48 protein-coding genes (2 of these 48 cut by a window edge) are annotated in these 57,671 nt (G+C 39.0%); 29 read left to right on the top strand and 19 right to left on the bottom strand.

What is annotated here, in order from left to right; translation table 11 throughout:
* The 3 genes in view from BN1609_RS05890 to BN1609_RS05880 are tightly spaced (at most 57 nt apart) and all read right to left on the bottom strand, a layout consistent with a single transcriptional unit that may run on beyond the window.
* On the bottom strand, nucleotides 1–976 hold the 5' portion of the coding sequence (locus tag BN1609_RS05890; protein WP_088810425.1) for a BCCT family transporter. 548 nt of this gene lie to the left of the window's left edge; the window shows 976 of its 1,524 coding nt (coding positions 1–976); its start codon is at nucleotides 974–976; its stop codon lies off the left edge, out of view.
* A 57-nt stretch (nucleotides 977–1,033) separates the two neighbouring features.
* The gene (locus BN1609_RS05885) at nucleotides 1,034–1,975 is read right to left on the bottom strand and encodes a WYL domain-containing protein (protein WP_088840636.1); all 942 of its coding nucleotides are present in this window, start codon (nucleotides 1,973–1,975) and stop codon (nucleotides 1,034–1,036) included.
* Between the two features lies 1 nt (nucleotide 1,976).
* Entirely contained in the window at nucleotides 1,977–3,185 is a 1,209-nt protein-coding gene (locus tag BN1609_RS05880) for a WYL domain-containing protein (RefSeq protein ID WP_088840635.1), read from the bottom strand.
* Nucleotides 3,186–3,296: 111 nt separating this feature from the next.
* Here BN1609_RS05880 and BN1609_RS05875 point away from each other — a divergent pair, with 111 nt between their 5' ends.
* The 7 genes from BN1609_RS05875 (at nucleotide 3,297) to BN1609_RS05845 (ending at nucleotide 14,494) form a co-directional block, all read left to right on the top strand.
* A complete protein-coding gene (locus BN1609_RS05875) occupies nucleotides 3,297–4,508 on the top strand; it encodes an RtcB family protein (protein ID WP_088840634.1) in 1,212 nt (403 codons plus the stop codon).
* Between the two features lie 145 nt (nucleotides 4,509–4,653).
* Nucleotides 4,654–6,702, top strand: coding sequence for a TerD family protein (locus tag BN1609_RS05870; RefSeq protein WP_088840633.1), 2,049 nt, complete (start codon nucleotides 4,654–4,656; stop codon nucleotides 6,700–6,702).
* Between the two features lie 66 nt (nucleotides 6,703–6,768).
* Nucleotides 6,769–8,049, top strand: coding sequence for a methyltransferase domain-containing protein (locus tag BN1609_RS05865; RefSeq protein WP_088810420.1), 1,281 nt, complete (start codon nucleotides 6,769–6,771; stop codon nucleotides 8,047–8,049).
* The gene (locus BN1609_RS05860) at nucleotides 8,050–10,596 is read left to right on the top strand and encodes a metallophosphoesterase (RefSeq protein WP_088840632.1); all 2,547 of its coding nucleotides are present in this window, start codon (nucleotides 8,050–8,052) and stop codon (nucleotides 10,594–10,596) included.
* Nucleotides 10,597–10,763: 167 nt separating this feature from the next.
* A complete protein-coding gene (locus BN1609_RS05855) occupies nucleotides 10,764–11,150 on the top strand; it encodes a (deoxy)nucleoside triphosphate pyrophosphohydrolase (RefSeq protein ID WP_088810418.1) in 387 nt (128 codons plus the stop codon).
* Nucleotides 11,151–11,174: 24 nt separating this feature from the next.
* The gene (locus tag BN1609_RS05850; protein ID WP_088816054.1) at nucleotides 11,175–14,015 is read left to right on the top strand and encodes a DEAD/DEAH box helicase; all 2,841 of its coding nucleotides are present in this window, start codon (nucleotides 11,175–11,177) and stop codon (nucleotides 14,013–14,015) included.
* Nucleotides 14,016–14,038: 23 nt separating this feature from the next.
* Entirely contained in the window at nucleotides 14,039–14,494 is a 456-nt protein-coding gene (locus BN1609_RS05845) for a GNAT family N-acetyltransferase (RefSeq protein ID WP_088810416.1), read from the top strand.
* Between the two features lie 24 nt (nucleotides 14,495–14,518).
* On the opposite strand, the gene BN1609_RS05840 is transcribed toward BN1609_RS05845, so the two are convergent.
* The gene (locus BN1609_RS05840; protein ID WP_088810415.1) at nucleotides 14,519–16,990 is read right to left on the bottom strand and encodes a YfhO family protein; all 2,472 of its coding nucleotides are present in this window, start codon (nucleotides 16,988–16,990) and stop codon (nucleotides 14,519–14,521) included.
* Nucleotides 16,991–17,146: 156 nt separating this feature from the next.
* Between BN1609_RS05840 and BN1609_RS05835 the strand changes: the two genes are divergently transcribed.
* Together BN1609_RS05835 and BN1609_RS05830 are read left to right on the top strand one after the other, a co-directional pair.
* A complete protein-coding gene (locus BN1609_RS05835; protein WP_088816053.1) occupies nucleotides 17,147–17,479 on the top strand; it encodes a nucleotide pyrophosphohydrolase in 333 nt (110 codons plus the stop codon).
* Nucleotides 17,480–17,494: 15 nt separating this feature from the next.
* Nucleotides 17,495–18,058, top strand: coding sequence for a DUF2975 domain-containing protein (locus BN1609_RS05830; RefSeq protein WP_088810413.1), 564 nt, complete (start codon nucleotides 17,495–17,497; stop codon nucleotides 18,056–18,058).
* Between the two features lie 9 nt (nucleotides 18,059–18,067).
* Here BN1609_RS05830 and BN1609_RS05825 read toward each other — a convergent pair whose 3' ends face one another.
* On the bottom strand, nucleotides 18,068–18,415 hold the full coding sequence (locus BN1609_RS05825; protein WP_255377323.1) for a DUF4440 domain-containing protein: 348 nt from the start codon (nucleotides 18,413–18,415) through the stop codon (nucleotides 18,068–18,070).
* Between the two features lie 138 nt (nucleotides 18,416–18,553).
* Between BN1609_RS05825 and BN1609_RS05820 the strand changes: the two genes are divergently transcribed.
* From BN1609_RS05820 to BN1609_RS05810, 3 genes are all read left to right on the top strand, one after another.
* Entirely contained in the window at nucleotides 18,554–19,564 is a 1,011-nt protein-coding gene (locus BN1609_RS05820; protein ID WP_088810411.1) for an ABC transporter ATP-binding protein, read from the top strand.
* A 206-nt stretch (nucleotides 19,565–19,770) separates the two neighbouring features.
* Nucleotides 19,771–20,400, top strand: coding sequence for a hypothetical protein (locus tag BN1609_RS05815; protein ID WP_088840631.1), 630 nt, complete (start codon nucleotides 19,771–19,773; stop codon nucleotides 20,398–20,400).
* A 73-nt stretch (nucleotides 20,401–20,473) separates the two neighbouring features.
* Complete coding sequence (locus BN1609_RS05810) at nucleotides 20,474–21,112, top strand: hypothetical protein (RefSeq protein WP_088840630.1); 639 nt, start codon at nucleotides 20,474–20,476, stop codon at nucleotides 21,110–21,112.
* Nucleotides 21,113–21,257: 145 nt separating this feature from the next.
* Here the strand turns inward: BN1609_RS05810 and BN1609_RS05805 are convergent, their stop codons facing one another.
* The 6 genes from BN1609_RS05805 to BN1609_RS05780 are packed head-to-tail and all read right to left on the bottom strand — an operon-like array spanning nucleotide 21,258 to nucleotide 28,738.
* Nucleotides 21,258–22,781, bottom strand: a complete 1,524-nt coding sequence (locus BN1609_RS05805) for an acyl-CoA synthetase (protein WP_088840629.1) — start codon at nucleotides 22,779–22,781, stop codon at nucleotides 21,258–21,260.
* Between the two features lie 47 nt (nucleotides 22,782–22,828).
* The gene (locus BN1609_RS05800; RefSeq protein WP_088810407.1) at nucleotides 22,829–24,574 is read right to left on the bottom strand and encodes an HTH domain-containing protein; all 1,746 of its coding nucleotides are present in this window, start codon (nucleotides 24,572–24,574) and stop codon (nucleotides 22,829–22,831) included.
* A gap of 13 nt (nucleotides 24,575–24,587) precedes the next feature.
* On the bottom strand, nucleotides 24,588–25,742 hold the full coding sequence (locus tag BN1609_RS05795) for a MalY/PatB family protein (RefSeq protein WP_088816043.1): 1,155 nt from the start codon (nucleotides 25,740–25,742) through the stop codon (nucleotides 24,588–24,590).
* Nucleotides 25,743–25,801: 59 nt separating this feature from the next.
* The gene (locus BN1609_RS05790) at nucleotides 25,802–26,860 is read right to left on the bottom strand and encodes an endo-1,4-beta-glucanase (protein ID WP_088810405.1); all 1,059 of its coding nucleotides are present in this window, start codon (nucleotides 26,858–26,860) and stop codon (nucleotides 25,802–25,804) included.
* On the bottom strand, nucleotides 26,820–28,277 hold the full coding sequence (locus BN1609_RS05785; RefSeq protein WP_088816042.1) for a PTS fructose-like transporter subunit IIBC: 1,458 nt from the start codon (nucleotides 28,275–28,277) through the stop codon (nucleotides 26,820–26,822). The genes BN1609_RS05790 and BN1609_RS05785 overlap by 41 nt, the downstream gene beginning before the upstream one ends.
* Nucleotides 28,278–28,294: 17 nt before the next feature.
* A complete protein-coding gene (locus tag BN1609_RS05780) occupies nucleotides 28,295–28,738 on the bottom strand; it encodes a PTS fructose transporter subunit IIA (RefSeq protein WP_088825784.1) in 444 nt (147 codons plus the stop codon).
* A gap of 143 nt (nucleotides 28,739–28,881) precedes the next feature.
* On the opposite strand from BN1609_RS05780, the gene BN1609_RS05775 reads away from it, so the two are divergent.
* Nucleotides 28,882–29,751 (top strand): alpha/beta hydrolase fold domain-containing protein, encoded by an 870-nt coding sequence (locus BN1609_RS05775; RefSeq protein WP_088840628.1) that lies wholly within the window; start codon nucleotides 28,882–28,884, stop codon nucleotides 29,749–29,751.
* A 34-nt stretch (nucleotides 29,752–29,785) separates the two neighbouring features.
* Nucleotides 29,786–30,424: a Vat family streptogramin A O-acetyltransferase gene (locus tag BN1609_RS05770; protein WP_088810401.1), complete on the top strand. Its 639-nt coding sequence runs from the start codon at nucleotides 29,786–29,788 to the stop codon at nucleotides 30,422–30,424.
* A 130-nt stretch (nucleotides 30,425–30,554) separates the two neighbouring features.
* Here the strand turns inward: BN1609_RS05770 and BN1609_RS05765 are convergent, their stop codons facing one another.
* Together BN1609_RS05765 and BN1609_RS05760 are read right to left on the bottom strand one after the other, a co-directional pair.
* Nucleotides 30,555–31,088, bottom strand: a complete 534-nt coding sequence (locus BN1609_RS05765; protein WP_088840627.1) for a hypothetical protein — start codon at nucleotides 31,086–31,088, stop codon at nucleotides 30,555–30,557.
* Nucleotides 31,089–31,109: 21 nt separating this feature from the next.
* Complete coding sequence (locus tag BN1609_RS05760; RefSeq protein ID WP_088840626.1) at nucleotides 31,110–32,099, bottom strand: hypothetical protein; 990 nt, start codon at nucleotides 32,097–32,099, stop codon at nucleotides 31,110–31,112.
* A gap of 155 nt (nucleotides 32,100–32,254) precedes the next feature.
* Here BN1609_RS05760 and BN1609_RS05755 point away from each other — a divergent pair, with 155 nt between their 5' ends.
* Nucleotides 32,255–33,223: a S8 family serine peptidase gene (locus tag BN1609_RS05755; protein WP_088840625.1), complete on the top strand. Its 969-nt coding sequence runs from the start codon at nucleotides 32,255–32,257 to the stop codon at nucleotides 33,221–33,223.
* Nucleotides 33,224–33,323: 100 nt separating this feature from the next.
* Here BN1609_RS05755 and BN1609_RS05750 read toward each other — a convergent pair whose 3' ends face one another.
* Nucleotides 33,324–34,037, bottom strand: a complete 714-nt coding sequence (locus tag BN1609_RS05750) for a YebC/PmpR family DNA-binding transcriptional regulator (protein ID WP_088840624.1) — start codon at nucleotides 34,035–34,037, stop codon at nucleotides 33,324–33,326.
* Between the two features lie 150 nt (nucleotides 34,038–34,187).
* Here BN1609_RS05750 and BN1609_RS05745 point away from each other — a divergent pair, with 150 nt between their 5' ends.
* Entirely contained in the window at nucleotides 34,188–34,526 is a 339-nt protein-coding gene (locus BN1609_RS05745) for a zinc ribbon domain-containing protein YjdM (protein WP_088810397.1), read from the top strand.
* 33 nt (nucleotides 34,527–34,559) lie between these two features.
* Here the strand turns inward: BN1609_RS05745 and BN1609_RS05740 are convergent, their stop codons facing one another.
* Nucleotides 34,560–34,919: a helix-turn-helix domain-containing protein gene (locus tag BN1609_RS05740; RefSeq protein WP_088839278.1), complete on the bottom strand. Its 360-nt coding sequence runs from the start codon at nucleotides 34,917–34,919 to the stop codon at nucleotides 34,560–34,562.
* 126 nt (nucleotides 34,920–35,045) lie between these two features.
* On the opposite strand from BN1609_RS05740, the gene BN1609_RS05735 reads away from it, so the two are divergent.
* Nucleotides 35,046–36,224, top strand: a complete 1,179-nt coding sequence (locus BN1609_RS05735) for an MFS transporter (RefSeq protein WP_088840623.1) — start codon at nucleotides 35,046–35,048, stop codon at nucleotides 36,222–36,224.
* A gap of 1 nt (nucleotide 36,225) precedes the next feature.
* Here the strand turns inward: BN1609_RS05735 and BN1609_RS13925 are convergent, their stop codons facing one another.
* Both BN1609_RS13925 and BN1609_RS05730 read right to left on the bottom strand, forming a co-directional pair.
* Nucleotides 36,226–36,387: a hypothetical protein gene (locus tag BN1609_RS13925; protein WP_159458326.1), complete on the bottom strand. Its 162-nt coding sequence runs from the start codon at nucleotides 36,385–36,387 to the stop codon at nucleotides 36,226–36,228.
* A gap of 12 nt (nucleotides 36,388–36,399) precedes the next feature.
* Nucleotides 36,400–36,996 (bottom strand): class I SAM-dependent methyltransferase, encoded by a 597-nt coding sequence (locus BN1609_RS05730; protein ID WP_088839276.1) that lies wholly within the window; start codon nucleotides 36,994–36,996, stop codon nucleotides 36,400–36,402.
* A gap of 177 nt (nucleotides 36,997–37,173) precedes the next feature.
* On the opposite strand from BN1609_RS05730, the gene rph reads away from it, so the two are divergent.
* From rph to BN1609_RS05695, 7 genes are all read left to right on the top strand, one after another.
* Nucleotides 37,174–39,777: a rifamycin-inactivating phosphotransferase gene (rph, locus tag BN1609_RS05725; protein ID WP_088840622.1), complete on the top strand. Its 2,604-nt coding sequence runs from the start codon at nucleotides 37,174–37,176 to the stop codon at nucleotides 39,775–39,777.
* 495 nt (nucleotides 39,778–40,272) lie between these two features.
* Nucleotides 40,273–40,908, top strand: coding sequence for a hypothetical protein (locus BN1609_RS14080; RefSeq protein ID WP_255377322.1), 636 nt, complete (start codon nucleotides 40,273–40,275; stop codon nucleotides 40,906–40,908).
* Between the two features lie 11 nt (nucleotides 40,909–40,919).
* Entirely contained in the window at nucleotides 40,920–41,627 is a 708-nt protein-coding gene (locus tag BN1609_RS05715; protein WP_088839270.1) for a PoNe immunity protein domain-containing protein, read from the top strand.
* A 351-nt stretch (nucleotides 41,628–41,978) separates the two neighbouring features.
* Nucleotides 41,979–43,061, top strand: coding sequence for an excinuclease ABC subunit UvrC (gene uvrC, locus BN1609_RS05710; protein WP_088816035.1), 1,083 nt, complete (start codon nucleotides 41,979–41,981; stop codon nucleotides 43,059–43,061).
* Between the two features lie 68 nt (nucleotides 43,062–43,129).
* Nucleotides 43,130–43,579: a DMT family transporter gene (locus tag BN1609_RS05705; protein WP_088810392.1), complete on the top strand. Its 450-nt coding sequence runs from the start codon at nucleotides 43,130–43,132 to the stop codon at nucleotides 43,577–43,579.
* Nucleotides 43,580–43,627: 48 nt separating this feature from the next.
* Nucleotides 43,628–44,059 (top strand): DMT family transporter, encoded by a 432-nt coding sequence (locus tag BN1609_RS05700; protein ID WP_369821476.1) that lies wholly within the window; start codon nucleotides 43,628–43,630, stop codon nucleotides 44,057–44,059.
* A 331-nt stretch (nucleotides 44,060–44,390) separates the two neighbouring features.
* Nucleotides 44,391–52,505: an Ig-like domain-containing protein gene (locus BN1609_RS05695; RefSeq protein WP_088840621.1), complete on the top strand. Its 8,115-nt coding sequence runs from the start codon at nucleotides 44,391–44,393 to the stop codon at nucleotides 52,503–52,505.
* A gap of 441 nt (nucleotides 52,506–52,946) precedes the next feature.
* Here the strand turns inward: BN1609_RS05695 and BN1609_RS05690 are convergent, their stop codons facing one another.
* Entirely contained in the window at nucleotides 52,947–54,584 is a 1,638-nt protein-coding gene (locus BN1609_RS05690; protein ID WP_159457893.1) for a leucine-rich repeat domain-containing protein, read from the bottom strand.
* A gap of 20 nt (nucleotides 54,585–54,604) precedes the next feature.
* Entirely contained in the window at nucleotides 54,605–55,285 is a 681-nt protein-coding gene (locus tag BN1609_RS05685) for a Crp/Fnr family transcriptional regulator (RefSeq protein WP_088810187.1), read from the bottom strand.
* A 409-nt stretch (nucleotides 55,286–55,694) separates the two neighbouring features.
* Here BN1609_RS05685 and BN1609_RS05680 point away from each other — a divergent pair, with 409 nt between their 5' ends.
* The 5 genes from BN1609_RS05680 to BN1609_RS05660 form a co-directional block, all read left to right on the top strand.
* Complete coding sequence (locus BN1609_RS05680) at nucleotides 55,695–56,048, top strand: iron chaperone (protein WP_088810188.1); 354 nt, start codon at nucleotides 55,695–55,697, stop codon at nucleotides 56,046–56,048.
* Between the two features lie 66 nt (nucleotides 56,049–56,114).
* The gene (locus tag BN1609_RS05675) at nucleotides 56,115–56,546 is read left to right on the top strand and encodes a universal stress protein (protein WP_088840620.1); all 432 of its coding nucleotides are present in this window, start codon (nucleotides 56,115–56,117) and stop codon (nucleotides 56,544–56,546) included.
* 123 nt (nucleotides 56,547–56,669) lie between these two features.
* A complete protein-coding gene (locus BN1609_RS05670) occupies nucleotides 56,670–57,071 on the top strand; it encodes a DUF4064 domain-containing protein (RefSeq protein WP_088810384.1) in 402 nt (133 codons plus the stop codon).
* A gap of 5 nt (nucleotides 57,072–57,076) precedes the next feature.
* On the top strand, nucleotides 57,077–57,487 hold the full coding sequence (locus BN1609_RS05665) for a peptidase (RefSeq protein ID WP_088810190.1): 411 nt from the start codon (nucleotides 57,077–57,079) through the stop codon (nucleotides 57,485–57,487).
* A 99-nt stretch (nucleotides 57,488–57,586) separates the two neighbouring features.
* Nucleotides 57,587–57,671, top strand: the 5' end (the start) of a protein-coding gene (locus tag BN1609_RS05660) for an inorganic phosphate transporter (protein WP_088810191.1). The gene runs 920 nt beyond the window's last position; only the first 85 of its 1,005 coding nucleotides appear in the window; it begins with the start codon at nucleotides 57,587–57,589; its stop codon lies off the right edge, out of view.

Raw genomic sequence — 57,671 nt, 5'->3', positions numbered from 1 at the left:
CAAATGGCGACCAGGACATCCACCACGCCCAGTAAAAAATCGTCCAACTGTTAATCCATTCGCGGCCAGCTGGATTGCCCGGCTCCGTTCGAAAACTCATCTGCACAAAATTTTGCAAATACTCTCCAAAACCATTCATAAATTCATTCAAAATCTTCACCGTCGGACCCAAAAAGAGCGTCAGCACAAGAAGCAGAGCCGCAATATAAAGATTGAGATTACTCAAAATCTGGATGCCTTTGTTTAAACCGCTAGCCGCGGAAATCATGAATAGGATTGTCACAATGATGATAATAATCATTTGAATGGTGAAATTGATCGGAATATCGAAAAGATACGCAAGTCCGCCATTAATTTGTTGGGCGCCGAGCCCTAAAGTTGTCGCCACACCAATGACTGTCGCGAAAACGGCGATGATGTCTACGATATGCCCAATCGTTCCTGACGACCGGTGACCTAGGATAGGGTAGAGGGTTGCGCTAATTAAACCCGGTGCTTTCTTCCTAAATTTAAAATAAGCAAGAGCTAGGGCTACGACCGCATAAATGGCCCATGCAGAAATCCCCCAGTGAAAGAAAGTATAGCGTAGCGATTCCTGTAGCGCGATTTGTGTTTCAGTTTCGCCGCTTGGTGAGCTGACCGCAAAATGAGAAAGCGGTTCTGCTGCACCCCAAAAAACGAGGCCAATCCCCATGCCTGCGCTAAAAAGCATGGCAAACCATGATGTATTGCTGTACTCTGGCTTTTCGCCTGGTTTCCCTAAACGTATGGCGCCAATGGGGCTTAAAATTAAGAAAATACAAAAAGCCACGATAATGGCGACAACAAGCAAATAATACCAGCCGAACGTACTTGTTAAAAATTGTTGAATGTTGGCTGTTGCTGTTTCAAAGCCTTGTGGGAAAAATACGCCGAGTAAAACGGCGAGAAGGATAAGTATAACGGAGCACCAAAAAACCATCCCAATTTTTTTCATAACATCCTCCTTTTCGTTCTACTTAGTATTCATTATACCTTTTTTGTGAATGAAAACCTAATCTCCTAAAGAAAGTTCAGTTTGTCTTTGCAATCTTTGTTTTAACAACCTAATGAACGTGCTTGGTGCAGTGACTCGGAGCATAGGACCGAAAGAAAGAATTTGAATAAGCAGTTCATTTTCAGTTGGCGCAGGATAAGAAATCACTAGCTCATAAGTTTTGTCATCAATCCGTTTCGTTGTTTTTTGATAGCTTGCAAAGTGTAACATAGCGCGCTCTAGGGCATTTCGCCGATTATAAAGTGTGCAGTGAATCGTTTTAGTGACAGGCTTTGGAGTCGTTTGCTCACGCGCGTTTTCTGCCATTAAAGTGACCGAATGAATTTGCTTCACATTTAAAATATAGGCTGTGCCATTTTGCACAGATTTAGCATGAAGACGAAAACGATCATTTTTTTGAGAAAACTCCAGAATTTGTGGGCTAAAAACCCCAGTTAGCTGATTTTTCCGAGCATTCTCATACTCCAAATAAACTTGCTTATTCGTTTGAATCGCCTCTAAGATGACCTTAAAACAGCGAATGTAGTTGGAATCTGTATACATATCGCCATCTGCGAATTGATCAAAATAAAAAATATCCTGGGAAGAAAATAATGGGGGCACGTCTTTTAAATGATTTTGCCATTCAAGTTGTTCTTCCGGTGTTAAAAATAGAGCCATGCGTGCATCTTCTAAAATGGTTTTCAAAAACCGTTTTTCAAGCTCACGATAAACAGGTGGAATTGCGGGCAATTTAGGCGTGAAAGTTTGCTCCTTTTTATGTAGCAAATCCCAATTTCCTTCCTGTAATAACTGCGGTTCGAGATGGAAAAGTGTTTCGTTGTAGCCTAAATCTTGAATAATCGCCCGAATTTCATCAGCAGAAAGTGGACGATTTTGCATCAATATTTGATTGACAATAAAATAATACGTGCCATAAATTTCGCTAAAAATGGGCATTTCACTCTTCCTCCTCATAAAAGGCGTTCATTTCGTCAATTTCTTTAAAGAATGCTTGCACGAAACCTCGTTTACTAGCTTCCATCTTAACAATTCGCCCGATAAAGGTTCGTAAAAATGGTTTGATACCCGTCAAATCAAACAGCTCAATCTCATATTCAAAAAGTTGCGGCCCAATTTTCGTGAGTTTTCCAGAACGTCCCTCACGTTTAATCCGTTCAATAAGGTATTCATCGCGTTTTTCATCGATTTGAAGCTGCATCGCCAATCTGTCTTTCTCACAATTCCCAGTCATATTGCTCCAAAAATACGGCTGACATGCATCAAATTCTGCTACGATATGATCGAAATCTTCCGAATGACCTAACAGCTTTACAGAAGCAAGATGTTCTAGGCGGAAAGTAGTGAAAAAACGACTTTGCTTCATTCGCCCAATGACGTAACACCGCCCAGTTTGCGAGCTGACTAGTAGTTTTATCGGTAAAAATGGTTTTGAAATGACATTTTCATGACCGAAACGGTGGATTTCAACGTACTTTTTCGACTGAATGGCCGCAAGTAAATCAAACGCAATTTGTTCATCTAAAGTATGAACAGGATAGAAATGTTTAAATTGAAACGGCGAAGCGGGGACAAATTGCTGCACGTTTAAAATATACGCGCCTAGCACCCCAATTGGCAGCACTTCCTTGAAAAATTGAATGGCCGTTAAAAATCCATTTGAAAGTTTTGGAAAATCAGCAAGCTTATAATAGTTCACTTTTTTTTGTTTGGTTTGCTCGAAAATTCCTAATTTGACATATTCCGATAGTTTTTTTCGAACAGTGCCCTCTTCGATTAGTTTTTCCGCGTCAAGGATGCCGAGTATTTCTTGCAAGTTTTTGGCGCCGAGTGTGAGTGCATCAATGAGCATGAAATGCAAGAAAATATCATTCTTCGTAAAGGATTTTGCTTTCCATACCGAGAAAAAAGGGTTTTCGCTTAAAGAATTGGTGTTAATCGCAAGGCGGACGACTTTTTTCGTGCCACTTACTTCCGTTTCAATGTAATTATGGAAGTAGCTTTCAATGCGTCGGCGCTCGGTATCGTAGCTGCGAATGCTTTTTTGCCCAAATTCTTCGCGTGTTTTAAAGCCATAGATGTAGAAATCGCGGGCGTAAGTGCGCACCGTATTCATATTTTTGATTAGTTCTTGGAATTCTTTTGCCACAAAAATCTTCTCCTCTCTCTTTCAGATTAACATTGCGCACCTTTTTTTAAAAGATAAAATCATGACTTTTTTCTATACTAAAGATATCGATTAGTGAAGGAGTGCAAGAATATGTTTGTCAACTACGAAAAAAAAGCGAACAGAAAACCTATTAAAATATGGCTTGAAAGCGCGTCTGATATTGAGGCAGGCTGTTTAGAACAAGCGAAAGAAGTTGCTCGTTTGCCTTTCGTGTTCAAATGGCTTGCGCTTATGCCGGATACGCATTTTGGGAAAGGAATGCCGATTGGCGGGGTTTTGGCGACGAAAGATGTGATTGTGCCTTACGCGGTTGGAATGGATATTGGGTGCGGGATGTGTTTTATTGAAACGAATATTTTAGCACGCGATGTGCGCGAAATTATGCCGCAACTTGTTCAAACGACGCTAAAAAAAATTCCGGTTGGAAAAGGGAAGCACAGCGAGAAGCAAATTTCCGAGCAACTGGATGGAGCAGAAAAAATGACGTTTTATGAGGCGCTTCCAAATGTGCGCGAAACAATTGAATATGCGTACTATCAAATTGGAACGCTAGGCGGTGGGAATCATTTCATTGAATTCCAAGAAGATGAAAAAGGCTATTTATGTATTATGCTCCATTCTGGAAGCCGCCATCTTGGTGCCGCAATTTGTACGCATTTTGATAAAATTGCGCAAGAAGCGAACCAAAAATGGTACAGCAATTTGTCGGCAGAAAACGCGCTTTCCTTCTTACCAATTGATTCCGAAGAAGGGCGCGCCTATATTGAATGGATGAACTTCGCGCTTGATTACGCGTATTTAAACCGCGAAACAATGTTGAACCGAACGATGGAAATCACGCGTGAAATTGTGCAGCGAGAATTAAATCAAACGGTCGAATTTAAAGGGCGGATTAATTGCCACCACAACTATGCTTCGCTTGAAACGCATTACGACGAACAAGTGTATGTTCACCGAAAAGGCGCGACAAGTGCTAAAAACGGCGAACTAGGTATAATTCCAGGCGCAATGGGCTCAAAAAGCTACATTACAATGGGACTAGGGAGTAAAGAAAGCTTCCATTCGTCCTCACACGGCGCCGGCAGAAATTACTCCAGAACACGAGCAAAAGCGAATTTCCCAGCTAAAGAAGTATTGGCAGATTTAGAAAACCAACAAGTGACACTTGGGAAAACCAATTTAAAAGATGTAGCTGAAGAAAGCCGCTACGCGTATAAAGACATTGACCAAGTGATGCAAAACCAAAAAGACCTCGTCGCAATCGTGAAAACACTACACACACTAGGGGTCATAAAAGGGTAAAAACAAGCTGGCTCCAGATAGACTTCCTTCTTAACCTCAATTAGTCTATTGCATTTCCAGCTACCGAAATTTGGAGGCTCTTGGCGGACTTCCTTCTATAGGAACTAGTTCGCCTCTTTTCCTCCGTATAAAAAGGAGAAACAACATGTATGAATTAACAATTCGACGTCAAAACGGAATTTATTTACCTCAAATAAAAAATAGTGAGGTCACTACAAAAAAATTAGAACAGTTTCTAACAAAAGCTGCGCAATTAGGCTATTCTGTTTCAATCGAGCTAATAGAAGGCCTTTCTAATGAACATTTAGAAGGGATCTTGGCAGCGATGTATGAAATAAAAGGCGTGAAAAATCATAAAGCATTCCATAAAAATTTCCCAAAACAAGTGGCGGAAATGGACGATTTGGAACTTTACGGGAAAGCCGTTTTGCATTATGCGACGTTCGGTTCCTATTTGCCAAATGATAAAGAAGAAACGCGTGCAGCACTAAACGGGGTCTACAAGTTGCAAGAAATCAAATTTGTCAGTGAAGCGGACATGATAAAGCTCACCAACCAACTGATTCATAGCAAGGAAGCGTTCAGTGGGCATGATAAAGCCGATTTGAAAATTTTACTTAGAAATTTTGGTGGGAAAGCTCAATTTGAAAATGTGACACAAAAAGAAAATTTGGCTTTTCTAATTAAAATGTGTCTTAAATACCAGTTGGACACGGCAGCTTTGATGGCGGAAATGAAAACGGCAACGGATGTGCTTCGCTTTGCGGTTAGCTTGTCAGACGGCGATACATCGCTTGCTGAACCCACTCGCTTTATTACCTTCAAAAGACCAATGCGCCGTTTAATGCTGGAAAATCTTAATCAAACAGCCAATTTAACGGAGGATATGCGCCGACACAAACGGGCGTTCATTCGCCTTGGTGAGAAATTGCACCCTTCTGAATATCGGAACGTATATCCGCACGCAGCGGCGGGATTTGATGTGATACGAAACAATGAAAAAGTCATTACGTTTAATCGGAAAGTAGAGTGTGCCCTTGCTGAATCTAATTTGGCGGAAGCAATCTCGCTTTTAAAATCCCGCCCAGGCGAATTTGCGCGCCGTTTCGATCATCTGCTTAGAATTTTTTTCGATGAAGCGGAACAAAACCAGCTGTTTCACGCATTTAAGCAAGTGGCAACTCGCACGTCGGTGCCGATTTTGCTTAACATGCGCAGCCATTTTGAAAGCCGTACGAAAAATCAGGCGGCGCGTATTTTTTTCCCAAAAGGTCAAAAAGCAAAAGTTTTTGTGACGGAAGAAACACGTGTCAAAATCGCCATGCAGACGGCTTTGCGTGTCATTCAAATTTGCGACGATGCGTTAGTTTCGCAGTTTGCGCAAAAAGATTATTTGGGAAAAGTCTTTGTTGATGAGGAGTTGAAAAACTACACGGTTCCGTTTGCGAATCGCTCCACGAATAAAAGTTTGAAGCAATTTGCCCGTGGTTCAAGAATCAAACTGAATTTTGAGGAGCATCCGATTTTGCGTTTGTTTATTTACTGGAAAGGTGACATGGTGGATATTGATTCGTCGGTAATGCTTTTTGATGAAAATTATAGTCAAGTGTCTTACTGTTCGTATTATGAATTGCGAGATGCGGCGCATACAATGACGCATAGTGGTGATATTACGTCTGCGCCAGATGGGGCTTCCGAATTTATTGATATAAAACTGAAAAGAGCTCAGAAAATTGGCGCGAAATATGCAGCGATATCTATCAATAGTTTTTCAAGAATCCCGTATTCGGAATTAGAGGAATGCTTTGTCGGATTGATGAACCGAACGGATAGCGAGTCAGGTGAGATTTTCGAACCGAAAACGGTGTCGCAAAAGTTTGACTTAACATCTATACAGATGGCGGTCATGCCATTTATTGTTGACTTGGAAGCACAAGAGCTCGTTTGGTGTGATTTAGGTTTGGGGTATGAGGAGGGAGCGCCAAACAATATCCATACGCATTTAACGGGGATTGAGGCAATCACTTATGCTATGACGACACTTAAAAAGCCAACGCTCTATGATTTGTTTTGCTTGCACGGGAAGGCTCGCGGCGAACTCGTTTTAAACCGAGAAGAAGCTGATGTTATTTTTGGAGCGGGCGGCAATGTGGAAGCGAGCGATTTCGAAAAAATTATGGGTGAATTTATCTAGCGGCATCGAAAAATATGGGTGCTGCTAGTCTTATTTTGTTATACTAAAAAGAAAAAGGAGAACATCATGGCAATTATTCAATTGAAAAGCACAAATCCGGCATTTTCATTTCTGATTAAGAAAAATCCAGCTTCTGGTATGGTTTTTCGGGGCATTCGAAAAGGCATTGCGACAGGCTGGTTTAGCGCTGAAGGGACATACCACGTCTTTTTTCAAGATGCGCAAAACACAATTTCTTTTAAGGGGAAAAATGAACCGGATTTTGATTACTTAAACCTATCGAAATATACGAGCCCATTTGCTTATTTGCAGATGACAAATGACTTTTTTAGGAGTGTTTATACGAAAGAAAACGATCAAGATACACGAGGTTTTAAAAATCGTCTTGTTTTTTCAATGATTTATGCGCGAAAAGAACATTATTTGCGATTTTTTAAACAACATTTTGAGAACTATGATTTTACGGTTGTGAAGAAGACAGAGAATTATTATGAAGTGGCAATTGAAACCGAGGAAACACTAGGCGACTTATTAAAGTTAGCTAATGTATTTTGCTTGTTCCTAGCGATGAATAGTAAAGAGTCCATCCAAGTGGAGGATAGTTTAATTCAAAAATACATTCAGTTCCTCATCGATTTAGATGTGCCTTATTTTATTCGCTATTTATTCGCGCAAAACTTCCTTTTTCGTCCGAAAACGTTTCAAAAATTTAAAAAACAATTGGAAGCGACTGAAAAATACGATATCGAGTTGCAATTTGGTGGCACACACTTGCAGCGTCGTAACGCCATTTTAGCGCGGCTTGATTTTTCCAATTCCATTGTGGATATTGGTTGTGGGGAAGGCTTTTATGCGATTCCATTTGCGAAAAAGCTAGCCGACACGGATTTTTATTACGCGATTGATATTGATACCGAATTGCTAAGGCACGTTGAAAAGCGGGCGAGCCGCGAGGAAATTGAAAATATCGGTACGTACGAATCATTCGAACATTTTTTAGAAAATGCGCCGACTGAAAAAGTGGATGTTCTGCTTACGGAAGTGATTGAGCATATGCCGATAAAGCAGGCTGACAAATTGGTGACGCAAGTTTTAAATAGTACAGATTTCGAACATTTTATTGTGACGACGCCTAATCGGGATTTCAATGCGTTTTATGAACTGGAAGATGCGTTCCGCCATACGGACCATAAATTCGAAAGTTCTGCTGAAGAATTTCAAGATTGGCTTCGCGAAATTGTCGGGAGGTCTAACCGTTTTGAAGTGGATTTTTTCCAAATAGGGGATAAAGTGAACGGTATTAGTACGTCGAGCGGTGCAATTATTTATAGAAAAGAGGTGGAATAGATGGAGCTTAGGACGAGTTTACATACGATTTTTTTGATGATTGGACCGAGTGAGTGTGGGAAAACGACATTTGCGAAGGAATTTTTGATGCCGGCACTCCGTAAAGATGTACCGGAGAAGAACTATTTTATGAACATCAGCTATCTTTCTTCAGATGAAATTCGCCAAGATTTACTGGGGCATGCGCATGACAAATATGCGAGAGTCATGCTCGAGAGCAGTGAGCAAGCTTTTTCTCTTTTGTATGAAAAGCTGAGACTTGCGACATCGTTTCCGATTCAATCCGATTTCGTCGTTATTGATTCAACGGGACTTTCCGATAAATTTCGCGAGCAAATAAGAAAAATTGCCGTAGAAAATCATTACAATGTGGAAGTAGTGCTGTTTGATTATAAAAATCGCGCTGATTATTTTCGAACGGAACGAAGTAAAACTATTATTTCGAACCATATTACACGTTTGCGGCGTGAGGTATTACCCGTTTTACGACGCGAAAATTATCAGGCTGTTCACCGGGTAAGATTTCCGGTGCAGAAACTAGATGTGGCGATTTCAAATTATGAGGAAATGCTTGGTACGCTTCTTCCGCCAGACGAAACCTACACGTTTATCGGGGATGTTCATGAGTGTAAAACGAGCCTTATCTCGCTTTTGAAAAAATATAATTTCGTTTTTGATGCGGATGAAATGATTGTCGAAAAACCAAGTCACGAATTTATTTTGCTTGGCGACTTTATCGACAAGGGGAAAAATACGCGCGCGATGGTCGAGTTTCTTTATAAAAATAAAACGCATTTTCGCATTGTTTTAGGCAATCATGAAAATTTTGTGCATAAATATATTGAAAAGAAAATTCAAGGTGCGGACGAAACGCTCGTAAGAGACTATTTTGATTCAATTCCTGTACTCTCTTCAGATGCAGAACTTTATGCGAAATTTGTTGAACTTGTTTTACAGGCGCAGCCGTTTTATCGTGTCATTGGAGAAGGACAACCAAGCTTTTACGCAACTCATGCGCCGTGTAAAACGAAATTCCTAGGCAAGCTCGACGATGAATCAAAACGGCAGATGCGCAACTTCCGTTTATTCCGAGATGAAAATATTGAAGAGCAGTTGTCGTTTTTGAGAGATGAGGCGAAATCGATTCACCCGTACCACTTTTTCGGTCACATCGCTTCAAATCAGGCTTTTCGCATAAAAAATAATATTCATGTTGATACGGGATGTGTGCAGGGTGGCTCGCTGACGGGTGTGACGCTGAACTATCGTTTGTCGTATCAGTCCGTACAAAGCGACAACGCAGAAACCGAGCAACTGCCTACTTTGTTTAAACGCCAAAAACAAGTGTCGGAAGCTGAACTAACAACGGCAGATGCGAAGCGTTTAGCGTACGTGGCAGAGGAAAAAATTAATTTCATTTCAGGAACAATTGCGCCCGCTGAAAGTGATGCAGAGAAAAATGAACTTGAGTCGTTAGACAAAGCGCTTGATTATTTCCGCTCTAAAGACTGCTGCGAAATTACGTTACAGCCTAAATACATGGGCTCCCGTTGCAATATTTATTTGCACAAAAACAGTAAAAAAAGCTACGCGGTTAGCCGTAACGGCTTTAAAATCCGCGACGAACGTCTAAATGATTTATTCGCTACGCTAAAAACGCGGTTTAATGATATTTTTGAAAAAAACGATTTATCATGGCTCATTTTGGACGGCGAACTCATGCCATGGCACATTCTCGGACAAGGTTTAATTGATGAGAAATACACACCAATTAGTGTCGCGCAACATACCGAATTGGATATTTTGGCTGAAGCAGGATATGATGTAGCCTTTCAGGCGGTGATTCAGAAAATGGAAGCAACCGATTTTGAATACGACCAAGTGAAAATGAGTAAAAAAAATCTCATTGAAAAATATGGAAGTGGTGACTATCAAACGTTTAAAAATGCCCTAGTTTTAAAAAATAATTATGTTGCGACGGAAAGTCTGAAAAAAGCCGCAGAAAAATTTGATGAACAATTAAAATTATACGGCTCACCTGAAGAAATGACATTCAAACCATTTTCTATTTTAAAGATGGTTCAAAATGATGGTACCGAAAAACGTTGGGCAGGAACAACTTCAGAAATGTATGCTGTGCTATCAGACGACTCTTTTGTCACGATTAATCTCCAAAATGAGGATGCCTCACAAATTGCGGCAGACTACTTTAAAACCTATACTTTCGACCAAAAAATGGAAGGTATTGTAATAAAGCCAGAAAAGCAAGTGGAAAATGTAGCTCCCGCAATGAAAGTGCGCAATGAGGACTATTTACACTTAATTTACGGCTACGACTATCATTTTGAAGGAAAATATGCCAAATTAATACGCAACAAAAAAGTTAAACAAAAGCTTCGAACATCGATTTCGGAATATAAGTACGGTGAAGAAATGCTCGATGTGCCGCTAGCAGAAATTTCGGAGCACAATGACGTTTATAAAGCGGCCGCTATTAATATGTTGTTTGAAACGATGAAGGAAGCGGAGATTGATCCGCGGTTGTAGTTTATGAAGCGTAACGAGAAGTTACGCTTTTTTGCTTTTAATTAAGCAATTAAAAGCAAAAGGATTTTGTGTGATTCAAAAATTAATAAAAAATTTGATTTGACCTGCAAAATGGAAGTTTTTTGTTATAATAAATATAAAATGAAAATGTGAGGGCTTAAAAAAATATGAAAAAAAAAATCAATGTTGTTGGGGCAGCAATTATAAAAGAAAATAAAGTATTGTGTGCGAGAAGAAAGAAAGATAAATCTTTAGGCGGTTTGTGGGAATTCCCAGGTGGAAAGATAGAGGAAAATGAATTGCCTAGAGATGCGTTAAAGAGAGAGATAATGGAAGAAATGAATGTAGATTTAGAGATAGGTGAAGAAATTTGTTCGAGTACTTATTCATATGACTTTGGTGATGTTAATTTAACAGTATTTTATTCAAAAATAATTAGTGGAGAAATGAAATTAAATGACCATGACAAAATTGTATGGTTAGATAGAGATGAACTGAATTTAATTGATTGGGCACCAGCAGATTTGGAAGCAGTGGCTAGAATTAAAGGATAACATCTATTTGAAGGAGATTCCTAAATGAATATAAATGAAGCTTTAAAAGAATCGATTCAATCCAGCCTAATTGATGGCCAAGATTACATACAAAATAGACTATCGCCTAGATTGGTGATAAATAATCAAAAAGCTGATGAAACAGTTCTAGAAGTTCTTCAGTCTGAATTAAAAGTGTGTAAAAATTTTTCATTTACAATTGCTTTCATTTCTTATGCAGGGTTAGCGGCACTAAAAACAGTACTATATGACTTAGCAATTAAGGGTGTAAAAGGCAGAATCATTACTTCAAATTATCTTGCATTTAATAGTCCAAAGATGTATAGAGAACTTTTGAAAATTAAGAATTTAGAAGTGAGAATTTCTGATTCGGAAGGTTTCCATTCAAAGGGGTATATATTTGATCATGGGAATTACCAATCTATTATGATAGGCAGTTCAAATTTAACAAGGTCAGCATTAATGACAAATTATGAATGGAACTTTAAGATTAGTTCGAATGAAAACGGAAAAGTTGTTGAACAAATAAATGGACAATTTGAAGATGAATGGAAAAGCGCGGTTAATTTAACTCCTGACTTGATTAATCAATATGAGAAAAAGTTTTTAGAAATGAAAAAAATAGAGGCTGAGGTATTAGGTAAAATAAAAGTTGAAAAGTCAGAAGTGACTATTGCACCTAATAGTATGCAAAAAGTTGCACTTGTTGAGTTAGAGACTTTACGAAATCAGGGAGAAAAGAAAGCTTTAGTAATTTCTGCAACAGGAACAGGAAAAACGTATCTAGCTGCTTTTGACGTTCAAAATGTTAAGCCAAAGCGTTTTTTATTCATTGTCCATAGAGAGCAAATATTGTTAAAAGCTTTGGAATGTTTTAAGGATATTATTGGTGGAGATGAGAGAGATTACGGCATATTAACGGGTAATCAACGTGATTATACGGCTAAATATCTTTTTTCTACTGTGCAAACAATATCTAAGGAAGAAGTTAGAACCTACTACGGAAAAGAATACTTTGATTATATTATCATTGATGAGTCACATAGGGCTGCAGCAAACTCATATTTAGATATTGTAAACTATTTTAACCCTAAATTTCTTTTAGGAATGACGGCAACTCCCGAGCGTACTGATGAATTGAATATTTATGATTTATTTGATTTCAATGTAGCCTATGAAATCCGTTTACAAGAAGCATTGGAAGCTGATATGCTAGTTCCATTTTATTATTTTGGGGTAGTTGATTATGAAAAAGATGGTGTAGTAGTGGATGATAATACAAAGCTGAAAAATTTAATTGAATCAGAGAGAGTTGAGCATATAATTGAAAAGATTAATTATTATGGATTTGATGGGGATAAAGTACATGGTTTAATTTTCTGTAGTCTAAAAGAGGAAGCAAGGTCACTGGCAGAAGAATTAACGGCAAGAGGACTAAAGACTAAAGCTTTAACAGGTGAAGATAGCATTAAAACACGAGAAAAAGTAATTTGTGAGTTAGAAGAGGGACAAATAGATTATATTGTAACAGTTGATTTGTTTAGTGAGGGAATAGATATCCCTTGTATTAATCAGATAATAATGTTACGCCATACAAAATCTAGCATTGTTTTTATCCAACAACTTGGTAGAGGGTTAAGAAAGTATCCAGAGAAAGAATTTCTTACAGTAATAGATTTTATTGGAAATTACAAAAATAATTTCTTAATCCCAATAGCTTTGAATGGAGATAAGTCTCTAAATAAAGGAAATCTCAAAGATTATTTGAGCAAAACAGTACTCTCGGGAGTATCTGTTATCAATTTTGAGAGAATTGCAGAAGCTCGAGTTTATGAAGCTATAACGGTAGCAACATTAGATTCAATGAAAGAACTCAAAGAATTATTTTTAGATCTAAAATATAGGTTAAATCGAGTACCTCTACTCAAAGATTTTATTGAGAATGATTCTATAGACCCAATCATAATTGCGAGTAAGAAAAAGAATTATTATGCCTTTTTAAAAACTATGAAAGAGAATTTTTATGTTGAGAGTGAAGGTGAGGAAATCTTAAACTTCTTGACACAAGAGCTCTTAACAGGTAAAAGAACGCATGAATTAATAGTGCTAAAATACTTAATAGAATATAGCTTTATACCTAAGCAAGAAATTAGTTCATTATTGCAGAGTCGAGGGATTGCCTATGATGAGGCTGTTATCTCTAGTGTAATATCTGTGTTAACATTCGAGTTTTTCAAATCAGATAATAAAAATCCATATAGACATATTTCTTTGCTTAAAAATGATAGTGAGAAGTTAGAACTATCGGATACAATGGTAGCGCTAATGAAAGGTGATTCAAGTTTTCGCATTCTAGTAGATGATATTATTGAAACAGGACTTTGCAGAGGGCAACGATACAAAAATGGTGGCAGTTTCTCACTTTATGAACGCTATACAAGAAAAGATTTCTGTAGATTAATGAATTGGAGTAAAGATGAGTCATCAACTATTTACGGATATAGGATAAAGCATAATACCTGTCCAATCTTTGTGACGTATGAAAAAGATGCCATAGATTATAAATATAAAGATACATTAATTGCTCCTGATGTATTAAGTTGGTACTCTAAAACGCAACGAAACTTAAACTCCAAAGATATTATGCAGTTTAGAAATATTGAAAAAGAAAACCTTGAAATGCATTTGTTTATAAAAAAAGATGAATCTGATAAAAGTGAATTCTATTATTTAGGAAAATGTAGTCCAATTAAAGATAGTTTTAAGGAAGAAATTCATGATGATAAGCCCATCGTTAATATGTTGTTGAAATTGGAGAATGAGATAGAGCCGTCACTATATCATTCGTTAACAAGGAATTTATAATTAGAAGTCAGGAGGCTCTCCAAATGCAACTAAAATCCATTCGCACCCACCCCGAAATCCTCCGCCCAGCAATTGAGTATTTCCAATCAAAATGGGCCGATGAGGATACTAGCACGATTTATGAGGATTGTCTAACGCATGCGATGCAGACAGAAAGCCCGCTGCCGCAATGGTTCTTGCTCTATGATGGGGAGCAGATTATCGGCTGCGCCGGTCTTATCACGAATGACTTTATTAGCCGAATGGATTTGTACCCGTGGCTATGCGCACTGTATATCGAAGAAACTTATCGGGGTAGAAATTACGCCAAGCTTCTTATCGATCATACGAAAGAAGTGGCGAAACAATTAGGATTTCCTAAAATCTATCTTTGCACGAATTTGATTGGCTACTATGAAAAACAGCAGTTTCGCTATATTGGTGATGGTTATCATCCGTGGGGTGAAAAATCGCGAATTTATGAAAGCGAAAATTTATAAAAATGACTCCCTAAACGTAGGGAGTCATTTTTTTTGGCGTCGTCTAATAATTAGCCCAACGACAATAACAAGAATAGAAAATAAAATGCTGTATGGAACAATTTTCGGACGGTAGCTAAGCGCAATTTGATGTTTTCCTTCCGGGACTGAAATGCTTGTGAAATTGCCCATTACTTGGCTAGTTGTTGTGTTTTTTCCGTCAATTTTAATTTGCCAAGCTTTATCGTACGGAATGGATAAAAAGAGCTCTTTTTTGCCTTTTGGCGCGGTGACAGTGCCACTCAAATGGTCGCCATTTTCTTCCGTTAATTGAAGCGCTCCGGAGTTTACATGATGGGTGAGATTTTGAAAGCGGGCCTCGTCCAGAGTATAAAATGCCATTTTCTCAGTTGAAAATCGTTTTTTCGGTTTAAACATAACCGAGATTTTTTCACCTTTTTTAAAGAAACCAAGATTATAAAGCTGATTAGAGTTAATCGCGATGTTTGTTTGATGCAATTTGCCGTTTACGTAGAGTTCATCAGTTGCGCGAAATTCCGCATTAGGCAGGTACATGAGCACATCGCCGCTTGTACGCGTGACGATTTCTTCTGTTGTTTTCACTAAATAAGGCTCTTTGTTAGGTAAAATACCTTGAAGAACAGACTCCAAATTTGAAAAAACAGCGCCGTCACGTAATTTTATGTTGCCGTCAGCGATGAAAAAGCCAGAACCAACTGCTTCCGCATTTTGAACAGCATGTAAAGCATCGTTTTGATAGGAAATTTGGTAGCGCACATTGAGCAATAAGTTCATTGCAGGATTTGCATCGACATAACTATAGCGCCGTTCATTTTTCGAATAAAGACCTAAATTTTTGAGCGTTTCAAGTGTTTGTTTATTTAATGTTGATGTGTAAGCGGAAGTGCCCGCGTAATGGAACGAAATCGCATCATTATAGCCATTATAAACATCAACATAACCTAATTTAGCGCCTGGAATTTTAGTTTGAACCCTGAAAAGTTCATCGCCTGGATTAAGTTTATTCATAAAGGAAGCTATATTTTTTGAGAAAGTTGAAAAAGTATGTTGCTTACCAAAATCTACATCTTGAAGACCCATTCGATAATTGCTGCCTAATTCAAAGAAAAGGAGAAGTGCGAGAAAAACAAGGAGCCAATTGGCTTTTTTTCGTGCCCATAGTAGTAGCAAAAGAACATAAATGCCAATAAAAACAACTGACGCTAGTAAACTCCACACTTGTTGTGCTTCAAAAAATGGTTCTTGCTTGAAAACGAGATTTTGAAAGCCCAGCCCGATTTCTCCAGCAATAAGAATGCCGATAAATATTCCAGCTGCCCGAAAAAGATAAACCGATTCGAAAGATTTCCTGAAATGAAGAAAACCTTTATAGGCAAATGCGATAATTAGAAAGCTAAATATAAAAGACTGACGGTACGGAAAGCCAGCAGGCGCCTGAAACATATGCCAAATTGTGTTGAAAAGTTCGATGATAAATGTAGCAAAAATCGCGAGAAATAAGTAAGCACCAATTAATTTTTCTCGTTTAGGAATGCTGCGGATTAAAAAATACATGATGAAAAATAAAGTGATCAATATTCCTGAATAAATGGTAGGTAAGTGATCAAGCCGCGAATCAAACCGAATTGTCCCTACTCCGAATTGCGACAAGAAAGAAACAAAGAACTTTGGATAAGGTAAAAGTGTACTAAACGCAAAGTTAGTTTTTTCCGTATTCAGCATCCCTAAAATAGACGGGATTAAAATAAAACTCGTCGCTAAACCAGCAAAAAGCGAACAAAAAACAAATTTTTTCCCTCGTGAAAGCAGTGTGCGAAAGCGCCAGTCCTCCCGTTTTTTATAGCGGATTGCGTACAAATAAAGGCTGTAAATAACCGCAAAAAGGCATACCATGTAACCTAAATAATAATTTGTTACGATGGTAAGAAAAAGTGCTATCACGTACATAGTCCCGCGGTTCAAAAGCCAAATTTTCTCCAGCCCTAAAACAACAAAAGGCAGCAAAACCAGTGCATCCAGCCACATATAATTCACACCATAGGCAATGGTAAAACCGCAAAAACTATACGCTGTAGAGAATAACCATATGGAATAACTGGTCGTTTTGTAGTGTTTAGCTAAATAATAACTCATGGAAAAGCCCATCGCACTAATTTTTAAAATCATCATCCAAGATAGCGCAATCGGCATATTCGCCTCGTTGAACATGAGGCTAATCAGATTGAAAGGGCTTGCCAAATAGTAGCCACTAAGCGATAAAACAGAATCTCCAATACCATTTGAAAAAGAATAAAGACTAAATCCATCTGTAAAAAAATTATGAAATAAGTGCAAAAATTGCATGTACTGTGAACCAATGTCACTCACTAAAAATGCTTGATCTCCAAAGGGCACAATGTGCAGCGAATAAAAAACGATACAACAAATGCCGAATGGAATACAAAAGCTCCCGCTGTAAAAAATTATTTTTTTCATGACACACCTCGTATAAATTTTTAAAATCTGTGAGAAGTTACATTCATCTCATTTTTATAGTTTGCTCAACATATTACATTTTTACCACGTTTTAAAAAATGTAATCTTGTAGTTCTGCATTTTTGTTATAATAAAAATAAAAGGGGCGGATTGAAAATGAGTGATGTGATGAAAGAAATTAATGATTTTCGCGAAGAGCGCGATTGGCGCAAGTTTCATAAGCCTAAGGATTTAGCGCTTTCGGTGTCGATTGAAGCAGCAGAGCTACTTGAAAATTTCCAGTGGAAAACGAGCGAGGAAGCTATTCAAGCAAACATGGGAAATATTCGTGATGAGATTGCAGATGTTTTAATTTATAGCTACATGTTGGCAGCTGATTTAAATTTAAATATTGAGGAACTAATTTTAGCCAAATTGGAGAAGAATAAAGCAAAATATCCTATAGAAAAAAGCAAGGTTTCCCGTCAAAAATATACGGAATTAAACTAAAAAGGAGAAACAGTGATGAAACTAACAAAATGGAGTTACTTTTTGCATGCATTTTTGAAATTGTTAGCGATAATTTACGCGGGTACATTAATCGTAAGCGGAACGATGTTGCTAAACGGGGGAGAAGTTAGTTTTAACGATTTTCCTGATGAAAATAGCCCTTTTAGCTTTACTATGTCTTCTTCAGTTGCGGCAGAAAAAACAAATGTAGCACTTGAAGCTGGTATCGGCTTTTTTGTTGCCGTTATCGCTTTAATATTCCTAGTTGGTGCATTATGGCTAGCAAGTGAAATTTTTAGAAGCTTTTCAAAAGGGAAAACACCGTTTCGTGAGAGAAACGTCAAGCGTATTAAGAAAATCGCAACATTAACGCTCTGTTACGCCATTATCCCACAAGTTTTATATTCCCTTTTACATACGATTTTTATCCCCGGCTATTATTTTTCCTTGTCAATCGGAATCACATTCCTATTAGCGATTGCATTTTTCATTTTGGCAGAAGTTTTCGTGTACGGAAACAATGTGGAAAAAAGTTTGAAAGACAAATTGCTTCAGGAGAAATCAGACTCGCAAAACTAGGCGTATCTGTTAATTTACAGGCGTTCCTTGATGAAAATATAATTTCCAGTGCCCATTTTGATATTTCCAAATGCTGCTACGCAAGCTTGTTTCATTTGTTGTATGATTTAGTAGCGTATAAGTTGTTAGTTGGCTTTTTTGCCCTAATGAATGCGATTCAAACTCTAAAATTTCATATTGATCAGCCGGCAATGAGGCATTTAAATAATCTTTTTTTTGCGTTTTATTTCCAGATTTACCAAACTCCAAGTAATTTTCGTCTAACAGATTTAAGATTTCAGTCATAGTTGAACGATTTTCGGCGTTTAAATGCGTCATTTCAAGTTCATAAAAGTTGCATTCTTGCATAGGCATCATTATTTTCCTTTCTAAAACCCAGATTTTAAGCCCATTATAGCACTTTCTAAATGAATCTTCCTAGACTTTCCCCGCCACTTTAGGTAAAATAGGAATGTCAGTTTATAAAAAAGTAAATTACCGGATGGTGAAATAAAAATGACAGATAAACCTGTTAAAATCAGACTGAAACATGTCACAAAACAATATGATTTACTTAAAAATAAAACAGAAAAGATTACTGCGGCGCTTTTAAATAAAAAAACCGATAGTTTTTGGGCTCTCCGTGATGTAAGTATCGAAATCCGTGACGGCGAAACAGTGGGACTTATCGGAATTAACGGTTCTGGGAAATCAACCATTTCAAGTATTATTTCGGGCGTTATCGTGCCGACTTCTGGTGAAGTAGAAATTAATGGTGAGGCATCTTTAATTGCGATTCAAGTAGGTCTTAAAGGTCCGCTTACTGGAATTGAAAATATTCGTTTGAAACTCCTTATGCACGGCATGACGAATAAAGAAATTGAAGCGCAAATTCCGTCCATTATTGACTTTGCGGACATTGGAGATTTCATCAACCAACCCATTAAAAACTATTCGAGTGGTATGAAATCGCGTCTTGGCTTTGCCATTTCGGTCCATTTAGACCCAGATATTCTCGTTATTGATGAAGCGTTATCCGTCGGGGACCAAACGTTTTATCAAAAATGTGTTGATAAAATCAATGAATTTAAAGCTCGTGGGAAAACGATTATTTTTGTCAGTCATTCTATTACACAAGTGAAAAACTTATGTGATCGTATTGTGTGGATGCATTATGGTCGTATTCGCGAAGATGGCGATAAGGAAACCGTTTCGGAGTCCTATATCAATTTTGTTAATTGGTATAACAGCATTACCAAAGAGGCAAAGAAAAAATATATCGAGGATCGTCGCGAGGAACAAAAAATTGGCCTAGGTCTTTCCGAGGAACGCAAAAAGCCAAATCAAAAAACAATTTCAAAAACAAACGTATTTATTGCGTGTTTTATTGCCGCACTCACGATTTTCTTCGGCTATTTAGTTGCAAGTGGCACATCATTCATCGGCTTGTTCGCCGACGGTACACCACAAACGCAGATTACTAGCCAAGCAGATGCAAACGAAAAAGTACCAATTCAAAACGTTTGAGCAAATTCCAAATAAACAAAAAGGATATAACCTAGCTACCGAGCAGGTTACATCCTTTTTTTAGAATACGGTTTTTGAAGTCTGTTAATTATTGATTTCATCATTATGGTAACACATTTTTAAAAAATAAAGTAACATAAATCAAAGCTTTCAGAACAAATAGAGAACAAAAGATTATTGATATATTGCACAAGTATTACCCGAATATGACACAAAAAGAAATGACTGATTATCTGAAAAAACTAGAAAATGAAGGTTGTGGCTATGTAGCTCTTGTTAATGGATTTTTAAAGCAATATGAGGGAAGTGAAAAAGAGTTTGAGAAAGAGTTTGGATTTCCTTTATATTCAACTGAGAATGGAGAAAAGAAAATTAATTTTAATTTTCTTTTAGTAGATTTATATGCTTCACAAGATAACCATAACCCTAAAGAATTTTTATGGTGGAAGTGGGGAGATACTTTTGACGGAAATGAAGATGAGTCAGACACTGTTGGAGCTGGAACAAATCAAGAAAGTCGCGAACATAGACTCACACAATATTTAGAGGACCACAATATTAATGTTGATTTTAAAAATAATATTACGCCATCTGTTTCAAATTATGATAAATATAAAAATGACGGGGAACTTATACTTTCAGTTAATCCAATTATTTTTGAAGATAAAGAAGGTAAAAATGCATATACTGCTGAAGGTGGACATGCAATTAGTATTACTGGAAAAACAGATGACGGCCGTTTAGTTGTATCTTCATGGGGGGAGAAATTTTATGTTGATCCTAAAGATTATAATGATGCAAATAACTTCAATATGCAGTTGGTTAAATATGCGTAAGAAAATAGCTTTAATCATGATAAGTTTATTATTTGTAACAGGGTGTACGAATATTGATGGGAGTGAGTCACAAATGAAAGATATTAAAGATATTTCAGCTTCAATCTATCCAACCGCTGATTTTAATTTAAAAGAAGCATCTGAAAAGGGTATAGGAACGGAGAGCGAATATAAGGAAGCACAAAATATTTATCTATTTTTCTTTAGTGAATATTTGAATTCTATCTATGATTTTAAGCAAGTTGATGCTACATTAAATGCTAAAGGTTTTAAACCAGTAAAGAAAAAAAACTATTATCAACAGAATAGTCAGTTGGAATCAGAGTATATCTATATTAGAAATAATGTACATCCAGAGAGGCTAACGCAGAAAGATATTGAGTATTTAATTACTACTGGTAAGAAATCTGGAGATGAGCATGCTAAATCTATTGTAAAGAATACAAATGTTGATGTTATGTCAATTCAACTGAACGATAGTAGTGAAAAGTATAGAACTTCGTATGAAAGAAGCAATTCAAAAGAAGGAATTGTTAGTAACGATGCACTTGTTCTCTATGTTAGCTATGAGGATATAAAAGAAGATGATAATGAGTATGTCAAAAATGGAAATCAGGAAGCTCAAGTAGTAAAAAATGACGTCATTCTACCAGTTGAAAGTGCATTGAAAAATTTGCCAAATGATGTGGAAGTGTTTAACACGTCTTGGTAATGTAAGAGTGTATGGAACATAAAGGTTTTGTTTCATAAAAATAAACAAGCATAAATCCAGTAAAAGCCATTTTTTAAGATGGTGTTATTACAAGATTTATGCTTGTTTTTCTTAATGCTCTAACTTCGCTAAATCAAGTCGCATTTTACTTCGCTTTCAACTCTCCTTCTAAGCGTAAGCGTTGGACTTTCATTGTGGCTGTGCGAGGAATGTCGTCGTAAGCCATGATGATTGGTTCGTTTATGTGCGGGAGGTCGGTTAGTTCGTTAAACCAGGCGTCCCAGTTCATTTCGTGGTCGGCGCATACTGAAATAATCGGCTGCGGACTGCCGTCTTTGCCGCGAATGATGACAACTTCATCGAGAAAATCGAGGGAATCTAGCAGTTTGTCCTCAATTGCGAGGGTGCTTTCGATATTTTCAACGAGGTCGACTTGGCGGTCAAGGAGGTATAGGGCGCCGGTTTCATTTTTTACGCCGTAATCGCCGCTGTCCCACCATAAGCCGTACGTATTTTCAGTGAAGCGCGCGTCTTCTTTAAAATAGGTAAGGGCTCTTCCTTTTGAAAGCATGTGGATATTACCGGGCGTGCCGTTTGGAACGGGCTCGCCTTTATCGTTTACGATTCGAACTTCAGTTAAACCCTTCATTCCGTAACCCATGTTACGGGCGTCGAGGTTTTGCAGGCTTTTTTTCGTATGGAAACGCAAAATCATTGGCCCGCACTCGCTTTGACCGTAAACTTGCATAAAAACTGGCCGTTTTTCAGAAGATGTGTTTAAGAAAGTGGCCATGGTTTCTTTGTTGATGGCGTCAAAGGTGGAGTGATAGTATTTGACGGACTTGAAAATTTCCGGTTTTTCGCGAGCGAGTGAAACCCACTGCACGAAATTATTCGGGTGCGTTTCGACGATTTTTGGCTGGAATTTGTTGAAAAGTCGTTCGATGCTCGTTTTTGTTGGATTTGCAATTGGAAGTAGCGGGAAGCCTTGTGACATCAAGGATGAAATGCCGATGTTAAAGCGCGAATGAACGGGCGAAATATGAAAAGCGGCTAATTCTTTTTCGCGAATAAGGCTTAAAATATTGCGCTGCCATTTGGTGCGCCAACCCATGGAGTTTGCGCTGTGGGCAATTAATTTCGGGATGCCAGTTGTGCCGGACGTGTGCGTCATGTAGGAAATCATATCTTTTGGGAGTTCTTCTTGCTCAGCGATTTTTTCTACAGCGAAGCTTGCTAGTTCCTCGGCGCAAATGAGTTGGCCTGTGCTCAAATTGGAGATTGCACGGGCTTTGTCAGCCGTTGCTGCATCGAAAAGTAAGAAGGGCAAATCTAAGCGTTCTGCTAAAATTTCCATTGTAGTAGTGGGAAGGTGTGGCGAAATCATTGCGGGGACTGCCCCGAGGTAACTTGCGGCCACGGCGAACAAGTAGGTATCAAATTTTGCGGATTTGTAAATGATGATTTTGTCTGCTTTCTTGACGCCCGCCTTTTTTAATTGTGTGGCTTTCTGCACAATCGCATCTAAACAGCCAGCATACGTCGTTTCTAGACCAAGTTCGGCAAATCCGGCGAGCGTTTCATCAAAGAAAATGGGCACATCAGGGAAGCGCTCAGCGGATTCTTTAAAATTGGTAAATAAATTTAGTGGAACATAGGGATTATTCATACAAGTAACTCCTTTAGTTAAGATGAGTTTATTATACCACCAAATACTTAATCTTTTTGGTTTAAACTTCGCATGAATTCACCGTGTGTTTTCCAACTTAAAATAACACTACTGTCGATTTTGTTTAAAACATCATACAAGTAGCTGAAAATTTTCAATTCGTTACGCACATTCGGGTTGATGCAAGATAAAAGGACGTTTTGTACGGTTTCTCCTTCAATTTGGACAGCATGTTTTAAATGGACGAAGATACCAAGAAACGGTGTGCCGCGATTTGTTGTGCAGTGCGGGACAGCCAAATGGTTAATCACCAAATTGTTTTCTTTTGATTCCCGACTCACAATTTTTTCGCGTTCGCCAGCCGATAAAATCCCTTTTTGCACAAGAAAAGCCGTTAAGTCTTGAATGACCGTTTGCCAACATGCGTTTTTTTCGTTGTGGAACTCGGTTTCGGTCGTCTTCGGGAAATAATCTTCCAAATGCCGCTCAATATCAATTTTTTCGAGCAAGTCGCGAATGGCTCGTAAATCGGTTTCCGTCATGATTTGCCGGATTGTGTAACTTTCGGTTGCTAGTTGCGGCGCGGCGCCGTCTTGATTGTTTAAAACCAGTTTAATCGCGCGATTTTGAACCAAACTTTGCAGTTCGGCGAGATTCATCGCCAGTTTAACGTTCACTTCTGGAATCGCGCGCTCAATCGCCTGCTTATTAATGTTCGCAATCGCATATTGACTAGAAAAAAGCACGAGTTCAATCGGCGCGGTCTTAACACGATCCATCGCGCAAGAAAAATATAGCCCAATCAAATCAATCTCATAAATTTGGACAGAGAAAGTTTGCCTCACAAGACTAATAAAATGAATGCTAAGGTCAAAAGCAAGCGGATAAAGCGCCTTAATATTCGCGATATTATGAAGCTTCCGGTCCGCAAGAATAATCGGATAGGCAACGCTTCGCTTCAGATGACTCGCAAGACTCGTCGCCAGTTCGATATCGTAAAAAGGCGCCCCGTGCTCCTCGCAAGTAAGTTGCAATAAATCTAAAATCTTTTCGGTTGAAAGCGATGCAATCAGTTTATTTTGCTCAGAAAGAAAAGTTTGCACCATACTACCGATATTATGGGCACAAGAAATACCAGATTGTTCTAAAATGCCGTTTATTTTTGTGTCAGGAAGATCGGTTTCATAACGCAGCGCATAAATGGCCAAACAAATACTTGCAATTTGGGCAGAGTGGGCGTGTTCATAATGAAACGCGTGGCGCTCACTGCGTATATTTTCTGTCAATCGCTCAAAAATAGTAGGCGCCAAACCAAGTTTTGTTAAAAAGAAAGCTGGTTTCTGCAAAATCAAATTGGCGAGCAGTGTAATTTTGCGGGACTTAGGCTCATCTAAAAAGTGACCATAATTTTTTTTCGACAGGATCGAAAGCCGTTTCGCGTAGCTTTGTTTCAATGACGCCATTTTATCAGTTAGCATCGGTTTTGATAAAAATAAGGTTTCAGATAAGTCATCGAGCGTGACAAAATCGCGTGTTGCTAGCTCAAACAAAAGGAGTTCCGCATCGCTTGCCGTGCGCTTGAAAAGCTGATTAAAGCTATCTTCGTTTGAAATGATAAGCGCGTAGCCGTTTTCAACCGAAGTAATTTTCGCCACTAAAATGAGTTCGTCATTCAACGCATGAATGTCGCGTAAAATCGTTCTTTTTGATGCCGATAATTGCTTGGCAAGCTCTGGACCAGTTTGATTTTGATGTAATAGTAGTTGGATCAGGTTCATTTGCCGCTCGTTCAAAGTTGTTCACCTCCTAATTTAAAGCTTTTTTCATGCGCGAAAGTCCATCTAGAAGTTTGCTTTCCGGGCAGGCGACATTTAGGCGGAGGAAGCCACTGGCTCCGTAAGTCGCGCCTGACATGACGGCCACTTTTCCTTTTGTGACAAGCGCTTCTTGAATGGCGGCATCCGTCAAATTGAGGGACCTCGCGTCTAGCCAAGCAAGATACGTGGCTTCGGGTTTCAAAAATGCGATGCCTGGTAACTCGGCCGAAAAGAAATCGCGCACGAGGTTCATGTTTTTATCCAAATAAATGAGCAGTTCATCGACGTAGTCGGCCCCCTCATTATACCCCGCGATTAGCGCGTGCATGCCGAGAATGCTGACCGAAGAAAGCGCATCACGCCCCTTTAAAATGCGCAAAAAATTTTCCCGCAAATTTTCATCTGGAACGAGCAAATAGGAGCCAATCAGCCCCGGCGTATTCATCGTTTTACTTGCGGACGAACAAATCGCAACCCGCTCCGTGCCAAGGCTTAGAACCGGCGTATAGGCAGAGCCTGGATACACGATGTCCATATGAATATCGTCCGAAATCAGAAAAACATCGTATGCCTTACAAAGTGCCATAATTTTTAAAAGCTCTTCTTTTGAGAAAACGCGCCCAGTTGGGTTGTGCGGATTTGTTAATAATAACACTTTAGCCGTTTGAAGTCCCTGTTCAAGTGAGTGAAAGTCAATTGTATAACGTCCGTTTTCAAGATGCAATGGATTCAAGACAAGTTCACGATTTTGCTCCTTAATGATGTTGAAAAAAGCATCATAAAGCGGAGAGAAAACGACGATTTTATCATGCGGACGACTGTTCAGTTCAATTAAAACGGAAATGGCGTAACACACAGTCGGACTATAAAGCACCCAATCCTCTTCAAAATTGGCATTAAAACGCGTTTTATACCAACCAGTGATACTCGATTTAAAGGCGTGATGGTTCCATCTCGAATAGCCAAAAATACCGTGCGAAACGCGTTCGCTAACGGCTCGAATAACAGGTTCCGGCGCTTTGAAATCCGTATCTGAAATGGAAAACGGCAATAAGCCTTCCTCCCCAAAGCGGTCCTGAATATAGTCCCACTGCGTACAAAACGTATTTCTCCGGTCAATAACTTGGTCGAAATGATAGGTCATTTTAAAATCCCTTTCTACTATGCAAGGAAGCTTAATTTTTAAGCTTCCTTGTTTTTGTATTAAAACTGACTAATTTCCGTATGGACTGACGTGCTATATGTGTTTACAAAGGAAGAAACGAGTTGCTTGGTCGCATTGTAATCGCAGCAGGAAATCATACTTGAATTTGCGTGTAAATAACGAGTTGGCAATGTGAAGGCAATGACCGGGCGCCCGGAAGCCATCACGTTGTAGCGCCCGCCATCAGTTGCGCCCGTTTTCAGCGTGCAAAATTGCAAAGGAATATCCAGTTTTCCTGCTAACATTTTAAAAGCCTTTGTCAGTTTTTTGTGTGCCAAGTAGCGTTTATCGAAAAGCGGAATGCCAGCACCGCCGCCTAGTTTTAGCGGGAAATGAATCGGGTTGATGTTCGGCGTGTCACCTGCTACGAGCGTGTCTAAAATAATGGCGATGTCAGGCTCGATTTTTTGAACCGAAGTTTGTGCCCCGCGCAGGCCGACTTCTTCTTGCACCGTCGCCACGCCGTAAAGCGTCGCATTCGCATTATCAAATGCCTTGAAAATTTCCACCATGAGCGCACATCCCGCCCGATTATCGAGCGCTTTTCCGAGAATTTTATCGTCTGAAAGAGCAGCAAAATTCGCTTCTGGTGTCACAAAATCCCCGATGTTAACCCCTCTTTTTAGAACGGCTTCATAAGAATCTGCGCCAATATCAATAAACATTTCAGAAATAGCAGCAGGTTTTTGTTTCTCGCTTTCAGATAATGCATGCGGGGCAACCGACCCGATAATCCCTAAAACCTTTGCCCCGTCTTCCGTACGAATTTCAACGCGGTGATTGAGTAAGCTTTGACTCCAAAACGAACCAACCGTGTCAAAATAAATGAAACCATCTGCTGTAATATGTTTCACGATAAAGCCAACTTCATCCATGTGCGCAACGACCGCAATTTTAGGGCCGCTAGAACCTTTTCGCGCAATAAAGCTGCCTAAACCATCGTAACTAATTTCATCGGCCACACTTCCTAGTTCTTCCTTTAAAATTTGTCGCACTTCTTCTTCGTCGCCGCTTACGCTAGATGCCTTCACCAGTCGTTTCAGTAAGTCTTTCTTCATTTTTTAATTTCGCCTCTTTCCGTTTTAACCAAATCGATTTTAACGTAATAATCAAGAAAATATTTAGCGCGAGCCCAATGAATAGCGCCAGATAGAACCAATACCAAGGAGACATCAGTCCAATTAGCGGGTCGAAAATTCCAATTCCTGGTGCTAAACGTTCAACACCAAACATAATCGTTAGAACGCCAGCAATTCCGCCACTAATTGTGTTCGCCGTAATCATCGGCAGCGGCGCGGCAAGCGCATAAGGAATTGCTGGTTCTGTTGCAACGGTAGCCCCAACAATTATCGAGCTGATGGCAGCGCCTTTTTCTTGTTTTGTAAACAGGCGCGGGGCAATAAATGTAGCGATACCAGCGGCCATTGGTGGCATAAGTGCCACAACACCAACAATTGCGTACCAATCGTAAATCCCTTTATCCAGAAGAGCGAAGCAGAAGAACCAGGCTGTTTTATTAATCGGACCGCCCATATCAAAGGCAAGCATAGCGCCAACAAGGAAGGCCGCGGCAAATTTCATCGATGACGGAATCGTGTTCAAGAAATGAAGCATGCCGTCCATCATACCACCCATCAAAGGCCCAAGAACGTAGTAGGTTAAAATTCCAAAAACAAATAACGTGACAAAAGGGATAATCATCGAACCTAGGAGCGGCTGAAGTGCCTTGCCTAGTTTCACTTTACGGAAGTATTTCACAAAATAACCAACGCCAAGTCCGAGGACAACGGCACCAAGGAAACCAGCGCCTGATTGTGTGCCGAGCATCGTGTTATCATTCGCCAAATAAGTTACCAAGAAAGCAGGCGCAAATGCCGGCTTATCGCCAATTGAACTCGCAATATAAGCGCCCATAATTGGAATCATAAATTTAAAGCCAAGATAACCAATGGACTCAACAATCCAAGTGAATGACGGATCGCCGTTTGTCATATCAGTATACGGCATGCCAAATTGCACGAGCATATTAGCAATTGCAACAAGTAAACCACCGCCAATAACAAACGGAAGTGCTGCTGAAACGCCAGCCATCAGATGACCCATAACAGAACCAGATGGCGTTTCCTGTTTGCCCATCTTAACCGCTTGATCGCTGCCAAATGTCGTTGCTTTGGCGCCCAAATCATCAAAAAGCGTTTCAATTTGTTTAAGCGCTTCAGAAACCTTAATTTCAACTACTTTTTTCCCAGCAAAACGGAAATAGTCATCTTCGCTAATCGTGCGTCCTAGCGCCAAAATGACGTAATCCGCCGCTTTAATTTCCGCCGGCGTCAAGTGGTTTTCGACCCCGCTCGCACCTTGCGTTTCCACTTTAATTGTATGCCCAAGCGATACCGCTTTTCGCTCCAGCGCCTCAGCGACCATATACGTGTGGGCGATGCCAGCAGGACAATTCGTGATAGCTACAATTTTCAACCTAAACCTCTCCTTTTTTAAGAAATTACTGAACGAATGAGACTTAAAATTTGATGCTCTTCACCCGTTTTTAATGCGCTTACAAAATCAGGGTCAACCAATTTGCGGCTAAGCTTTGACAGCAGTTTTAAATGTTCCTCGCCGCCATTTGCAGGTACCATCAAGCAAATAAAACAAAATACTGGCGCACCGTCCAGTGCCTGCCATTCAATTTGTTCTGTGCTTCTAAAAAATAAGACACCAACTTCATTCACGGCGTCTGACTTGGCGTGGGGAATCGCAACGCCACCGCCAAATCCAGTGGTCGACTCTTGTTCGCGCTTACATAAATCTTCAAAAAACAATTTCGTATCGCTTACTTTGCCCGTTTGATGCGCGACCTCGGCAATTTTTCCTAAAATTTCGTTTTTCGTTTTTCCTTCCAACTGTAAATCAATTCCATTTTCCGCCATAATGGGCATCACAATCACTCCAATTTCTATCGTTTGGGATCCTAGTTTTATTATAAGAGGAATGGTATTTTGGAAACAGCAAATTTTTGTCACTAGGAGGGTGACATTTTGTGATATAATGGCTTGCGAAGTAGTAGAAAGAAGGACGAAATATGAAAAAAAGCATGATGTTACGCGTGATTGAACTGGCAACGAAAGTCGCTAATGTGAAGAAAATTTGGAATTTGGAAGGCGAGCCGTTAAAAAAAGCGATTGCGAAAAAGCAAAAACAGCCGGCCGTACCGGCAAAACTTGCTAAACGTTTTAATGTGTCTAAACATGAAATTGGCGCACATTCCTATTTTGAAATCACGCCAGAAACTAAGACGGAACAAACCATTATCTATTTAGCTGGCGGCGGCTTTATTTTGCCGATAACGTCCATGCATTACGAATTCATCGAACAAATTGCACTTGAAACAGGTGCTAGGTTAGTGGTACCAAATTATCCGCTCGCGCCTGATTACCATGTTGACGATGTGATGCGCTTTTTGAAGGAAGTCTATTTGAAATATCCGGGAGATGTGTCGCTCGTAGGAGATTCGGCAGGCGGAGCCATCGCGCTGTCATTTGTCCAGTTTTTGAAGCTAGAAAACCTAGCTTTACCCAAAAAAGTGGTTGGAATCTCCCCGTTCATGAATTTTTGCCTGGATAATCCGGCCATTTTTGAGGTGGAGCAGCGCGATAATGTGGTCGGGACGACGGCGCTAAAAGAGATTCGCACGTGGTACGCGAACGGCCGAGACTACACGGACAGCCTAGTGAGCCCGTTCTTTGGCGATTTTTCAGGCATCCCTGAAATTTTAATTCTCTCAAGCACGCGCGACATCACAAACCCTGACACCCATCTTTTTTTTGAAAAGGGACTTCCAAATGTGACATATTACGAGGCAGGCGAGCTTCCCCACATTTATCCGCTTTTCGAAATCCCAGAGTCCGAGGAAGCTAGGCGGTTGATTTTTGAGATGTTAAAAATGGTATAATAAAGAGGATAAATTTTGTGAGGAGGAGAGAGAAATGATTGGACCAAACCCAAATGAGCTTTATCCAAATCCTGACATTCGCTCGGTTGCGTTTATTAAAAACTGTGTGACGAATCCGTCTATTATTGTGGGGGATTATACGTATTATGACGATCCAGACGGGCCAGAAAATTTTGAGGCGCATGTGGAACATTTATATGATTTTCTCGGGGATAAATTGATAATCGGGAAATTCTGTGCGATTGCAAAAGGTATTACGTTTATTATGAACGGGGCGAATCATCGGATGGCTTCTGCCACAACATATCCGTTCAACATTATGGGCGGCGGCTTTGAGAAGGTGACGCCAAAATTAACGGATTTGCCATATAAAGGTGATACTGTTGTTGGAAATGATGTCTGGATTGGGCAAAATGTGACGGTAATGCCAGGCGTTCAAATTGGCGACGGAGCCATCATCGCAGCGAATTCGGTGGTCACTAAAAACGTGGGGGCGTATGAAATCTACGGCGGGAATCCCGCACGGAAAATAAAAGACCGCTTTTCTAAAGAGATAACACTTTGTTTAAAAGAACTCGCCTGGTGGGACTTCCCGAACGACAAGTTGGCGCGAAACTTAGAGATATTGTGCGATACGGACTTGACGCTTGAAAAACTCAAAGGGATAAAGTGAGGTGTGGGCTTCTACTCCTTATCAAGACATAAAGAAGAGGTAGTAGAGCTATTTGAATAAAAAAACATACTAAGATTAGTAGAAAGAACCACGCGTACAGGTTTTCCTACCAGTCTTAGTATGTTTTTTGTTAATCGATATCATCGTCAAGCGTATATTCAGCAGGGGTAGTATCTATATGGGCTAGATTGGAAAATAGTTTATCGCCTAATTCTATATACTTAAAATCCATTAAATAGCCTTCTTTAGTACTCACTTTAACTGCCTGATAGTTTCTTTTAGATGTTTCAAACTCTATATTTTTATCAATATCTCCATTATAAATGACAATGTGATACGTACCATCTTTTTCTTGTTTATCGATAATGTTCCAAAAACCAGTGGACGACATCCCATGGCTTAAAATAGAGGTATTTATAGAAAAATAAATTCCTAGTATTGTAATCCCCATTAATACTACTCCACTAAATAGATGGCGGCCCTTAGCGAGATTAATAAAAATATTCAAGCCTAAAAATAGAAGGACAATATCTGAGAGTGCTATTGCAGCGAAGAACCAACCATAAAAATCATTTTCAAAGTACAAGAACGTGTACAAGGAGGCGATTGAAATACTACAAATAAATAGTAAAATGACAGCAAAATAAGTTATCTTTTTCTTCATAAATTAGAATCTCCAATAAAATTAATTTGTTATATTTTTAGATTGTTCACTACTTTTATCGTATTTTGTTCCAATATTTACTCCTACTCCACCAGTTGAAATAGAAATCCCAGATGCTCCAGCTTTAGCATGTGCATATTGTGTAGCTAATTTTTGCGAAACCCCTTTTTTCTTAGTTTGAAACAATTGAGTTTTTACAGTACCACTTTTGACCCTCCAAAAACTACCAGATTTATTTTTGCTCTGACTGAAACTGAAAATTAACCCCTTATTCGGATTGGTTGTTGTAGATGCAGTTTGTTTCTTAAGTGTATTGTTGAACCAACCACCTGTTCTTGCATCCCTAATGCTATAAGTTAAGTTTGAAGAGTTGTATCTATTATTGAGATTACCGGACCAAGCCATTCCAATTTTATCAGAATTACCAAACATTAAAAATGACTTTTTCCAAGTAAAAGAATTAGAAACGTCGTATATAGGTTGGGTTTTCGTTGATTTATTTACCACAGTTAAGCTGAAACTCATAGTGGATGTAGATATTGCTCCAGATGATGTGACTGTATCCTCAGCTGCAATTTCATCAGGGGCATTATCAGGCGTGCTATTTAATGCTTCTTGAAGAACTGCGTATTCAACATTAGAAACATGTAACTCTTCTTTAGACATTTCTTTTAACTCTTCAAGCTCGTTATGTACTTCTTCAATTTCTGTTTCATCTATTCCAGATGCCATTAAATCAGCTTCAGGCGTAGTTAAAAATTCTTCTATAAATTCAATATTATCAGTTGTGACATTGCCGTTCTCAATTTCAATGCTATCTGGATTTTCTAAAATAGTGCTTGCATAATTATTTATTTCCGTTTCTTCTAGGCTATCAACTACATCAGGATTATAACCAAAATTAATTAAAATTTGTTTTGCATTACTACTGTCTGGACTGGTTGCGTATACTGTATTACTCATCCCTAAGCTGACAATTATAGTAAGCAATATCGCGCTCATTTTCTTCATTTTCCATCATCTCCTTTTTTGTAATTATATAGTAAATTTTCAAAAAAGTAAATATGCCTAAAACTAAAGGCCTTATACTAAAAAACCTTTAAATTTAAATCAGACCATGATATGATTTAGATTATCAGCTGGTTTAAACAGAAAGGGAGGATTTTATGAAAAGAATTTGGCTTATAGTAGTTATTAGCTTGTTCGTTATCATACTTGTATCATGTAACTTATTAGCTACGACAAAAGATTCTTTTGTGAATAAAGAGCAATGGGCGCTCAAAAATACAGGGGAGAAAATACAAGGACAAACAGGTGTTAAGAATGTAGATTTAAAAGCGCAATATTTATGGGATATCACATTAGGGCAAAAAGACGTCGTAATAGGTGTTTTAGATACAGGGATTAATGTGGAGTTGGAAGCAATTTCAAGTAACATCTTGGCAAATGGTTATAATTTTTACTCAGATAATAAAGACTTATATTCTGACTTCACAAAGGATTATCACGGGACAGCGATAAGTTCGATTATTGTCGGCGCACATAAAAGTGAAAATCCTGTTTGGGGAATTGCACCTCGAACAAGTATACTTCCACTGAAGTTTATGGAAGGTAGAAAAGGAAGTATAAAGAAAGCTATTAAAGCTATTGAATATGCTGGGGAAAATAATGTAGATATCATAAATTGTAGTTGGGATACTGAGCAATACAATCAGGGACTATATGAGACTATTAAAAAGCATAGTAATATCCTCTTTGTTGTTTCAGCTGGAAAGAAGGCGGAAGACTTAACAGAGATGCCAGTGTATCCCGCTTGTTATGATTTGGAAAATATTATTTGTGTTGGTGGAATTGAGAATAACGGAGAAATATCCGAACTATCTGGTTTTGGAAAAGAGGATATGATTTTTGCGCCTGGAGGGAATATACTAGCCTTAGATCCAAATGGGGAAGAAATTTATGTGGATGGAGCTTCTTTTGCAACAGCTTATATTTCAGGTGTTTGTGCTCTATTAAAAGCTAAATACCCAAACATGACAACGCAACAATTAGCAAAAATTCTAAGAAATAATAGCCATAATAAAATAATAGATGTGAAAAAATTAATGACTGATGCTGAGAAAATAATAAATTAATTTTTGTCTTGGAAATAAAAATAGAAAAGCATAAAGCCATAATATTCCGTGGGAAAATGGAGTATTATGGCTTTATGCTTGTTTTCTTGATACTTAACTTTTACAAATCCACATTATGATACACTTTTTGAACGTCTTCCAAATCTTCGAGCGCATCAATTAATTTTTCGAATTTTACTAAGTCGTCGCCTTCAAGCGTAACTTCGCTTTGAGGGAGCATTTCGATTTCGGCAATCGTGAATTCTTCAATGCCAGAAGCTTTAAGTGCTTCTTGGACGTTGTGGAATTCAGTTGGTTCAGCGTAAATAATGGCTTGACCATCTTCATCAATAATATCGCGCACGTCGACGTCTTGTTCCATTAAAAGTTCAAGTAGTTCTTCGGCATCTTTATTTTCCACGCCAAAAACAGCTGTGTTATCGAACATGTAAGCGACAGCACCGCTCACACCCATGTTTCCGCCGTTCTTGTTGTATGCCGCGCGAACATCAGACGCGGTACGGTTGACGTTATTAGTGAGTGCATCCACGATGACCATGGATCCGTTTGGTCCAAAACCTTCGTATCTAAGTTCGGAGTAAGTTTCATCGCCTGTCCCTTTTGCCTTCTCGATAGCGCGGTCAATAATATGTTTTGGCACGTTGTAAGTTTTCGCGCGTTCAATAACGAAACGCAGCTTTTGGTTGGCATGAGGATCTGGTTCGCCTTGTTTTGCAGCGACATATATTTCAATCCCAAATTTTGCATAAATTCGACTGTTATTTGTATCTTTTGAAGCTTTTTTTTCCTTAATATTTGCCCATTTACGGCCCATAAGAACACTCTCTTTCCATATTTACGTTAAAAACACTAATTTTATTATATCGGGTTAAAAGCGATTTGTTAAGCAGAAAATGAAAAAGCGCTGTGAAATTGTGAGTATTTGAGCTATAATAGAAGAAATGAATGGAGGAATGTGTTTAAAATGTCAAATTTGCCAAATTGCCCAGAATGTAAATCAGAGTACACTTACGAGGACCGTGGACTTTTTATTTGTCCAGAATGTGGTCATGAGTGGAGCGCGGAGGCGACAGCTACGGCTGACACAGAGCTCGTTGTGCGCGATGCAAACGGGAACCTGCTAACAGATGGCGACACGGTTTCAGTCATTAAAGATTTAAAAGTAAAAGGAAGCTCTTCTGCTTTGAAAATCGGGACGAAAGTTAAAAACATTCGATTAGTCGAAGGCGACCACAACATTGACTGTAAAATTGATGGCTTTGGTGCCATGAAATTAAAATCAGAATTCGTGAAGAAAATATAAGAAAAGCTGGAATTCGTCTGAATTCCAGCTTTTTTATTCTCCGTCGCGTTTCAGTAAGATAACATCATCATTTCGCTCCAGAAGTTTATCTACATGATTTTCACCCCAAAGGCATAATTGGTTTAAAATAGTCGACAAAGAATGACCATAGTCACTCAAGTAATATTCTACTTTTGGTGGAATTTGTTCATAAACTTTCCGAATGATGACCCCAGAATCTTCTAGTTCACGTAATTGTTGCGTGAGCATTTTTTGCGTGATGTTTGGAATGAGCCGCCTAAGTTCGCCAGTGCGTTTTTTGCCTTCGCGTAAATGACATAGAATCACAGTTTTCCACTTGCCACCAATAACTTCGAGCGTGGCTTCAACACCGATATTATACACTTTCGTCATCATTTCCCCTCCTATAGGAACAAAAAGGTGCGTATATAACTTAAAAGTACCTTCTTGTTATTTTATGCGGTATATAAGATACTGTATAACATGTTAAACAATTGGTCAAGACGAGAGGGGAAAACAATGGAACAAATTCAAACAAAATCAAATTCAGCGTTTACTTTACTAGCACTAGCAATTAGCGCTTTTGGAATTGGGTCGACAGAATTCATTAGCGTGGGCTTGCTCCCACTTATTTCGAGTGATATGAATGTGGGGATTAGCACGGCGGGCTTAACGGTATCTATTTATGCGTTAGGTGTAATGATTGGGGCGCCCGTTTTTACAACATTAACGGCTAGCATGAACCGAAAGACATTGCTATTACTTGTCATGATGACGTTCATTGTCGGCAATTTAATTGCGATGACGGCACCTACGTTCACTATTTTACTCATTGGTCGTGTTGTTTCAGCTTTTGCACACGGTGTCTTTATGTCCATCGCGGCAGTTATCGCGGCAAGCGTAGTGAGTCCAGATAAGCGAGCTAGCGCCATTTCAATTATGTTTACTGGCTTGACAGTCGCGACTGTGACGGGCGTGCCACTTGGAACTTTTATCGGACAAATTAGCAATTGGCGGATGTCATTTTTCTTTATCGTGATAATTGGTATCATCGCACTCATTAGCAATTATTTTTTAGTACCAAATGAGCTAGAAAAGGGCGGAAAAATAAGTTTTCAAAGTATCGGACAAGTGCTTCGAAACTCACGCATCCTACTCATTTTACTGATCACAGCTTTTGGATACGGCGGAACTTTTGTCGTCTACACCTACATGTCACCGCTACTCGAACAAAGCATGGGCTATTCAGCGCAAGCGGTCGTCATCATCTTAATTATTTATGGACTTATGGTCGCGTTTGGCAACACACTAGGCGGACATTTGGCCAACCAAAATACATTACGAGCACTGTTTTTCATGTTTCTACTTCAAGCCATCACTTTACTACTTCTTTTTTTTACAGGGAAAAACGCTCTGTTTGGTTTAATTACGGTCTTTTTAATGGGGATTTTCGCATTCATGAATGTCCCTGGACTACAGTTTTACGTGGTTAAATTAGCCGAAAACTATACGCCAAATGCGGTAAGCATGGCATCCGCCCTTAATATTTCCGCCTTCAATATTGGAATTGCAGCTGGAGCATTTATTGGCGGGTTTGTGACGGATTATTTCGGGATAAACTTAACGTCCATTTTTGGTGCAGCTATGGTAGGAATAGCCGTCTTTTTAACGATGTTCCTTGCACGTTTGGAGAGGTAGCTTAGCCCAGCCACGAAAGATAAAATTTCCGGTGAATAATTGCTTTTTGAGCAACTGAAAATTTGGGTGCAAAATGAAAAAAAACATATGGAATAGTTTTACCTCTCTCGAGAGTAACATTTAGAAGTTGCTTGTTTTTGTCATATGCATCCCATAATTCCATCGTGAACGCTCCTTATTTCATACTAACAGCAATAAAAAGGTCGGCATCTTGTTTCATGAAAACTTTTTCGCCGTGGTGGAAAATAGTGATTTCGCTAGATGAAAAACCAGCTTCTTGTAATAAAACTTGAAGTTCATCGCTTCTAAAACCATTATGAACTTTCGGGTGGTAAACCGCTTCATTTTTATCAAAGTCAACAATAATTAATTTTCCACCATCATTTAAAGTTTCATAAAAGCGTTTTAAAATCAGCTTTGTATCAGGAATATGTAGCAAAACTAATGAAACCAAGATAACATCAACTTTTTCTGGAAAAGCATTATCTGTTAAGTCAAAAACCTCAGCTTGCGCATTTGAAATTCCTTTTTGCGTAATTTTTGATTGAATAATTTGTACCATCTTTTCAGCAGAATCGACGAGTACCATTTTTTTTGCTAAATCTGAAAGCGCCAAGCCAACAAGCCCCGTCCCACTCCCGTAATCAAGTATAGTGTGACTTTTTGAATCCTTAAGTTCCGCACGAATCCGTGTAGCAATAATAGTAGCAAGCGCCTCACGATCAGGTGAATCATATTTTTCCGCCATAAGTTCAAAAACATTATCATCCATAAAAAAACCTCCTAAAAAATAAAATCATGGTTTATTTTTCCCCGTTTTAGGGCAAACCATGAAAGAATTCTGTATCTCTAGTTTAATTATAACAGATAAAAAATGCGAATTATAGACTGTTTATTAAGAATTTTGCTTGCTATAATAAGTCTACTTCGAAAACGAGGAGGAAATCAAATGCGCCCATTTGTTTATAATCTTAAAGAGGTTAGTCAAAAAGATATAGCTCTTGTTGGAGGAAAAGCAGCGAATCTAGGTGAGCTTTGTCGTATACAAGGTGTACGCGTCCCAGAAGGATTTTGCATCTCAACAGAAGCTTTCAAAAAAATGATGACAACTTCAAGCGAAATAGAACAAACACTAAACCAATTGGCTAGCCTTGAAATCGGGCAACAAAATGCCATTCGCGAAACTGGCCAAGAGCTCCGAAACCTCATGTTAAATCAAGCCATCCCAAATGAAGTGGCAAATGAAATTATAGCGCAACTTCATTCCTATGAGGGAGACACGGCCTTCGCCGTGCGTTCAAGCGCCACAGCAGAAGACTTGCCAGGCACTTCATTTGCAGGCCAACAAGATACATTTTTAAATATCACCGGAGAAGCGGCCATTTTAGAACATGTTCGTAAGTGCTGGGCTTCACTGTATAATGAAAGAGCGATTAGCTACCGCATGCAGAACGGGTTTTCGCAACACGTGGAACTCGCTGTCGTCATTCAAAAACTTGTGCCAGCAGAGGCCGCGGGAGTACTTTTCACAGCAGATCCACTTTCCGGCAATCGCTCGGTCGCGACAATCGATGCAAGTTACGGTTTGGGAGAAGGACTTGTTTCTGGGCAAGTTCAGGCGGACGTTTACCGCATCAAGCGGGGCAAAGTTACCTCTCAGCTGGTCGCGCAAAAAGAGGTAGCTTTTTTTACTCAGGAGGAAAAAGGAGTTCGAAAAGTAGCGCTTAGTAAGCGCGAGCAGGATAGACCAGTATTAACGGAAACACAAATTGCTGAGCTCACAGAACTCGGTAAGCAAATTGAACAGCATTTCGACTATCCAGTAGACATAGAATGGTGCCGATTTGATGACCAATTTTTCATCGTACAAAGTCGCCCAATTACAACGCTGTTTCCGCTTCCGGAAAATCCAGATGAGACGAAGCGAATTTATTTGTCAGTTGGGCACCAGCAAATGATGACCGATTCCCTTTTGCCACTTGGCATGTCCGTTTATGTGGAAACGTCATTTGGCGAGCGCTTCCAAGCAGGTGGCCGTTTATTTGTTGACGTGTTGCCAAGACTCCTTGCTCCAGAAAGCAGGTATGCGATTTTAGAATCATTCAGTTCCGAACCGCTAACAAAAGATGCACTCCAAACCATTTTGAAACGTGATAATTTTGTTGAAATAAACGATGAATTCGATGAAACTAAAATAGATGAAAATAAGCAGAAAAAACTTGCTGCAGTCCCAAAAACGAGCGAATTAGATCCAGAAACCGTAGTGAAATTAGTGAACGCAAGCGAAAACGCACTTTCCAAACTGAAAACTGAAATAAATAAGTATTCTGGTGCAGACTTAATTGACTTTATTCAAGCGGACATTGCCAAAGTGAAAGGTTTCTTAGCGCAAAAAGAAACAATGGCTGCCATTATGGCCGCAATGGATTCAGCCGCCTGGTTAAATGACAAAATGAATGAGTGGCTGGGTGAGGAAAATGTGGCTGACGTGCTGTCGCAATCGCTTCCAGACAACATCACATCAGAAATGGGGCTCGCACTTCTTGATGTAGCCGATGTCATTCGCCCGTACCCTGAAATCATCACCTTTTTAGAACAAGTGAGCACTAAAAATTTCTTAGAAGAGCTTCCTCGGTTTAAAGGGGGAGAAGAAGTGCGCGCCGCCTTATTAGACTATCTACAAGTGTATGGTATGCGCTGCGTTGGGGAAATTGATTTAACGAAACCTAGGTGGAGCGAGGAACCCGAGATTCTTATCCCAATGATTTTGAGTAACTTGAAAAATTTTGAAAAAGGTGCGCGCCAAGAAAAATATGAAAATGGCTTAAAAGAAGTTTTAAATAAGAAAAAGTCACTTTTAGAACGCCTCGCTAAAAAGCCAAATGGCGCAGAAAAAGTTGTGGAAACAAAAAAAGTCATTGCGACACTACGCACGTTTAGTGGGTTTCGTGAATATCCAAAATACGTCATGGTCACGCATTATTTTGTTTACAAACAAGCCTTGCTAAATGAAGCAAGAAAACTCGTCACAGAAGGAATTATCAGCCAAGCGGATGATATTTATTATGTGACGCTTTCCGAGCTAAAAAAAGTTTTTGAAACTAAGATATTAGGCGATGAAATCATCCGAGAAAGAAAGTTGGCATACGACTGGTATCAAACGCTTACGCCGCCTAGGGTGATGACCTCAGAAGGCGAAGTGGTAACAGGTGAATATAAAATGGACAACTTACCTGACGGCGCTATTCCCGGACTTGCCGTTTCAAGAGGTGTTGTAGAAGGTCGGGCCCGAATCATTACGAAAATGGAAGACGCGGCACTCGCACCAGGAGACATTCTTGTAACAACATTCACCGACCCAAGCTTTACCCCTTTATTCGTTTCGGTTAAAGGTTTAGTGACAGAAGTCGGCGGCTTGATGACACACGGCGCCGTCATTGCACGCGAATATGGCCTCCCGGCAGTTGTAGGCGTAGACGGCGCAACCAGCCAAATCAAAGACGGCCAAATGATCCGCGTAAATGGCACGAAAGGTTATATTGAGATTTTGTAGGGTGTATTTGGCTGTTGTAAGATTCAAAAAATGAAGTAAAGCAGGTTCCTACATGGTTACACTGTAATTCCAAATAATTATTTGATTTCCAGACAAATGGAAAAGCCGAAAAGACTTCCTGCTTTTCGGCTTTTTATAAAGGCTGCAAATAGAGAGAATGGCGAAATATTACATAAATAAGAAATATAAGTAACAAAAAATTCATCAGTAAATTCAAAATGTTACTGATGAGTTTTTTGTTACTTTATCGTAATTTATTTCTGAAATTTGAGTGTCTGTCGATACTACATAACGATTTGTCAGATAGTATTAATTTGTATATAATTAAATTGTGATTTTCAGAACTTAATCCGAAAGAAGATAAGTATTGGAGGAGTAATTATTGCGACGGCTGGAGCAGCAGGTTTTGCAGTTCCAACAGCAGTTAGTTCAATTTCGGCTACAGCGGCTACTGTATCAGGAACTGTTCTGACAGCGAAGGATGCTTATCACGCATTGAGCGGTTTAGATGTGAATGGAAATCCATTAACGCAAGCAGAGCGAAACGAAGTCATCTTGAGCGCAGGTACAGATATTGCTTTTATGATTGCTGGATTTGGGTTGAATAAGATACTGAAGAATGCGAAAATCGTGACTCAAAGTGATGAATTTATCAATCCAGATAAGTTAAAGCAATATCAAGTAATTGATGATGTGAAAAATGGGAATACGTTACTAGATAGCAGTAAAGTAAAAGGTAATTTTGGTGAAATGGTTGCGGATAACTATATAGAAGATTTGAAAGACGCGACACGGATAGGAAAGCGTGTGACTACATTGAATGATAAACTTCAAACGGGAATTGATGGAGTCTATGAATGTGCATCACCACCTCCAAAATATATTATTGCGGAAGCCAAGTTTAATACATCTCAATTAAAACAAACACAAGATGGCTTGCAAACGAGTGAAAGTTGGATATTAGGAAGTAATAGATTAGAAAAAGCGGTTGGTCCAGAAATTGCCGAATTAATAAAAGATGAATTATTAATGCATCCTGAAAATGTTCAATCGATATTAGTAAATATTGATGTAAATGGGAATGCTGTTGAGAGTATTTTAGATTCAGCAGGTAAAAAAATAAAACAGTAAAGGAGAACGTTATGAGAGATACTATTAAAGATACTCTGTACTTTGAAAATCGTGTCAATGAAATAAATAGATTGATAAAGAAATATGCTGATATGAAACTCATAATTATAGATGAATATGGAAAAAATAGTCCGAGGGTGAGGACTGCTAATATAATTTTATCCAACTATTATCTTGATAAAATAAACTCGCTATATTCAATGGGTAAAACCCAAAATGAGATTAAAGAAGTTTATTCTTACTTTGTTGAAACACTTGATTCAACATGGGATAAAGAAACTGGAAGTTATATACAATTACTTCAAGCTGTTTCACTTGGAATACTCTTAAAGGAGACTAAAGAGCTTGAAATATTGCAGCAGTTAGTACAAAGAGAAGGTTTTCATGATTTTCTGATTGATTATATGTTTCATAGTGTAGATAATTCATGGGTGAAAACTAATGAACTTGCATTCACTAGACCATATGAAACTTTAAAAGCTGTGACGCAAGCTCAAACTAAAGAGGTAGCGGAAACATTACTGAAGCAATATGTGGAAAAAGAATGGTATCAAGGTCATCGTGATGCCGGTTGGTATAATTCACATAAAAGCCCTCATGCTATCTATAACGGATATTGGAGTTATGAAAGTGGGGCAGTTGCTAAAATTATGCAACTTGATGATGCGGAGCTCCAAAATGTTAATTATTATCCTTATGACCTAGTGAAGTATAAATAAATCATAAGAGATGTATTAAGATTAGTAGAAAATGAATTCGATAATAACAGCTCTTTATCCAAATTTGCGGATAAAGAGCTGTTTTATTTGATGTATGAAAGTATATGATAGTAGAGTAGGTTAAGATACCAGTATAGTTTATAGAACTTACAAGATTATTTTATATTTTACATATAGAGGATAATGGTTGAATATAATATTATCATATACTTTCACATTTATTTCAATATAAAGTGAGCGAATTTGAATAAACAACTCAATTTGACAAAAGACATTTCCTGTCTCGTCTTTACAAAACTATCCGAAAGGGCTAAAATAAAAGGGCGAACGTACGTTTTTGGAGGTCGTCAAATGAATAGCGAGTTGCAGCAAAAACTCAAAACTTTGCCAGAGTCGCCAGGTTGCTACATGTATCGCGACAAAAAAGGCGAAATTTTATATATTGGAAAATCAAAAAACTTAAAAAAACGTGTAAAATCCTATTTTACAAAAACGCAAATTGGGAAAACAAAACGTTTAGTTCACCATATCCACGATTTTGAACTTATTCTTACAGACACCGAACAAGAGGCACTTCTGCTCGAAATGACGCTCATCATGAAATATCAGCCGCCCTATAACGTCATGTTGAAAGAAGAAATCCGCTATCTCTACATTAAAATCACAAACGAAAAAAACCCGCATCTTGAGCTCACAAAAGACATCGAAAAAGACGGTGCCCATTACTTTGGACCATACGCAAGCCGTTACATGGCAACAGAAACCCTTGAATTGCTACAAAAACTTTACCCCCTCTGTTATTGTTCAGGAAAGCGAGGCCGACCATGTTTTTACTATCATTTAGGCATGTGTATTGGCCCTTGTGCTAGAAATGTGAGTCAAGAAGAGTATACAAGGCAAATCAAAAAGATTAGGCACTTTTTAAACGGCGGACAAACAGAAGTCAAACGGGAAATGAAAATGCGTATGGCAAGCCAAATGGAGGCGCTCGAATTTGAACGAGCCAAAGAAACAAATGAACTTTTAAGCGTGTTAGAACGCCTTACCGAAAAACAAAAAGTAATCACCCGCGATTTTGGCCACCGAGACGTAGCCAATTTTGTCGCCGGAGAAGCGGCTCTCGCCGTTCAAGTTTTCTTCGTTCGAAATGGCGCCATCGTTGGCCGAACCGCAAAAGTATTTGAGTATACAACGGACCTCGAAGAAATGGTCGAAAGCTACCTCGTCACATTTTATTCGCATCCCAACCATTTAAAACCAAAAGAACTACTCATCCCAGAACAATTAAACGCGAAATTATTAGCAGAAACGCTCGAAATCAAAGTCCGCACGCCTAAAAAAGGCGAAAAGAAAGCACTATTAAATCTTGTTTATGAAAATGCCAAAAGCGCGTTAGATGCGCATTATAAAATGCTTGAATATGCTGAACAGTAATGGTGTTTACAAATGGCATATTTACGCGTAAACTAAGTGAGTGAATTAGAGAGGGAGAAGGAAAAAAATTGATTGCTTTTTACTTACTAGCCGGTATTCTAGCTGGCATGATGCTGCCCGTTCAAACATCTGTAAACACGCGTTTAAAAGGGTACACACAATCACCGTTCATCGCATCATTCGTTTCATTTGCAGTCGGCAGCACCGTTTTACTTATTATTTCATTAATTACATTTCGTGATTATAGTGTGTTTAGCGAGGCCATCGCTACAAGCCCATGGTGGATTTGGTTTGGCGGCGGTGTGCTCGGCATCATTTTCTTAACGAATAACATTTTACTTTTACCAAAATTAGGCGCGGCATTAACCGTTATGGTGACCGTTTGTGGACAAATGATTATGGCAATTTTAATCGACCAGTTCGGCTGGTTCAATTTGCCTGTCCATGAACTAAACCCCGAACGACTCATTGGAGTGTTACTCATGTTTTTCGGCGTCTTTTTGATGCAAAGATTTTAGGGAGGGATTCATTTGGTTAAACAAGCTCCAAAAACAGTATTTTTATTCATGATGATGGGCTTTTTCGCTGGAATGATGTCGCCCGTTCAAACGTCCATCAACGGAAAACTTCGCGAAGCCGTCGGGTCTCCGTTTGTCGCTTCGCTAATCTCGTTTTCAGTCGGAACAATCGCGCTTTTCATCATTTGCCTTGTCGTTGAGAAAAGAGTCACTTTTAAACTTCGCGGTGTCGGAAAAGTACCGTGGTGGATTTTCACAGGCGGCCTAATGGGCGTTTTCTTCATCACGTCTAATATCCTGCTTCTGCCAGTGCTCGGCTCCGCAATGGTTGTTGTTCTCGCGATTTGTGGTCAAATGCTCATCGCTCTTTTAATTGACCATTTCGGCTGGTTCGGAGTTATCCGCCATCCGATTAATCGCTACCGTGTTTTAGGGGTTCTTATTATGCTGATAGGCGTTATTCTAATTCAAAAATTCTGATTTAAAAAGGTATAAAATAACGAAAAAAAGTGAGAAATTTATTTTTCTCGCTTTTTTTGCTGTTTGAAGTTTAGTTGTGTCATTTTGTCACAGAATTTACAAAAAATCAATTGGAAAATCTATTTTTATAGCCATTTTCAATAGATTTTAAGTGTTACTATGAAAAAGTATAGAATATCAATTTGTTTTAGAAGAGGAGGATTGACGAAAAAATTAGATATCTATAGACGGGAAGCGATTTAGTAGAAAAGAGTTTAGGGATTAGAACCCTAATGTAAATTTTCTATCTTTTATTATGTTCAAAAAACAATTAAGAAGGAGAATTGACAATTTGAAGATCAAAAAATCAAAGTTGAAAAAAATTGCACTTAGTACAGTGGCAGCAACTGTTTTTGCGTCGACTATTGCGACATCGATACCGTTTAATGTAGTAACGGCAGATGCAGCTAATGCTGGCGTAAATAATCTTAAAGCCAATTTGGAAGCAGGTAGCGGAAATCTTGTGGATGCAAGTTTCAGCAGTAAACTAAAGTGGTATCCTATCTATTGGATTGGTGTACCAAATACAGGTAATTTAACAAGGCCTGGTTGGGGAACATCTCAAGATGGTTGGGAATATACGTGGAATAATGATAATTATGCCGCTAAATTCTCTGGGAATGGAATAGGTCAAATACGTGCTAATCAAACACAACCTTACGCTACATCTTTTGGGATAGGTCAAGGTTTCGACACGGTGGCAGGACATAACTATCGAATTCAATATAGAGTTACGCCAACTGGGGGAACTGGAAAAGTAGAGGTGGCTGTTAATAATGGGGACAATTATTTCCCGAATGTAACCGATCGCGATGCACTCTACTCTCATCATAACAGTCCTTATGGCTTTGCAAATGCTGACGGTCAATTAACAACTGGTACATTTACAGCACTTTCAGACAAGTCTCACGTTATGTTTGAAACAACGAATGGGACCATTCAAATGAGCGATTTTAGCATTGTCGATTTAGATGCAGAAATTGCGCCGACAACGATTAATGCACTAACAACAGATTCTGTAAAAGCAGAAGGAACAGCTGAGCCAAATGCAAAGATTGTGTTTAAAGATCAAAATAACAATCAAATTGCAAGTGGCGATGTAGCCGCTAATGGTACGTACAGTGTAACTATTCCGAAGCAAGCCGCAGGAACGGTTGTAACGGCAACTGCGACAGCAGAGAATGATAAAACAGCAAGTGCAAATACAACAGTTACCCAAGGCAATATTGCACGAACAGTCATCAATCCTTTAACAACGGATTCAATAAAAGCAGAAGGAACAGCTGAACCAGGTGCAAGCATTGTGTTTAAAGATCAAAACAACAATCAAATTGCAACTGGTACTGTAACCGCAAGTGGTACGTACAGTGTAACCATTCCGAAGCAAGTGGTGGGAACAACTGTAACGGCAACGGCAACAAAAGGTGGTAAGACAGAAAGCGATTCTACAATTGTTACACAAGGGAATCTTGTGCAAACAACTATTGGCGCGTTAACGACTAATTCTACTCTTGCAGAAGGAACTGCCCAACCCAACGCAGATATTACGATTAAAGTTGGTGGAAATACAATTGCAACAGGTAGGGTTTCCGCTGATGGTAATTACAGCTTAGGTATTCCAAAACAAGCCGTAGGAACAATCGTTACCGCAACAGCTACATTAGCTGGCAAAACGTCGAGTGCGAATACGACCGTCACACAAGGAGCTATTGCGCAAACCACAATTAATTCCTTAACAACAGATTCAATAAAAGCAGAAGGAACCGCTGAACCAAATGCGGCTATTGTGATTAAAGATCAAAATAATAACCAACTGGCTAATGGTCAAGTGGCTTCTGATGGCACGTATAGCTTGACGATTTCAAAACAAGCCGTAGGAACAATTGTAACGGCAACGGCAACAAAAGATAGTCAAACATCGAGTGCGAATACAACCGTTTCACAAGGGAACCTTGCGCAAACAACGATTAATGCGTTAACAACGGATTCGATAAAAGCACAAGGAACCGCTGAACCTAACTCGAATGTAGTGATTAAAGTAGGTTCGAGTACAATTGGGACGGGGCAAGCGGGTTCTGATGGTCGCTATGACATTACCATTCCGAAACAAACAGTCGGAACAGTTGTAACGGCAACCGCGACAATTGGCGAGAAAACATCGAGTGCCAACACAACCGTCACTCAAGGTAGTATCGCGAAAACAACGATTAACCCATTGAACACAGATTCTGTGAAAGCAGAAGGTACTGCAGAACCAAATGCGCCGATTGTGTTTAAAGATCAAAATAACAATCAAATTGCGAGTGGAACAGTAGGTTCTGATGGTATTTATAGTGTGACGATTCCGAAACAATTGGTTGGAACGATCGTCACAGCGACAGCAACTAAAAATGGAAAAACAGAGAGTGCCGTTGCGGTCGTTACTAATGATCGTATTGCGCAAACTACCATTAACCCATTAAATACTGAATCCGTAACGGCTTCAGGGGCTGGTGAGCCAAACGCAACAATCGTTCTAAAAGATCAAGATAACAACCAAATTGCAAGTGGAAGAATTGGTTCTGATGGAATTTACACGGTGACGATTCAACCACAAGCAGCTGGAACAGTTGTAACAGCAACCGCGACATCGAATGGTAAGACATCAAGTGCAAATACAACAGTCATCAATGATCGTATTGCGCAAACTACCATTAATTCGTTAACAACGGATTCTGTAAAAGCAGAAGGAACGGCTGAGCCAAACGCGAATATTGTGATTAAAGACCAAAACAATACGCAACTTGCAAGTGGAAAAGTAGGCTCTGATGGGAAATACAGCTTGACGATTCCACAACAAAGTGTGGGAACAGTTGTCACAGCTACTGCAACAGCGAACGGAAAAACATCGAGTGCAAATACGACCGTAACAGCGGGCGCAACAATTGCACAAACGACGATTGATCCATTAACAACAACATCAACGATTGCACAAGGAACTGCGGAACCGAATGCAAGCATGGTGATTAAAGCAGGTACGACAACGATTGCCCAAGGAGCTGCAGGTTCTGACGGACGTTATAGTTTCACTATCCCTGTACAAGCAGAAGGGACAATGGTAACGGCGACAGCCACTGCAAATGGAAAAACATCGAGTGCCTCTACTGAAGTTACGCGTGAACATACGGGAACCGTAACGGTGAAAGAAGACTTCTATGTGGGCTATGACAGTCGCATTCAAGCCGAAGTAACAGGGGATATTACAAAAGTGTATCTCGAAGTAGATGGTGTTAGAAAATCAACCATTCCTGTTACAGGAAGCTTTGAATATTATGCAAAAGGCGTGATAACAAATACGAATCAAGTCGCGTATTTAGTTGGTCTTGATGCATCCAATCAAGAATTAGATCGGAAACGTGTGACGTTGAAAGATGGCGACTTAAAAGTTGGAACGATTACACCGAATACCTTTGTTGTTGGTGGTGCAGATTCTTATGTACGCGGAACATACACAGGTTCTGTTGTCAAAGTAGGACTTGTTGTAAATGGGACGCCTCTTACGAAGATTCCAGTTGGAACAGATGGTACCTTCCAATATTATGCACGTACAGATATCACAAATGCAGCAACAGATGAAGTCTATGCGATTGGTTATAACTCAGAAAATCTTGAAATTGCAAGAACAAGAGTACCACTAGTTGCTACTATTGCAGATACAACGATTAATGCATTAACAACGGATTCCGTAAAAGCAGAAGGAACAGCGGAACCAAATGCAGATATTGTGATTAAAGACCAAAACAATACGCAAATCGGGAGTGGAAAAGTAGGTTCTGATGGAAACTACAGCATTACCATTCCAAAACAAGCCGTTGGAACAGTTGTCACGGCAGCTGTAACGAAGAACGGCCAAACGAAGAGTGCGAATACAACAGTCACGCAAGGAAATCTTGCGTCGACAACGATTAATGCGTTAACAACGGATTCTGTAAAAGCAGAAGGAACCGCGGAACCAAATGCATCAATTGCAATAAAAGTCGGTCAAACGACGATTGCAACGGGTACATCTAATGCAAGTGGAGCCTACAGCATTACGATTCCAAAACAAACAGTTGGAACAGTTGTTGAGGCAACGGCAACAAAAAATGGCAAAACATCAAATACGGCAACCACAACAGTCACTCAAGGAGCGATTGCCGCAACGACAATTAACAGTCTAACAACCGATTCCGTGAAAGCAGAAGGAACGGCTGAACCAAACGCGGATATGACAATTAAAGTCGGTCAAACAACAATTGCAACAGGAAAAGCAGATGCTAGTGGTCATTACAGCATTACGATTCCAAAACAAGCAGTTGGAACAGTTGTGGAAGCAACGGCAACAAAAAATGGTGTAACATCGAATACGGCAACCACAACGGTAACGCAAGGAGACCTTGCGCCGACAACGATTAATGCGTTAACAACGGACTCTGTGAAAGCAGAAGGAACAGCAGAGCCAAATGCATCAATTACAATAAAAGCCGGCCAAACGACGATTGCAACGGGTACATCTAATGCAAGTGGAGCCTATAGCATTACGATTCCGAAACAAGCTGCTGGTACGATTGTAACGGCAACCGCAACGAAGAATGGCAAATCAGCAAGTGCGAACACAACGGTTACCCAAGGCAATATTGCGCCAACAACGATTGGTGCCTTGACAACGGATTCTACAGTAGCCGAAGGAACAGCCGAGCCGAATGCAACGATTGTGATTAAAGATCAAAATAACAATCAGTTAGCAAGTGGTCGTGTAGCGTCAGATGGTACGTACCTTCTCTTAATTCCGAAACAAGCAGTTGGAACGGTTGTAACTGCAACAGCAAGTGCAAGTGGAAAAACAGAGAGTGCAAGTACTACGGTTACTCAAGGTAATATTGCGCCGACAACAATTGGTGCTTTGACAACGGACTCTACATCAGTAGCAGGAACAGCAGAGCCAAATGCAACGATTGTGATTAAAGATCAAGATGATAATCAATTAGCAAGTGGTCGTGTAGCGTCAGATGGCACGTACCTTCTAGTGATTCCAAAACAAGTTGTTGGAACTGTAGTAACGGCAACAGCAAGTGCAAGTGGAAAAACAGCAAGTGCGAGTACAACAGTTACCCAAGGCAATATTGCCCCAACAACGATTAATGCATTAACAACAGATTCAGTGAAAGCGGAAGGAACCGCAGAGCCGAATGCAACAATTGTAATTAAAGACCAAAATGATAATCAAATTGCAAGCGGCCGAGTAACATCAGACGGTACGTATAGTATTACGATTCCAAAACAAGCATTTGGAACAGTCGTAACCGCGACAGCAAGTGCAAATGGAAAAACAGCAAGTGCGAATACAACGGTTACTCAAGGTAACCTTGCACCAACGACAATTAATAGCTTAACGACAGATTCTGTGAAAGCAGAAGGAACAGCAGAACCAAACGCAGATATGGCTATTAAAGTAGGTAACACTACGATTGCAACAGGAAAAGTGGATGCGAATGGAAACTACAGCATCACCATTCCAAAACAAGCGGCTGGAGTAGTTGTGACAGCTGATGCAACGAAAAATAGTAAGTCAGCGAGTGCAAACACAACCGTTATTCAAGGAGATATTGCGCCGACAACAATTGGTGCTTTGACAACGGACTCTACATCAGTAGCAGGAACCGCAGAGCCAAATGCAACGATTGTGATTAAAGATCAAAATGATAATCAAATTGCAAGTGGCCGAGTAGCATCAGATGGTACGTATCTTCTCTTAATTCCAAAACAAGTTGTTGGAACTGTGGTAACGGCAACGGCAAGTGCGAGTGGAAAAACAGCAAGTGCGAGTACAACCGTCACACAAGGTAATATTGCTGCAACAACAATTAATCCACTTACAACAGATTCTGTGAAAGCAGAAGGAACCGCAGAACCAAACGCAACGATTGTATTTAAGGATCAAAACAACAACCAAATTGCAAGTGGTGTTGTTCAAGCGAACGGCACATATAGCATTACGATTCCAAAACAAGCAGTCAATACGGTTGTAACGGCAACCGCAACGAAGAATGGTAAATCTTCAAGTGCGAATACAACCGTCACACAAGGTAATATTGCACCAACGACGATTAATTCACTTACAACGGATTCTGTGAAAGCAGAAGGAACAGCAGAACCAAACGCAACGATTGTGATTAAAGATCAAAACAACAACCAAATTGCAAGTGGAACGGTAGCTTCTGATGGAACGTATATGTTAACTATTCCAAAACAAGCATTTGGAACGGTCGTAACGGCAAGTGCAACAGCGAAAGGCAAAACAGAAAGTGCGAATACTACGGTTGCACAAGGTAATATTGCGCCAACGACAATTAATGCCTTAAATTCTGATTCTACAAAAGCAGAAGGAACGGCAGAACCGAATGCAGATATAACTATTAAAGTAGGTAACACTACGATTGCAACAGGAAAAGCAGATGCTAGTGGTCATTACAGCATTACCATTCCAAAACAAGCGGCTGACGTTGTTGTCACTGCAACCGCAACGAAAAATGGGAAATCAGCAAGTGCGAACACAACCGTTACACGAGCTTCAAATGGAACGGTGACGGTGAAAGATGCGTACTATGTTGGTTACGATACACGCGTTAAAGCGGAAGTAGCTGGCGATGTGACGAAAGTTTACTTGGAAGTAGATGGCGCTAAGAAAGTGACTATTCCTGTAACAGGAAGTTTCGAGTACTATGCGAAAAATGACATTACAAGTACAACACAAACAGTCTATCTTGTAGGTCTAGATTCAACGAATAAAGAACTGGATCGTAAACGAGTAACATTAAAAGATGGACAATTAAAAATTGGGGCAGTAGCTCCAGATAGCTTTGTTGTGGGAATTGATGCATATGTGAAAGGAACCTATACAGGTTCTGTAACAAAAGTCGCCATTTCTGTAAACGGAACGACTCTTTCTAGAATTCCAGTTGCGGCAGATGGAACTTTCCAATATTATGCACGACGAGACATTACAGATGCGGCAACAGATGAAGTTTATGCGATTGGTTACAATTCTGAAGGCGATGAAATTTCGCGTAAGAAAGTAAACTTATTCGGACCAGAAAGTTTAGTTGGAAGCTTAACTGTTAATCCGAACTACTTCGCCGTTTCAACAGATTCTTACGTACAAGGAACGTTCACAGGAAGTGTGAAATATGTTTCCCTTGTTGTGAATGGCACAGAATACGTGAAAACCCCTGTAAAAGATGCGAACACGTGGAGTTATTACTCTAAAGGCAAGATCGCGGTGGGTGATACGGTTTCTGTGAAAGGGTACAATGTCGCAGGCGTTGTAGTGGATGAAAAACCAGTCAATGTAATTCTTAACCCACCAGGCGATAGTACTGTTACAGCAAATAATTTTGTCTTGTACCAAGATAAGTATGTTACAGGAACGTATACAGGAAGCGTGAAATATGTTGCACTGAAAGTCAATGGCACAGTATTAGGTAAAATCCCAGTTTCAGGTGGCACTTACTCATACTATGCAAAACCAAATATCACTTCTGAAGAAGATGTAGTATCCGTCGTTGCGTATAATGGCGCAAGTGTCCAAGTAGCGGAAGCACCTTTCGAGGTAAGTGAACTTCAGACAACAAGTGAAATTACAGCGAATAATTATAGTCTTGGAGATGGTTCAATTGTCGGAACATACTCTGGAGATGTGAAATACATTTCTGCAACAGTGAATGACACAGAACTTTCTAAAATCCCAGTAGACGGGTCAGGCACATATGAATACTATATTCGCCGTTATATCACAAGTGATACAGATCGAATTGTAATGAAAGCCTACAATTCAAGAAATGAAGTTGGAGACACTGTTCAAGTAACCATCAATCCAAGTGGTCCATCAGCGATTACTGCACAGACTTACAACCTTGGTGATAGTTCAGTAGTCGGCACGTATTCTGGAAATGTGAAATATATTTCCGCGACCGTGAATGACACAGAACTATCTAGAATCCCAGTAGACGGTTCAGGCACATATGAATACTATATTCGCCGTTATGTCACAAGTGACCAGGATACTATCGTAATGAAAGCTTATACTGCAGGTGGAGCTGAGGTGGCTTCTAATAGAGTGACGATCCCACCAACTGCTCCAGCAACGTTAACAACAGATGTCTTTACGATTGGAACTTCAAGTAATGTCACAGGAACATCAACAAACGGCGTGAAATATATTGCGCTTAAAGTTGAAGGTGTCATTAAATCTAAAATTCCAGTAAATGCAGATGGTTCGTTTACGTATTATGCGAAAGCCTTACTGAAAACACCAGGTATGGAAGTTTCGATGATAGGTTATGACGGGGCGAACAATCAGGTTATTGAAACACCGGTAACGGTTCGATAAAATTTAACGTAATAAAGAAAGAGGCTAGGACATAAATTCTTAGCTGAACATGAAAACCGGGTAGAAAATCGAAAAAAGATTTTCTGCCCGGTTTTTTATTGAATAGACGTGTATGGGGGATATTTTTGCCATAATGGGAAGAGGAGAGAAATCATATAGCCATCTTGTTCTCATATAGCTAAACGAGAAAAATTGGTAACACGTTTTTTCTTCTGCAAACTTGTTTTGGAAAATATTCCTAACAACTATGTATTGAAGAATGCATTTTTGGTTTTTCCTCCGAACGCAATATATCAATTTATACAAAAAATCACCGGTTAATTCTAAAGGGGTGAGCAAAATAAAAAAGGTGATGGGAAGGCATATTAGGTGTGGCTTTCCCATCATCTTTTATTTGTTTTTACGAATTAATATGAGTCCGGATAATGTGGTGATAAGTAGTCAAATTAATTGTATTTTTTGTGGTGATTTGTCACCTGTTTTTGGTAGGGGACTAGTTGAAGGTACGGGGACTGGTTTTTGGCTTGTAGTCGGCGGCGTACTATTTTTTGTTGTTTCTTCAAAAGAAGTGTTTGGAATAATGGTTATTTTTAGTGTTAACGGGGAAGCGTTGTTGCCGTTCGGGTCGGTGCTGCTTACAGTGACTTCATAAGTTCCAACTGTGTTCCAATCTACTTGATTTAAGCCAGTGATTGTTAGTTCAGAGCCATCATCTGTATGTATATTTGCCAGTTCTTCGTATTCTGAGATAGTAAGCGGGGGATGACCTGCAACTATACGAATATCAGTACCGCTAATGATTGGAGCATTGGTATCTACTGCTGGCTTGGTCAGGAAAGTGACAGAATATACGAAATTAGGATATGATTTTTTGTAAGTTATGCTGACTTTGTCTGGGATAGAAGTTGAGGTATCCCAAGTATGATTGCCATTTGTGAAAGAATATGTATCACTTGGATAGGGTATGTTTTCAGTTAATGGTTCTTTGTAAAAATCATAAGCGATTGTTTTGGAAGCTGGAAGAGTGACTTTGTTCTGATTGATTTCTGTATTTGATAAATTTATAGTTTGATAGGCTAGTTTAAGTGAGCATCCTGCATCAAAAATATTTTTTAAAGGTGAGATATCACGAATATGGTTAGAACCTAAATCGAGATAAGTTAAGTGGGAGAAGTTTGTAAGCGTTGTGACATCAGTAAGTTCATTTGAGACCGCGAATAATTGTTTAAGGTTTGTTGAATTTTTAATATCACTTAGAGAAGACACTCCATTTTCTGAAAAATCGAGATAAAGTAAGTCTTCCATGTTCCTTAGAGCGGACAAATTTGTTACTTGATTAGCGGCAAAGTTCAAGTCAATTAGATTTGTTAATGTTTTAATAGCCGATAAATCAGTAATTTTGTTAGTATGCATCGACAAATCTGTCAACTGTGTTAAATTTTTAAAAACCGAAATATCTGAAATCTTATTGTCCCCGATAAATAAGATTTCTAAGTCATGCATATTTTGAAGAAAGGAGATATCAACAATTTGATTACCTTCAATATTTAAAGTTTTAAGTTTTGTTAGACCAGCTAGAGCAGAAATATTAGTAACCATATTCTGCCCTAAATCCAAGTACTCTAAATTGGTAAGGTATTGAAGGGCTGAAATATCGGATAGTTCAAAGTTACCTTGAAGATTTAAAGAAGTTAAAGCGTTTAAATGAGCTAATGGTGAAATGTCTGTGATGGAATTGACGCTTATATTTAGATCCACTAAATTATTTAAGTACTCGGCGCCTTGAATGGAACGGATGTTACAAAAGTTAGCATATATATCTGTTATTCGATTGAGCTCTTCTTGTGTCACAATGTCTGTACTTGAACTTGCTCCGGTTTCTTCCATGATAACTTCGCGGAAATGAACGTCTGGGAAGATAGATTCATAGGTGGAGTTTGGCAGCAAGTTTGTTGCATTCAAATCATTAGTAGGTTGAGAATCAAATGTTTGTGGGAGATTCTCGTCTGCTGCAAAAACAATGTATGTTGCACATAAATTTGTTGTTACAATAATGAAAGACGCTAATAAACATTTCAACAATTTTAAACACTATTTATTTACTTTAAATAAGATGGGATAGTTGCGGGGTGCAATTCGCGCATTTTAGTAATATCTACAACAATATTTGCGCCATCTTTAAAAATAATTTGATCTTTGTAAAGTAAATCAAGATGTTTATAAAAGCCACCTTGTGATAGCGTGGAATATTCCATCAGGCGTGTATGGGTATATTCTTTTGGAAGTTTAACGAAATGTGCACTTTCAACATTAGAATCCAACAAGTAGCTAAGGTTGAACATACATTGGACGAGTACATTTTCTTTGCTTCGAATGCTTAATAAAGATTTAAGATAGTAGTGCGACGAGAGACGCTTCATGATGTAATAAATGAAGGGAGCGTTATGCGGAAAAGAAAGTAGATACTCTAAATCTTCTTTTTTTATGGCATAGACTTTTGTTGTTGTCAAAGTCTCAAATATCATTCCTTTAAAATCATCAAAAATTTGACCGAATCCGACAATATCTCCTTCTGTGAAAAAGGAGTATACTTGGTCGCTTTTTGTTTCCATTGTTCTTTTAATATATCCCTCTACGATGCCTGATATAATAATGTAACAAACATCCATTTCATCAAAGGAAACAATTGTTCTCGCTGGAACTTCGAGTTCTTTAATTGCTTCCGGAAGTTCAACTTTGATGGCACGGACGAATTCATTTGTACTAAAGAGAGTATTCATAATTTCACACCTTTCAATTAGCATAATACCACGTGAAACATAAAAGTGCACCCCACTTTAGTGCTGATTTAACCTATAATTTGTCTATTCTGTGAATTTTCTTTCATTAACTTTGAAAATGTGAACAAATTTCGAAAAAATGCATTTAGATAAGTAGAACTAACAACCGTTGTCAAATACTACTACGAAACGAAAACAATAAGATAGAAGAAAGCGAATGAAAATTTAAAAATAGGACTTCAATATAGGACTAAAAAGGGTGGCTGGGAATGCTGTTGTATGGAATTAAATGGATAATCAAACTAGGAGGAGCTAATAGATGGGACTTGGACGATATTCGAAAGCGTTATCATGATATTATTGTATTTTCTGCGGGGGAAATGGTATTCTAAAACAAGAGGTGAAGGAAATGGAAGCATATCAAAATATTGATGAGTACATCGCGCAGTTTTCAGGGGAAACGAAAGAACGTCTTGAAAAGATTCGTGCTCTAGTTCATGAGATGGCGCCAGAAGCAACTGAGAAAATTAGTTACGGCATTCCAACATTTTATTTAAATGGTAATTTAGTTCATTTTGCCGGGTACAAAACGCATATTGGCTTTTATCCAGGGGCAAAAGGGGTAGCGACATTTTTAGCTGATGTAGAAGGAAAGTACAAATATTCAAAAGGGACTATTCAATTTCCGCTAAAAGAAGATTTACCTGTAGAATTAATTGAAAAAATTGTCAAATTCCGAACAGAAGAAAATCGCGCAAAATAAGGTTTTAACGAAAGTGAGTACAGGTATAGAAGAGTATAGTCCAAGTTTGAAATTGGAGGAATTAACATGACAAATTATAAACGTATTTTAGTTGCGGTAGATGGTTCAGACCAGTCAGAGGCGGCGTTTTATGAAGCAGTTAATCTAGCCAAAGCATTTGGTTCATCGCTTTCGCTCGCAAGTGTCATTGATGTTCGATCATTCCCAACATTTACAGCAGAAGGCAGGACATGGGAAGCTGAGTTAAGAGCTGATGTGGAAGAAATTCTTGCTAAGTATGTGCAAATCGCAAAAGAAAAAGGTGTAGAATCAGTCGGGACTTTTTTGGAAGTCGGTAACCCGAAAAAACTTTTAACAGAAGAAATTCCTGATTTATATGGTGCAGATTTAATTGTTTGCGGGGCGATGGGACTTAGTCGTTTGGAAAAAGTTTTAATGGGAAGCATTTCATCTTATATTGTGAAACACGCAAAATGCAATGTTTTAATTGCTAGATAATATAAAAAAGAAGGAGATCAGGGCTGATTTCCTTCTTTTTTGTATTTTTTTCATAGAAATTAGAGCATTTTCTTGGAAACCATGCTAAACTATAAAAAGGCGATGAAAAAAGAGGAGGGCGTTATGAACAGACAAGCTGAGTTTATTTTAACCATCATTGGCGCAGCATTTAGTATAGTGACAACTATTTTTATCGTAATCTATGCATTGTTTATGGGAATGGGTATTGCGGCAAGCTTAGAATTCGCGAGTGGAAATACTACAGCATGGTTTTTAGGAATATTTGTTGTCATTTTTGGCATGATTATTCTAATTTCAATTGCATCGGCAGTTTTTGGTTTTATTGCTGCATTTAAAATAAAGGAAGATGTTCCGAAAGTGCAAACGTATGCGATTATGTTAATTGTTCTAGGGGGCTTGCAAATTTCAAGCATTCAAGGGATTTTATTTTTAGTAGCTGGTATTTTAACAGTGACGAAAAAAACGCCGAAAGTCCCTTCTATTGAAAACGAGAGTGAGGAATAGACAGAATGGGTATGATGTTTTTATTTACGATTGGTTTATTATTTTTAGCGTTAGTGTCGCTTGCAGCACGCGCGATTGTAGCGGTCTGGATTTATAAAGATGCAGAAAGACGTGGGATGAATTCATTGCTTTGGTGTTTACTTATCGTATTCACAAGTGTGATTATCGTCTTGCTGGTTTATTTGTTTGTGAAGAAACCTAGCTTTGAACCCAAAAAAGGGTTGGGGCTTTTGATTACGGGTTGTGTTATGACAGGTATAAGCTTCGTTTTGAGCATTTTTGTTATCATTGGCTTTTTCGGTATGTTTGGGATGATGATGGATGGATTTGACGATGGTTATAACTACGATTACGACATGCATGACAATATGTTTGATGATTACGATTATGATTATGACGACGAATATGATTTTTAAAACAGATGCTACATCAAAGAACCCCTGCAAATAGTAGGGGTTTTTGTTTTTACTGAAACAGGGTAGGTAGAGAAAAAAGCGTTGTTAGGAGAAATTGTTATGGACACGGTTATTTTGATTACGATATTAATTGTCCTTGTGGGACTTACTTTCGATTTTATTAATGGATTTCATGATATTGCAA

Source organism: Listeria sp. ILCC797 (assembly GCF_900186185.1).
Taxonomy (GTDB): domain Bacteria; phylum Bacillota; class Bacilli; order Lactobacillales; family Listeriaceae; genus Listeria; species Listeria goaensis.
This window is presented reverse-complemented; position numbering and strand designations above follow the sequence as displayed.

Bases quoted from the DNA above. Each gene is read 5' to 3' on its own strand.
- BN1609_RS05855 (WP_088810418.1), top strand. From the start codon at position 10,764: ATGAAAAAAAAAATCAATGTTGTTGGGGCAGCAATTATAAAAGAAAAT.
- BN1609_RS05760 (WP_088840626.1), bottom strand. From the start codon at position 32,099: ATGAAGAAAATGAGCGCGATATTGCTTACTATAATTGTCAGCTTAGGG.
- BN1609_RS05700 (WP_369821476.1), top strand. From the start codon at position 43,628: ATGATGATGGGCTTTTTCGCTGGAATGATGTCGCCCGTTCAAACGTCC.
- BN1609_RS05775 (WP_088840628.1), top strand. From the start codon at position 28,882: ATGAAAAAAAGCATGATGTTACGCGTGATTGAACTGGCAACGAAAGTC.
- BN1609_RS05680 (WP_088810188.1), top strand. From the start codon at position 55,695: ATGGAAGCATATCAAAATATTGATGAGTACATCGCGCAGTTTTCAGGG.
- BN1609_RS05805 (WP_088840629.1), bottom strand. From the start codon at position 22,781: ATGAATAATCCCTATGTTCCACTAAATTTATTTACCAATTTTAAAGAA.
- BN1609_RS05795 (WP_088816043.1), bottom strand. From the start codon at position 25,742: ATGACCTATCATTTCGACCAAGTTATTGACCGGAGAAATACGTTTTGT.
- BN1609_RS05675 (WP_088840620.1), top strand. From the start codon at position 56,115: ATGACAAATTATAAACGTATTTTAGTTGCGGTAGATGGTTCAGACCAG.
- BN1609_RS05670 (WP_088810384.1), top strand. From the start codon at position 56,670: ATGAACAGACAAGCTGAGTTTATTTTAACCATCATTGGCGCAGCATTT.
- BN1609_RS05840 (WP_088810415.1), bottom strand. From the start codon at position 16,990: ATGAAAAAAATAATTTTTTACAGCGGGAGCTTTTGTATTCCATTCGGC.
- uvrC (WP_088816035.1), top strand. From the start codon at position 41,979: ATGAATAGCGAGTTGCAGCAAAAACTCAAAACTTTGCCAGAGTCGCCA.
- BN1609_RS05830 (WP_088810413.1), top strand. From the start codon at position 17,495: ATGAAACTAACAAAATGGAGTTACTTTTTGCATGCATTTTTGAAATTG.
- BN1609_RS05740 (WP_088839278.1), bottom strand. From the start codon at position 34,919: ATGACGAAAGTGTATAATATCGGTGTTGAAGCCACGCTCGAAGTTATT.
- BN1609_RS05745 (WP_088810397.1), top strand. From the start codon at position 34,188: ATGTCAAATTTGCCAAATTGCCCAGAATGTAAATCAGAGTACACTTAC.
- BN1609_RS05755 (WP_088840625.1), top strand. From the start codon at position 32,255: ATGAAAAGAATTTGGCTTATAGTAGTTATTAGCTTGTTCGTTATCATA.
- BN1609_RS05860 (WP_088840632.1), top strand. From the start codon at position 8,050: ATGGAGCTTAGGACGAGTTTACATACGATTTTTTTGATGATTGGACCG.
- BN1609_RS13925 (WP_159458326.1), bottom strand. From the start codon at position 36,387: ATGGAATTATGGGATGCATATGACAAAAACAAGCAACTTCTAAATGTT.
- BN1609_RS05850 (WP_088816054.1), top strand. From the start codon at position 11,175: ATGAATATAAATGAAGCTTTAAAAGAATCGATTCAATCCAGCCTAATT.
- BN1609_RS05735 (WP_088840623.1), top strand. From the start codon at position 35,046: ATGGAACAAATTCAAACAAAATCAAATTCAGCGTTTACTTTACTAGCA.
- BN1609_RS05845 (WP_088810416.1), top strand. From the start codon at position 14,039: ATGCAACTAAAATCCATTCGCACCCACCCCGAAATCCTCCGCCCAGCA.
- BN1609_RS05835 (WP_088816053.1), top strand. From the start codon at position 17,147: ATGAGTGATGTGATGAAAGAAATTAATGATTTTCGCGAAGAGCGCGAT.
- BN1609_RS05780 (WP_088825784.1), bottom strand. From the start codon at position 28,738: ATGCCCATTATGGCGGAAAATGGAATTGATTTACAGTTGGAAGGAAAA.
- BN1609_RS05765 (WP_088840627.1), bottom strand. From the start codon at position 31,088: ATGAAGAAAAAGATAACTTATTTTGCTGTCATTTTACTATTTATTTGT.
- BN1609_RS05770 (WP_088810401.1), top strand. From the start codon at position 29,786: ATGATTGGACCAAACCCAAATGAGCTTTATCCAAATCCTGACATTCGC.
- BN1609_RS05685 (WP_088810187.1), bottom strand. From the start codon at position 55,285: ATGAATACTCTCTTTAGTACAAATGAATTCGTCCGTGCCATCAAAGTT.
- BN1609_RS05820 (WP_088810411.1), top strand. From the start codon at position 18,554: ATGACAGATAAACCTGTTAAAATCAGACTGAAACATGTCACAAAACAA.
- BN1609_RS05885 (WP_088840636.1), bottom strand. From the start codon at position 1,975: ATGCCCATTTTTAGCGAAATTTATGGCACGTATTATTTTATTGTCAAT.
- rph (WP_088840622.1), top strand. From the start codon at position 37,174: ATGCGCCCATTTGTTTATAATCTTAAAGAGGTTAGTCAAAAAGATATA.
- BN1609_RS05730 (WP_088839276.1), bottom strand. From the start codon at position 36,996: ATGGATGATAATGTTTTTGAACTTATGGCGGAAAAATATGATTCACCT.
- BN1609_RS05815 (WP_088840631.1), top strand. From the start codon at position 19,771: ATGACACAAAAAGAAATGACTGATTATCTGAAAAAACTAGAAAATGAA.
- BN1609_RS05870 (WP_088840633.1), top strand. From the start codon at position 4,654: ATGTATGAATTAACAATTCGACGTCAAAACGGAATTTATTTACCTCAA.
- BN1609_RS05750 (WP_088840624.1), bottom strand. From the start codon at position 34,037: ATGGGCCGTAAATGGGCAAATATTAAGGAAAAAAAAGCTTCAAAAGAT.
- BN1609_RS05790 (WP_088810405.1), bottom strand. From the start codon at position 26,860: ATGAAGAAAGACTTACTGAAACGACTGGTGAAGGCATCTAGCGTAAGC.
- BN1609_RS05665 (WP_088810190.1), top strand. From the start codon at position 57,077: ATGGGTATGATGTTTTTATTTACGATTGGTTTATTATTTTTAGCGTTA.
- BN1609_RS05825 (WP_255377323.1), bottom strand. From the start codon at position 18,415: ATGATGCCTATGCAAGAATGCAACTTTTATGAACTTGAAATGACGCAT.
- BN1609_RS05715 (WP_088839270.1), top strand. From the start codon at position 40,920: ATGAGAGATACTATTAAAGATACTCTGTACTTTGAAAATCGTGTCAAT.
- BN1609_RS05810 (WP_088840630.1), top strand. From the start codon at position 20,474: ATGAAAGATATTAAAGATATTTCAGCTTCAATCTATCCAACCGCTGAT.
- BN1609_RS05865 (WP_088810420.1), top strand. From the start codon at position 6,769: ATGGCAATTATTCAATTGAAAAGCACAAATCCGGCATTTTCATTTCTG.
- BN1609_RS05875 (WP_088840634.1), top strand. From the start codon at position 3,297: ATGTTTGTCAACTACGAAAAAAAAGCGAACAGAAAACCTATTAAAATA.